Here is a 55,915-nt window from a genome sequence, read left to right as displayed (position 1 = left end):
ATGTCGAGCACTATAACGGAGGCATTGGCGAAATTCGCAATCAAGTGGAATCTGCCAATGTGATCTGGGATGTGGTTGACTTGACCCAAGCGGACTCTCTCAGGGCCTGCGAGGAAGGCTTGTTAGAAGACCTATCGGGCATAGATCTGCCGGCAGGTGCGGATGGGACAGCCTTCAGGGACGATTTCGTCCCCGGCGCGCTGAATGATTGTGGTGTGGGTGTGATCGAGTGGGCGACTGCGTTTGCCTATTCAGATGCAGCCTTTGGTGATAATCCACCCAGCTCGATCGGTGATTTCTTTGATACGGAAACCTATCCCGGTGCCCGCGCAATCCGCAATGATCCGACAGTCATTATGGAGTGGGCGTTAATGGCCGACGGGGTGGCGCGAGATGACGTATATCCGACGCTTGAAACTGCAGAAGGGGTCGAGCGCGCCCTAGGCGTCATGGATGCGATCAAACCAGGCCTCCAAATCTGGTCGACGGGGCGTGAACCTGTTCGGCTTCTGAACGGTGGCGATGCGGTCATGTCCTCGATCTGGGCGACAACAGGTGTCGCTGCCTCGGAAGAAGAAGGGGCGGATTTCACCGTTGTATTTGATGGGCGCGTGATGGAACTGGACTTGTTCGGTATTCCCAAAGGCAGCCTGAACAAAGACGCGGCACTGGAATTCATTCGATTTGCAAGCTCGTCTCAGGCGCTCGCAGATATGGTCAGCTATCTTCCCAATGGCCCGACGCGCAAGTCTTCACTGGCACTGTTGCCGGAGGAAACGCTCGCGAAAATACCAAACAGCCCCGCCTACGCTGAGAACCTAAGCATCGTCTCAGATGCGAATTGGTGGGCAAATAACCATGGTCGTCTGGAAGAGTTATTTCAGAATTGGCTCACAACAAATGATCAGCAGGGTCCTGCTGGCACAACACGATAGAAGGGGGTCATCATGCCTAATCCAAAGCACCACCCGCCGGAAGGTCTGGTTGCCAAATCAGGGTTCTTTGCGGGGATGAATACCGTTATGGCCATTGCTTCTATGGTGATGATCATTTCCTTTGTCGCCTATACGATTGTTGATGTAGATAGGTCCTCTGCCGTCTTTTCCGCAGGCAAGAGCTTTATCATTGGCAGTTTGGACTGGTTCTATGTTCTGGTCGTGAATGCCGCACTATTCTTTTCCATCTGGCTGCTGTTCAGTCGGTTCGGGCACGTTAAACTCGGTAAAGACGACGACGAGCCGGATTTTTCGACGTTTTCATGGATCGCAATGCTGTTCTCTGCTGGCCTTGGGTCCGGTCTGATTTATTGGGGCGTGGCAGAGCCGATGTTCCATATTCAGGGCAACCCCTTCGCCGATTCAGCAGGGATCGAAGCGGGCACCACTGAAGCTGCCGTTAAAGCCGTGACCGTCACGATCTTCCACTGGGGCTTTCATGGTTGGGGCCTTTATGTTCTGGCAGGTATGTCACTGGCATATTTTGCCTATCGCCATGACCTGCCTTTGACACCTCGGTCGGCGCTGTATCCCATCCTGAAAGACAAGATTTACGGTCCATGGGGACATTTGGTCGATTTGATCGCTGTTTTCGGCACGATCTTTGGGATCGCCACTTCGCTTGGATTGGGTATCACACCCATCGCGGCGGGGCTCGAACGGCTTGGGTGGATGGAAAACACACTGACCAATCAGCTTATCCTTGTTGCCATTATCACTGTCCTTGGAACGGCTTCGGCGGCATCAGGTGTAGGCAAAGGCGTTAGGATTCTGTCTGAACTTAATGTCTCATTCAGCCTCTTTCTGTTGGTTCTGTTTGTTATCCTTGGTCCGACAGCCTTTCTTTTAGGTGTGACCATTTCAAGCATCGGTGACTACCTTTGGAATGTTGTCCCGATGGGATTTAACATCATCGGTGATCCCGAAAACGAGTGGCAAAGCTGGTGGACCATCTTCTATTGGGGCTGGTGGATCGCTTGGTGCCCGTTCGTCGGCATGTTTATTGCCCGCGTATCCAAGGGCCGAACGATCAGAGAGTTCTGTATCGCCGTTCTATTCGTCCCCGTCTCGGTCGTCATGGTCTGGATGGGCGTATTTGGGGGTGCGGCAGCTGGTGTTGAATTGTTCAACGGCGGCGGTGTCGTAGATGCTGTGAACGAAGACTACGCTCGCGGAGTGTTCGAAACGGTCGCCGGGTTTGGTTATGATTGGCTGACGACGCCGATCAACTTCCTGATCACGATGCTGCTGATATCTTGGTTCGTGACATCATCAGACTCCGGCACATTGGTTCTGTGTACCATGTTGTCCATGGGTGACGAAAATCCACCGATTAAGTTCCGTGTTTTCTGGGGTCTTACAGTTGGTGCGGTGGCAGCAGTTTTGATGCTGGCGGGTGGACTGTCAGCATTGCAAACCGCCTCGATTGTTGCAGGGCTTCCAATCGCTGTGATCGTCTTGTTGATGATTTATGGAATGGTGAAAACACTTCATCAGGAACATCCAACGCCCGAATACAAAGACAAGTACGACCTGGAATTCCTGAACCGGTAAGACTTGTGATAGTACAAACAAAGAGCGGGCGGCGTAGGCTGCCCGCTTTCTTGTTCACACATTTCGTAGTTGTGTCTAGTTGCCTTCAGCCTCGATCGCGCGATCAAGGATGCGGCGGAACTGTTTTGCGCCCGCATCTAGGCCAAGGTCGATATAAGGTGTTTTGGCGTGTTTCATGCCAGCGTGAACCTTCTCCAGAACCTCGCGATCCTCGTTAAAGGCCATCACGGCGCCGTCGTTCATGAACTTTGAGACTTCGGCATTGTCAGGATCGGAGTTTCGGTGTTGGAACCAGAAATACCGAGACTGGTCTTCGTTAATCGGCGTCATGAAGTTGTACGAGATGTTGATGAATGTCTCGTCGACGTACGGCTTGTCGTACCCACCGGTGCCGACAGGCGTATAAATTGACTTGTTCAGCCCAATAGCTGGCAGACACATTTCATAGTGTTGGAGGCGGTCGCAATCGCCCTCGAAACTTACCAGATTGGCATAGTAGGGTGACGGCGGCTTATTTTCGATCCAGCGCGATACGATAACACCGCGATCAGTCTTTTCGACGTTCAGTTGTTCTTCGTCGGTGCCGGCCCCGGCGAATGATGTGACGTGGACCCATGCGACGTGGCTCGGATCCAGCAAGTTGTCGCAAATCCAAAGGTAATTGCAGTCGATGTCCAGCACGCCGCCATCGGTCAGTCCCCAGCTTTTGTCGTCGAAGTTTTCGATAGGGAAGATCATGTCGGGATCTGCAAGTTCGGGGTCACCCATCCAAATCCAGAGCAAGCGGTATCGGTCGACAACCGGGTAGGATTTCACCACGGCGCGGCGCGGGATGGCGTGGGCTTGGGTTGGGGCGGCGACGCATGTGCCAGAGCAGTCAAAGGTCAACCCGTGATAGCCACATTCAACCGTGTCACCCTTCAAGTTACCCTCTGACAACGGCAGCTTACGGTGAGGACAGGCGTTTTCGAGAGCCACCGGTCTGCCGTCTTGCTGGCGGTATAAAACCACGTTCTCTCCCAGAAAGGTCTCGGCCTTAAGTTCGCGACCGATGTCTTTGCTCCAGGCGGCGACGTACCAGCAATTGCGTAGAAACATGGCTGTGCTCTCCGTTCTATTAGGTGGTTGAAAGCACTATGGGACAGAACACGGCCCGGTACCATGCGCGATACATAATAGCATGCATTAGGTTTTCTAATGAGCTCTATTATGACGTTCAAATAGGTCGTTTGAGGGATGCGCGGGTAGGGTTGAAGGATACTCTTTCTCAGGAGCCGTTGATGTCCGACATGACGCCCGAGCGCGGTGCGCGCAATCTACTTTTGAACTGCGCGAAGGCGGCCGCTGGTGATCGATTGCTGATCGCCTATGAGCCGCCGGAGTTTGGGTATTTTGATGCCGATTGTGTCAAAATCGTCGGACAGGCCGCGCAGTCGTTAGGCCTTACCGTGGACATTGCGAATGTCGGGTTCAATCCGGCGAACCCTCATCTATCCGACGAACTTCTGGCGCGGTTTGAAGCTGCGGATATTATCCTGTTTCTGGCCCGCCTCGGGGATCAGTTGCGGTTCTCGCAGATGCCTCAAGGCAAGAAGGTCATTGTCAGCTTCGCGACCTCTCACGAGTTGCTGGGATCCGGGTTTTCAAACGGGCACCATGATGCGTTTATGGCGATCCGGTCGGATATTAACGCAGTTCTGGCCGGGGCGAGCGAAGTGCGGCTGACCTGTCCGCTTGGGACCGATATGCGTGGCCGGCCTAAGATGAACTTGCAGCCCGAAGGCGATACGTCGATCCTTCGGTTTCCAATGTCGATATTTACGCCTGTCCCGGCACATAGTTTCTCTGGTCGTGTGGCCATGACGTTTCTGACGGGAACGGGGTCAAAATACTACGATGACTACACGATTGAGTTCGACACGCCGGTCTCAGCAGTCGTCGAGGACGGACGTCTGATCCGGTTTGATGGTGATCCGGCAAATGCAGAACGCGCCGAAGCACATTATGATCGTGTCGCCGGTCTGTTCGGGATTGACCGCAATTTTGTGCATTCTTGGCATGCGGGGATGCACCCCGGCTGTGGCTATCCATGGGATATGCGCAGTAACTACGAGCATTGGGGTGGTTCGGCATTTGGCAATCCGCGCCTGCTACACTTCCACACATGTGGTCGCTATGCGCCCGGTGAAATCAGTTGGAACATCATTGATCCAACCATCATTGTTGATGGCGTAACTTTTTGGGACAAAGGGGTGTTTCACGCCGAGCGTTTGCCCAACGGGCCTGCAATTTTGCAGAAATACCCTTGTGCTGCCGCGCTGTTCGCGGACCCGAACACAGATATCGGACTTCGTGGGCCGCTTGATCGAATCGCTGTCTAACGCAATACTCGTCCTTAATGGGGCCAAGACGAACTGGCCCCATGGTGCGGAGCACTCCCGTCTCCGGAACCGGTACTGAACGGTCGAACCGACCCTACCGGTAAGAAATACGAGACTTCACATGACAAACGCGATTGTAACGCCGCTGACGCAGGCTTTGGCCGAAGGTAAACTGACGCGCGAAGAGCTGAAAAGCTTTATGCAACGATCTGATCGACCGGGGCTGCAACGGCTGGCCTTATGGGTGCTGGTGATTGCGGGTACCTCGACCCTGATCACACTCAGTTGGAACAGCTGGCTGGTTTGGCCGGCGATGTTTTTGCAAGGGATCGTGCTGGTCCACCACTTTTCGCTGCAACATGAATGCGTGCACTACACGGTGTTTCGCACCCGCTGGTTAAACGATGTGGTGGGGCAAATATGCGGCATGGTGATCCTATTGCCGCACCGGTTCTTTCGTTACGAACACTGCGATCACCACACCTATACGCAACTCAATGGCGATGATCCCGAGATGATCCCGATGCCGAAAACCTATGGCGAATATCTGTTGTACCTCTCGGCGCTGCCCTACTGGCGCAGCAAATTTACCGAGGTGTTTCGCCATGCCCGTGGCCAGCTATCGGGTACTGAAAAACGGTTCATTCCGAAGGTCGAACACAAAGCCGTCTATCGCGATGCACGGGTGATGCTAACGCTTTATGCCCTACTATTTTCGGGGATGACGGTGACCGGCTGGTGGGCTCCGATCTGGTACTGGCTTGTTCCAGTCGTCATGGGGGAACCCGTCATGCGGTTCGTTCGGATGACCGAGCATGTGGGCCGCCCAACGGTGCCGCAAATGCACGAGAATACCCGCACCAATCTGGTCTCAGCCCCGTGGCGGTTTTTGTGCTGGAACATGAATTATCACGCCGAACATCATTACGTCGCGTCGGTTCCATTTCACGCATTGCCTCGGCTGCACGAAAAATTGCGCGACCATATCTATGTGGAAAAAAACGGCTATCTGGGAGCGCATTTGGATATTCTGCGCCAACTTCGGATGCGAAAAATACCTAACTCAGGGGTGTCTGAATGAGCGCCGAGAAGCCATGGCAAGACGTGATCCAGCATTCCGATTTAGAGGAAAAATGGGTGACACGCGCACATCTTGGAACACGTCTGATTGCGATCTATGACACGCCAAGTGGTGTCTATGCCTCGCTCGCGTTGTGCAATCATGGCGGCGCCGATCTGTGTGACGGGTATTTCGATGGTCATGTGATTGAATGCCCGCTGCATCAGGGTGCGTTTGACGTACGTGACGGCAAACCTGTGGCTGCGCCTGCCACCCGGAATATGCGGGTGTTAGAGACGCGGATTCAGGACGGGATGGTGCAGGTGCGGATTTAAGGTCAGGCCTTTGCTTGGGTTAAGTAGTCCTGCACCAAAGCCGCATAGCTTCGATCCAACCCGCAATCGAACCCATCCGAGTGGCGTATCACGAGCGCTTTCAGTCCAAAGAACTCAGTATAGCTGACAGCATCGGGCCCGAAGGTGGAGGGATGTAAGTCGAGCGGACAGCCGATTGACATAACTTGATCCGCATCCGGCCCGGTAATCCGAAACATCGCCAAGGTGTCAGAGATGTTTACGATGCTGATCTCTGGCGGGCTCTCGGTCGGGCGTAAAGCGGCTGTCAGCGCTTGTTCATCTTCGAGGCCCGCACGCAAGAGCCAATGGTCTGGGCCAACAAAATATAGTGAGTTATGGCCATCGTTGCTTTGGCTGTTTGGCGTGGGCGGGAACGCGGGCAAGGTCTTGCCGCACCACTTAGATAGCTTTGCGGCATCCCCCCTTAGGTCGAACAGGGCAAACAACGGAAGGCGATTTATTTCGACGTTATATGGCATGTCAGGACCTTAGCCTTTCGCCTTCAGGATCATAGAAGATCGGCGCGCCGACCTTGGCCGATATCGTGCCATCTGTCAGCCGGACATGAACGGTTTCGCCATGGCGGGAGTGCCCATTCTCCAACAACGCCAAGGCCACCCAGCGTCCTGCAACCGTGCTCCAAACACAAGCCGTGACAAGTCCTTCGGTTGGCTTGCGATCACCGCCTGGCGTTAGGGGCGCGCCTTCGGGAATTTGGTTGTTGGGGTCGTCGGTCAGCAACCCCACAAGATCTCGCCGCACAGTGTCGCCTTTGCGTCGCAGCGCGACCGAGTGCTTGCCGAGGTGGTCGTTTTTCTTCTTGGACATGACCCAACCCATGCCGAGGTCGTATGGGTCGACCGTTCCATCAACCTCGTGCCCGAGTGACAGAAAGCCCTTTTCAACACGTAAAACGTGGTTGGCCTCGGACCCGAGTGGCTCAATTCCGAAGGGTGCGCCGGCTTTCATGATGGCGTCCCACAGGGCGGGCATGTGGCGGGGGGCGGTGTTGATCTCGAACGACAATTCGCCGGTAAAGCTGACGCGCACCACGCGGGCTGGGATGCCTGCGACCATGCCGTCGCTGAACGCCATGAAGGGCAGGACCTCGGGGCTAATGTCAATATCCGTGTCCAACGCCCGCATCACTTCGCGGGCTTTCGGGCCACAGATGGTTGCGTTGTGCCACTGGTTGGTGACCGTGGTGACGAAGACGTTCCAGTCGGGGAACTGCGTCTGCAACAGCTCCTCCATATGGCTGTTGATCGCATCTGCGTGTCCGGTTGAAGTCGAGATGATCCAGCGATGCCCATCCAGCCGCAATACCACGCCGTCATCCAGAATTAGACCGTCATCGGACAACATCAGACCATAGCGCACCCGCCCGGGTTTCACCGTCGACATAATGTTGGTGTAAAGGTGATCGACGAACCGACCCACATCGCGCCCTTTCAGTTCGAACGTGCCAAGGGGGGATCCGTCATAGACACCGACCCCAGTGCGCACGGTTTGGGCCTCGCGGTTCACACTATCTTGAAAGCTCTCACCGGGTTTCGGGAAGTATCCGGGTCGCTGCCAACGTGCACCGCTTTCATACATGACTGCGCCGTTGGCGATGTTCCAATCTGTGATCTCGGTATGGCGATAAGGAAAGACGCGAGTGTCATCGCGCAGCCCGGCGATGGCGCCGAAGGACACTGGGGAATAGGGCGAGCGGAATGTCGTTGTTCCAACGTCCTCAAGTGGGCGGCCTTGTGAAAGTGCAACCGTACCGATGATGTTAATATTGCCCGTCTTGCCCTGATCAATCCCCATGCCGCCGGTTGTGTAGCGTTTGACATGCTCGATATTGTCGTAACCTTCGCGCAAGGCCAGGTGGACGTCATCGACCGAGACATCGTTCTGGATATCGAGGAACGCTTTTCCGCGTGCGGCCTCCACCCGCCAAAGCGGTTCAATGTGATAGGGTAGGTCTTCTGCAATTGGGGTGTCAGGGGTTGGAGTGCCCGCGACTTGCGCCGCAGCTTCTGCACCTGAACGCAGTGCATCCCACAGCGTAAACTGCCCCGCTGCTGCGCCTGCGCAACGGACAGGCTGGGCAGGGGTGTCGGGCAGGAAACTTGCCAGTGTTTCGTCATAGCGCAGCGACCCGCGTGATTGCGAAAAGAGGTGCACAGCCGGATTCCATCCCCCGGAATGAAGCAGAAGATCGCAATCTATCTTGCGCTGCGCTGATCCGTCTTTGCGGGCTAGTTCGACGGCGCGGATGTGGTGATGGCCGTGGGCTTTGATCACGACATGACCCGCCAGAATATCAATACCTTGGACCAAGGCGCGGGCCTCTTCTGGCACCGTTTCGCGGCTGTCGATGATCGCAGCAATCTGGACCCCAGCCGCTTTCAGATCGGCGGCAGCAGAATAGGCGCTGTTGTTATTGGTAAACACGACGACCTGTTTACCGGGGCGGATTGCGTAGCGATTGGCATAGGTCTGTGCTGCACTGGCCAGCATCACGCCGGGGCGGTCGTTGTTGCCAAACACAAGGCTGCGTTCAATCGCACCCGTTGCGGTGATGACGTGTTGGGCACGCACACGCCAGTTGCGTTCCAATACGCTGGGATTGTCCGGCGCGCGCTGGTTGACCATCAGATAGTTGTGTTCGCGATACGCCCAGACCGTCGCGTTTTGCAGATGCGTGACGTTGGACATGGTGGCCAGTTCAGCCACGGCCTCCTGTATCCAACGTGTGGCCGGCATCCCATCTATCTTCATGTTGCGCGACAAAAGGCTGCCACCAGCCTGCGCGCCTTCGTCTGCCAGAAACACGCGCAGCCCGGCGCGGCCCGCGACCAATGCGGCCATCAGCCCAGCGGGGCCAGCACCCCCGATCAGCAGATCAGTATGGGCGAAGCGGTTTTCGAAATGTCCGTACGCCGGAGGCTCTTTCGGAGCGCCCGCGAGCCCTGCGGCCCTGCGGATAGCGGGTTCATAAAGGTGCCAGTTCGGCCACTTGAACGTCTTGTAATAAAATCCAGCAGGCAAGAAACGGGTGAGAAGTTGGGTGACCCCGCCCAAGTCGAAGCGTGGTGACGGCCAGCAGTTGACCGAGCGCGCCCGCAATCCTTCGCTTAGCTGAACAGTGGTTGCGGGTTGGTTGGCGGAGGCGTCCTGACCCTCAAGCTCAACCAATGTCGACGGCTCCTCGGGGCCAGCACCGACAATGCCGCGCGGGCGGTGATATTTGAAGCTGCGCGCAGTTAGCGTCACACCATTTGCCAACAGGGCCGAGGCGAGCGTATCGCCTTGAAACCCGAACATCCTACGTCCGTTGAAGGTGAACGAGATGGGATGGCCCCGGTCGATAAGGCCGCCGGTGGGCAGGCGGTTAGGTTGCATGGTTGGGGCCTTCCACAATATCGTGGGTGCGCGTGTCACGCCAAACAGTTGTCCATTGTCCACAACCCCGCACATGCCACCAACGCTCGTGCACTGGACCAAGTGGGTTTGGCACTTGGGTCAGATATGTCACCCAATCTTCATCGCTGGTCTGGTTGGGGTCGGGGCGATCAGGCTTCACCGGGCCGCCAAAAGCAAACTCGTTTTCACTGCGAGGGCCGCAAAAGGGACAGGTGATCAACAGCATATCAGGTCTCCTTATCGAGCGGTCGTGGTGCCGGATTCCATCACGTAGTCGAGGTGGCGGAAGCGGTCCAAGGTGAAGGATGACATCAACGGATGCGGCTGGCCGGTCGCAACCAAATGGGCCAATGTCAGCCCGCCTGCGGGAATGGCCTTGTAGCCGCCCCACCACCCTGCGGTAATGAACAGGCCCGGCACGTCTGTCTGATCCATGATGGGCGAGGCATCATGCGCGATATCCAAATGCCCGCCCCATTGGCGCATGAGTTTGAGTTTCTTGAATGATGGGAACAGCGACAACATGGCCGTGACGGTATCCTCAAACACGTTCTGTTTGATGTCGCGTCGAAAGCTTTGCCCCATGTCGGGGGCGCCGCCGATCACCATCTCGCCCTTGTCGGATTGGCTGAAATAGAACCCGCTGTCGGGGCAGTTTACGATCACATCAACCAGAGGCTTTACCGGCTCGGACACGAAGGCCGTCAGGTTCATGGTGCGCAGGGGCAAGGCAAGCCCCGCCGTTTCGGTCAGCGTCGTCGTGTGACCCGACACTGCGACGACCACTTTCTTGGCCCGCACGGTTCCACGCGTGGTCTCGACCCCCTCGATCGATCCGTCAAGTCCTCGCAAAAGCTGCGTCACCCCGGTTTGCTGATGGATCTCGACCCCCATTGCGTCAATGGCGCGGGCATACCCCCAAGCGACGGCGTCATGGCGGTTTACGCCTGCATCTGTGTGGACCATGCCGCCGATGATTGGCAATCGTGCATCTGGCCCCCCTCCGGTCAGGGCAGGGATTCGACGGCGCAATTCGGCCTCTGAGATTTTCTCGTAAGTCGACCCATAGATGTCCATCGTCAATTGGCGACGCCTGAGCTCCCGCATCTTCGGATAGGTTTGCACGACATCAACCATGGTGCGTTTTGAATGCATCATGTTGAAGTTGAGTTCATCCGTCAGCCCTTCGAACATCTCGACGGACTTGACGTAGAATGGGATCGAGGCATCGCGCATATAGTTCGACCGGATGGTCACTGTATTGCGCGCGATGTTGCCGCCGCCCAGCCAACCGCGCTCCAACACTGCGACATTGGTGATCCCATGTTCTTTGGCCAGATAGTAAGCGGTGGAGAGCCCGTGCCCACCTGCGCCAATCACGATCACATCATAATGGTCTTTCAACGGTGGGCTACGCCACGCGCGTGCCCAACGCTTGTGTTTGCTGAGACTGTGAAGAAACAGAGATGCGATGTTGTAGTTTTGCATTATATGCATATAATTTACTATTAGTAAAAATACGTCAAGAGATTTGAATGAGACGACGATGACACAGAGATCAGAGATTGATATCGCGGTCGGCCGGGTGTTGAACCGCCTGCGACAGGAGCGACAGTTGACCGTGACAGCTTTGGCCGAGGCATCGGGCGTGTCAGCCGCGATGATCAGCCGGATAGAGAACGGGCAGGTCTCTCCGTCCCTATCGACGTTGAACGCGTTGGCCGGGGCGATGTCGGTGCCGGTGATGGCGTTGCTTGCAGACAATGATCACACCGCTGACATTCACCATGTGAAGGCAGGGCAGGGGTTGCCGTCGCGGCGCGTGGCGCAAAACCATGCGCATGAATACTTGCTGCTGGGCAAACACAGCGGACCAGGAGGGAATTTTCAGGCCGCCCGTATTCGGATTGATCGCGAGGATGCGGGAATGCTGCCGACCTATCAGCACGAAGGACAGGTCTTTCTGTATGTCCTGACGGGTGGCGCGCGGTATCAATGCGGGTCGGAACAATTCGAGCTTTGCGCCGGTGACACACTAAGTTTCGATGCGAAGCTGCCACATGGGTTTGTCGGTATCCGCGACGACCATGTGGAGTTTATCACCGTGTCTTCGCGCCCCACTTAAGCATCCGCATCAACGGTCGTCGGCTTTCCGTTCAAAGCGCGCGAACAGGCGGCTAAGCCCAAAGCATACAATGAAGTAGAACGCGGCGGTGGTGATCCATGCCTCGAAAATCATACGAGACGAAGCCACAAGCTCGACCGTCTTGTAGGTCAGCTCCTGAACCGAGATCAGCGACAGGATCGAGCTGTCCTTGATCAACGATATGAACTGGTTGGCCATCGGTGGCACCACCTTTTTCAGCGCTTGAGGCAGAACGATGTAGCGTAGCTCCTGAAGGTGACTCATGCCGATGGAGCGGGCGGCTTCGCGTTGGCCCTTGGGCACAGATTGGATGCCTGCGCGCACGATTTCACCGACAAATGCGCTTTCGAACAAGGCCAGCACGATCACGCCAGAAACCAGCGACGGGAAACGGCGCATTTCGCCGAAGAAAAACTCCCAGATGTAGTTATCCTCTTGCCGCGCAATTCCGCGCGCCCAGCGTTCAAGATTAAGTGCGTCGATCAGTTGTTGCGACAGGAAGAAGAAGAAGATGAAGACAACGACGACGGGCGGGACGTTGCGCAGAAACTCCAAATAGGTCCGGGCGAGCATACGGATTGTCAGATTGCCAGCACAACGCGCGATGCCAAGAATGGTTCCTAGTATCAGCGCTATGATGCCGGAATAGATACTGATGCGGATGGTCGCCACAAGGCCCTGAAGCAGTAGGTTCGCAAAGTATTCCTCGCGCCCGGAATGCCAGCCAATGATGTAGCCGGGGATCAGCTCCCACCGCCATTTGTAGTTCAGCGTGCCTTCGATCGACAGCCAGATATATCCGAAAAATGCGAATAGAACCGCAAGGATCAGGTAGTCGGGCCATCTGAGTTTCTTTAGGAAATCCTGCACGCCTGCGCTCCAATTTGGTGCCGGGGGCGCCGTAACGCCCCCGGATGATCTGTCTTATTGTGCGACTTGATCGGCCCACTCTTCGCCAGCGAACCAATAGTCATGGCGCGCTTGCAGCCAGCCAGAGCGCCATTCTTGGGCGATCCAGTTGTTGAAGAAGTTCATCGCATCCGGGTCACCTTTGCGCACGCCGAACGCTTCTCCGCGCGGGTCGTAGAGGTTGTCAAACGGGACGGACAGCGTCTCGGGGTTGCGCGCCATCTCGCGGTTTGGTGTTGGCTGGGCAGCCATTGAGGCATGTGCATTACCGTTCAATACCTCTTGGGTGGACGCACCGTCTTCATCAAACAAAAGCAGTGTTGCCTCGGGGAAGTTTGCCGCGATTACAACGGCCGGCGTGGCCCCGCGACGCGCCGCGAAAGTCACTTCTGGCTTGTTGTAGTCTTCAAGTGACATGCCTTCGGTTAGGGATTTGTTGGCCAGAATGGCCAGTCCCGAATAGGCGTAGGGATCAGTGAAGTTGATCGTCAGGTTGCGCTGAGCGGTGATCGACATGCCAGAAATGATGACGTCGTAGTTACCTGATACCAGCGCCGGAATGATGCCATCCCAAGCGGTTGGAACAAACTCAACCTCAACGCCCATATCTTCCGCCAGCTTGCGGCCGACATCCAATTCAAACCCGATCAGATCGCCATTCTTGTCGCGCATCGACCACGGCACGAAAAGCGACAGGCCGATCCGAATGACGCCGTCTTTCTTGATAGTTTCGATCACACTTTCACTTGAAATGGCCTGTGCGGCGCTTTGGGACATGCCGGGGCTGCTGATGCCGGTGGCAAGGGCTGCACCTAGTGCGATCCCGAGCATTCTGCGAGAAAATTTCATCTCAGTTCTCCTTGTTGCAAGTCATTGTTTGGTTATTGGTCGACGGCATATCGTTTCTCCAGATAACTCACACCAATCGACAGGATCAGGGTCACCACCAGATAGACCAGCGCGATGGTGAACCAGATTTCGAAACTCATATATGTATCAGAAATAATGTTACGCCCGAATGTGGTCAGCTCGGCCACAGCGATGACGCTGACGATGGCGGAGGACTTGATCAGGTGAACAACCTCGCCCGTCATCGGGGGCAGCATGAAGCGTACGGACTGTGGCAGCACGATGTAGCGGTACGCCTGCGCCGTGCTCATCCCGATGGATTTTGCCGCCTCCCATTGCCCTGTGGGCACGGCGTTTATTCCTGCTCGGAAGATCTCGGATATCAGGGCTGAGTGGAACACGGCGAGCGTCATGATGCTGGCCCAGTAGCGATCAAACCCAAAGATCGGACCCAGTACATAGTAGAACAGATAGAGCAGCACCAAGAGGGGAATGTTACGGATCAATTCCAGAAAGCCGATGGCCACCGCCGTGCCCACCACCAAACCCGAAAGGCGCAGAAGGGCGACGAACAGGCCAAGAAGGGTTGCAAGAACAAATGCGGTGACCGACAGCTTTATGGTTGCCACAAGACCAATGGGTATTTGGCCCCATTCGAACCCGACCTCAGTGTTGCGATACAGAAACTGCGGGACCCGGTACCATTGCCAGTTATAGCCCATGCTCTGGGCCCCTGTATAAGCACCATAGGCAATCAGACCAACAATCAACGCATAGATCAGGACCGAGATCAGGACCGAGTCAAAGAACCGCCGAATAGCTGGCGGTTTGGGCAGAGCTTGCCCTTTCGGCTCGGAGATACCCAGATCGCTCACCCTAGTGCTCCAATATCTGGTCAAGGAACAGGCGGCACCGTTCGCTGGATGGGTTGGTAAAGAATTGTTCCGGCGGAGAGGTCTCGACGATCCGACCGGCCTCCATAAAGACCATCGTGTCGGCCACCTTGCGCGCGAAGCCCATTTCGTGCGTGACAACAACCATGGTCATCCCGGTATCTGCCAGTTCGACCATCACATCCAAAACCTCGTTGATCATCTCGGGATCTAGTGCGGATGTGGGTTCATCAAACAGCATGATCCGCGTTTCCATACAAAGCGACCTGGCAATGGCGACACGCTGCTGTTGGCCGCCTGACAGCTGCGCGGGATATTTGTCGGCCTGTTCCGGGATGTGGACACGTTCTAAGTAGTTGCGCGCAGTTTCTTCAGCTTGAGCCTTCGAGATATTGCGCACTTTCATCGGCCCAATCGTCAGGTTCTCAAGCACGGTCAGGTGCGGAAACAGGTTGAACTGTTGAAATACCATGCCGACTTCTTGACGAAGGCTTCTGATGTTTTTGGCGCCCTCGTAAACTTCGATCCCGTCGATCACAAGGCTGCCGGAATTATGCCACTCCAACCCATTGAAGCACCTAATAAGGGTGGACTTTCCGGATCCGGACGGACCGCAGATCACCATTTTTTCACCCTGATGCACCGTCAGATTGATGTCCTTCAGGGCATGGAACGTGCCATAGTACTTATCAAGGTCGGTGGCTTCGATGATCTGGGTAGGCTGGTTCATATGAGCTCAATCGCGTTTCGGAATTGGCAGAATGTTTGGGCGTGTTTGGGCGTCCGGCAAAACGGCTGTCAGAAGGTGCAGCCAATGCGCGGCGCGGTACGGCCTGATGCGGGCGTTCCGACGGTCAAACATGTGAACGGGGCAGTTGGGCAAGGTTCCTGAAACCCCCTAAAACCGTTGCATGATATTTAACATGGTTGCTTAATATGCAATACTCGTCAATAAAAAACATGGTCCATAAGCCTTGCAGCGGCTGGATTGCAGCTTTGGGGGCCACGAACCAAAGGACATGTCGATATGACCAGATCATTGGACGACTTGACCATGCCGGATGTCCACCCCGGCCGAAAAATTGATCGAGCCATTGGTGCATCGTTAAAGGAGCTTCGCCAAAGCCGTGGCAAGTCTGCCCGGTGGTTGGCGGATCAGTCAGGAATATCTGCCGCGATGGTCAGCCGGATCGAGAACGGTTTGGTGTCACCTTCAATTGATACCCTCGCAGCCGTGGCTGACGCATTGGAGGTCCCCGTAATTGCCTTGTTCAACAAGACCCGCTCAGGCCATTCTGACTATACTTTGGTGCGGAACGGAGAAGGGCTGCAAACAACCCGCATCGCGGACGGTCACCGGCACGAGTATGTGAACTTGGCGCTCCACGCGCGCAAGGATATTAGGTTTCAAGCAAGACAGGTAACGCTGAGCCGCGACTGCGGAAAACCGCCGACATATATCGGCCGTGGCGTGGTGTTCGTTCAGGTGCTGGAAGGCGAAGCGATTTATCGTTACGGTGAGTCTCAGTTCCAATTGCGCGCAGGTGACAGCATCAGCGTGGATGCAGAGCTAAATCACGGAATTGAAGAAGTTCTGACACCCGAATTTGTGTTCCTGACAGTTCAGGCGGAACGCGTGTAGGTCGCTTAACTGCCGTTTGTCGCACTTCGGTACCACGCGACGATGGTCCGACGGTTTTCAATGCTCATGGTGGAAACTGCGTTGGGCGGGGGCATTGCATGGCTGACACCAGCTTGCAGGAATATCTGCTGGGCGCGGTGGGCGACATCAGCCTCGGTCTCCAACACCACACCTTTCGGAGGCCAGTGCATACCTTCCCACGAAGGCTCGCGCGCATGGCACATCGAGCAGTTGCCAAGCACCACGTCATAGGCGTCTTCGAACCCGTCCGCATTGGCGAATTGTTCCTCATATGGTGTCAGGGCGCGTGCCTCTGCATCCTCATAGCTGTCCATCATTGGGGCCACAGACAGCCAAGCCATGATGATGATCAAGATTGCCGTAACACCCCACGTCCAGTTTGGACCCTTCCCAGTTGAATGCATAGTGTTGAAGTAATGCCGGATCGTCACCCCAGTCAGGAAGACGAGGCAGGCGATAATCCAGCTGTATTGAGTTGCGAAGACGAGCGGATAGTGGTTCGACAACATTAAGAAGATCACGGGCAGCGTCAGATAGTTGTTGTGGGTTGAACGCAGCTTGGCGATCTTGCCGTATTTGGCATCCGGTGTGCGCCCGGCCTTCAGGTCGGCCACGACAATCCGTTGGTTCGGCATGATGATGAAAAAAACATTTGCGGTCATGATTGTCGCGGTGAAAGCACCCAGATGCAACAAGGCTGCACGACCCGTGAAGACCTGATTAAGCCCCCAGCTCATCGCGACGATGATTGCAAAAAGCACCAGCATCATGGCTGTTGGGTGATCTCTAAGTTTAGATTTGCACAGGAAGTCGTAAAGTACCCAACCAATACCGATTGAGGCTGCCGAGATTAGGATGCCCTGCCACAAAGACAGTTCGACTTTGTTGGGGTCGAGCAAGTAAATCTCGCCGCCAACCCAATAGATGATCATCAACAGTGCGGCACCGGACAGCCAAGTCGTGTAGCTCTGCCACTTGTGCCAGGTCAGATGCTCGGGCAGACGTGCAGGGGCGACAAGATACTTGGTCGTGTGATAAAACCCGCCGCCGTGAACCTCCCATTCCTCGCCTGAAGCACCGTCGGGCAGGTCGGGTGCATCGCGCAGCATCAAGTCGAGAGCAATGAAATAGAAGCTCGCGCCGATCCATGCCATCGCGGTGATGACATGCAGCCACCGGACCATAAAGCCCACCCAGTCCCACATTACTGCCAGATCGTACACGGCAACTCTCCCTTGGTGTTGAAGCCCTGCCATTCATGGCAGTGGATTATTGTATTGATGCTTTCAATCAAGCCAGGGTGCAGGTTGCCAAAAACGCAAGGGTGTCGCAACCGTGTTTCGTTGCTGGAAATCTCGACACAACCGGCCTGTGCGATCGCGCCCCAAAATACGATATTGTTGCTAATCAGTTTGATGATGTCCGATGGGAGGACTTGCTCGGCTCGAACGGTCATGCAACACTTATTCACCTCAGGCGCGAAACAAGAACGGGAATGCATCATGAAAACGGGAATTAGAACCGCTGTTGCGACAATTACATTGTCCATCACAGCTTTCGGCGCAACGATGGCCTCGGCGGCCGATCCAATTGTTGGTGTCTGGAAGACGCAACCGGACCGTAAAGATTTGATTTCACATATCCAAATCAGCGACTGTTCTGGCAAGTTCTGCGGCGTTGTTCTAAGCGCGTTTGACAAGTCAGGTAAGGAAGTGACAACGAAGAATGTTGGCAAGAAACTGTTCTGGGATGTGGCGAGCGAAGGTGGCGGCAAGTATGGCGGCGGAACTTTTTGGGTGCCTCTTATGGACGTCGATACCACACCTACCATGACGCTGACTGGCGACAGCCTAAAGGTTCAGGGCTGCGATCACCTTATCTGCGGTCATCAGGTATGGACCAAGCTTTCTGATAAGTGATCTCCGGGGTTTCACCGCATGACAAACGGGTCCGGGATGGGCTCGTCGCTGGTGCGTAACCAAACGGCCTTGACCTTGGTGTAATCCAGTGCGGCTTGTATTCCGCCCTCGCGGCCGTGACCGCTTAGCCCGTGGCCTCCGAAGGGTGCCATGGGGCTGACGGCGCGATAGGTGTTCACCCAGACGATCCCAGCCCGAATTCCCCGGATCATCCGGTGGGCGCGGGTCAGGTCCTTGGTGAACACGCCCGAGGCCAATCCGAACGCTGTGTCGTTGGCGATCTGTAAGGCCTCGGCCTCAGTGTCGAAGCCAACGACAGACAAGACGGGACCGAATGCCTCTTGCGTCAGGCAGGGTGTCTCAGGCGCGTTTGAACAATCAAGGATCGTGGGTGGAAAGAAGTTACCTGTCCGATCAAGCGCCGTGCCACCGGTGATCAGTTTCGCGCCTGCTTGAGTTGACTGGGAGACAAGAGCCTCGGCCAGCTGGATCTGCGCCGTCGTACACAGTGGTCCGACTTCGGTGGCTATGTCGTCAGGCTCTCCGATCACCACGGCTTCTGCCTTTTCTTTAAGGCGTTTTAGAAACAAATCTTTGATCTGGTTGGAGATCACAAGCCGCGACCCCGCCACACAGCTTTGCCCGGTCGCGGCAAATATCCCTGAAACCTGCGCATTCACGGCACTTTCAATGTCCGCGTCCTCAAAAACAATGAACGGGGATTTCCCACCCAGTTCCAACGATGTTGAGGCCAGGTTCTCGGCCGAATTTCGCACGATATGACGCGCCGTATCAGGTCCGCCCGTAAATGCAACATGATCGATTTTAGGATGGCTGGTCAGGACCGCGCCGCACTTGGGGCCAAACCCGGTGATGACATTCAGAACGCCCGCTGGGAAGCCCGCCTGATCGAAAATCCGGGCGAATTCCAGCATTGGGGCAGGGCCGTCTTCAGACGCTTTCAGGACCACTGTACAACCCGCCGCCAAAGCTGGGCCGATTTTGACCGCGGACAGGAAAAGCTGCGAGTTCCACGGCACAACAGCAGCCACAACACCGACGGGTTCGCGACGTAACCAGACCTCCATATCAGGTTTGTCGATGGGCAGATGCGCGCCTTCGATCTTGTCAGCAAGCCCAGCGTAGTATCGATAATATTCCGCCACATAGGCAACCTGAGCCGAGGTTTCCCGGATGATCTTGCCAGTGTCACGCGTTTCAAGCGCGGCGAGGGTTTCGGCGTTGTCAGCAATCAAGTCAGCAAGCCGGTGGAGCAGTTTGCCCCTCTGCGAGGGCGTCATCCCCGCCCATTCCGGTGAGTAGAATGCGGTCTGGGCTGCATCAACAGCAGCGTTTACATCACCCTCGCGTGCCTCTGGCATCAGTGCCCAAGGCTTGCCTGTCGCAGGGTCCTGACTTTCGAACTGCGCCGACCCGTCCGAAAACATCCCGCCGATATATTGCTGAAATTGCTGCATGGTTTACCCCTTAGACAAAAGTCGGCATGACGTCTTTGATGAACCGTTCAAGCGACGCTTTCTTGCGCTCAAAACTCATCCCGCTGTCGATCCAGAACGAATATTCATCATAGCCCATATCCTCGTATGTCTTGATACGCGTGATCGCATCTTCAGCGGTGGCAATGACATTGTCACGCAACATTGCCTCGGGCGTATAGAACGGGTGGTTTTTGATGTCCTCATCGCTCAGCGGCTCAATCAGCCCCTGAGACACTGGGCGTTCATTTTTGAACCACGCGCCAAAGTAACAGTAGAAACGGTTGATTTCTTCTGCAGCGATTTGCGCATCTGCGGCGTCGCTTGCGATATACGTATGGTTCAGCAACATGATCTCAGGGCGCGAGACATCGGGGTACTTGTCACACGCCGCGTTGAAGGTCTCCATCAGGTTCGTGATCTCTGCGTCCCCTTGCCATAGCGGCGTAACCTGCACATGGCACCCGTTCGCGACAGCAAACTCGTGACTGTTGGGATCGCGCGCGGCCACCCAGATAGGCGGGCCACCAGCTTGCGTGGGCTTTGGGGAAGAGGTCGTCGCCGGGAACGAATGATATGTCCCCTCCTGTGCATAATCCCCTTTCCAAAGACCCTGTAAGGCGGGGACCAACTCGCGCATCCGCTGACCTGCATCCCATGCGTCCATACCAGGAACCATGCGTTCGTATTCATAGCTGTAGGCCCCACGGGCAATGCCCAACTCCAGACGCCCATCTACGATCATGTCAGTCATCGCAGCCTCGCCCGCCAATCGGATCGGGTGCCAGAACGGCGCAACAATGGTGCCTGTACCAAGGCGCACATTCTTGGTGTGACGGGCCAGGTCGACCAGATTCAGGAACGGGTTAGGCGCAATGGTGAAATCCATGCCGTGATGTTCGCCCGTCCAGACCGCATGCATTCCGCCATCATCCGCGATCTTGGCCAATGCGATGAACTGGTCGTAAAGCTCTTTCTGATCCTGTTCGGGCGCAGTGCGCTCCATATGGACGAAAAGTGAAAACCGCATGTGTTTGACCTCCCTTAAGCCCGTTGACCAGAGGAAACCGGGCGAACCACGCCAGTGCTCTGATCACCATAATATATTCCGAAATTTCCCAACTTGGATTCGTCTGCCAACCGCTCCAACATCGTCAGAATGGCTGGGTCCGAGACGTCCAACAACGCAGCCTTATCCAGCGGTACGAAAGCACCTTTGGTCGGCTCGCCCTCAGCGGATTGGCACAGAAACGAGATATGCTGGCGCTTGCGATCCACATCTTCGAAGACCGAATAGATGAAGCCGGGTTGTGTATGCAGGCCAACATCGCTGATCAGCTTGTTCACTGCAGACGAGGCACCTTCGCCGTCGACCAGGCATTCCGGCAGACCCAGACCTCCGTTCCCGTCATCTATCAACAGCACATGCCCCGCCCGTTCGATCAGGGCAGAGACGGCAAGGTTTGTGGTTGCTTCCAGTGCGTCAGTCGTTGACGAGGGTGTGACATAAGCCCCGCGAGCGTATCCCAGGCCAGGCGCGTCAGTTTGCTCGAACCCCTCTACCTTGCCGATCAGAATGACATGATCCCCGGCATCGACGGTCTTGTGCATCGTGCAGTCAAACCACGCGGTCACGTCCTTCAGGATCGGTGCGCCCACGGGACCCCTGTCCCACGAAACAGCTGAAAACCGGTCTTCGACCGGGCGGGCGAACGTGTTGGAAACATCTACTTGGTTTTCCGACAGGATATTGACGGCAAAGCCTTTCGCTTGAACCAATGCGTCGTAGTTGCGCGACGTGTTTGCCACGCAAACCAGCACCAGAGGAGGGTCGAGTGAGACCGATGTGAACGAGTTAGCTGTGAAACCAATCGGGCTTCCATCCATGTCGTATGCGGTCACAACCGTCACGCCTGTCATGAATGTGCCGAATGCGTTTCGCAGGGCGCGCGGATCAGGTGAGGTCATGTTGCAAGCCCTCTGTTGTGGCGGGTTGATTTAACCAGTCGTTAAGGTGAGCGCTGACGACTTCAGGCGCGGTCAGGTTCACCATGTGGCGGTGCCCATTGATCGAGATGGCGCGGCCGTTTTGGGCCATCTGTGCCATGGCAGTAGACATGGCCGGGGTCGAATTTGGATCCTCGTCCCCGGTCATGGCCAGAAACGGGCAGGTGATCTGCGCGTATTTGTCCGCATAAGTCGCATCGCCATGCGCGAAGGCCGCATAGGCCGTAGCATAGCCATCCTGATCGACGGCGCGTAAAAAGCCAGCAACCTGGTCACGGGCGGCACGTTCAACGGGCGTGTCACCAAACCAGCGCGCCAAAGGCGTTTCAATATCCGCCAGCCCATCGCGGATTACAGCGGCACGGGCGATCACGGCGCGGCTAGCATCTGCGTCCCGACGAAAGACTCCGTTTATCAGAGCTACGCGCGAGATGCGTTCTGGGTGCTCGACCGCGAAACCTCCGGCGATCAGCGCACCCATCGAGTGTCCGGCGACGTTCACACGCGGCAAGCCCATGGTTTCGATCACGTCGCCAAACCAGCGCACAAAATCTGGAAGTTGGCTGTCATCTGGAAGCGGATCACTGCCACCGTGCCCTGGCAAGTCAATCGCTATGACCCGATGCGTTTCTGACAAGTCCCTGATCTGCGGCGTCCATGCGGCAGACTGCATCCCCACACCGTGGACCAACACAACGGGTTCACCGTGCCCTTGTTCCTGAAAGGAAAGGTTCAGGCCAGACCTAGACAGACGCAGGGTTGTCAACGTCATGACCCAGCTCCTTCAAGTCCTGATAACGATCCCCGATCCGATGATGCGGGCGTCCGCCGATTGATGCGCCAAGTGCGATCAGGATTTCATCTGCGGCAGGCGCGTCCGCGACCGAGGTTTGGATGGTCAGATAGTGCGATCTGCGTCCGCCGTCGTTTTTGTCCATCAAAGGGACCATCAAGGGTGCGTTGGCTGGGCCGCGCGTGTTGCAAAACGATAGATAGGACTTGGCCCCAACGGCATTGCGATAGCGGTTGCCGAAATGCAGGGTGTGGATAAGGGCAGAGGCATGCTCGACCTCGCCGTTCATTCCGACGATGGCGGCTTTGCCATATCCTTCGACTTTATCGCCTCCGCCTGCTGCATCTAAGATCATCGCGGTTAGCAATTCCCCCAACCCCGGCGCACAGTCACGAATGGCAGGGGTCAGGTCGTCGACAAAACCAGGCCCGGCCCACGGGTTTCTGATCACAGCCATTGCTGCGATCAGCTTCAACGGCGTTTCGGCCTTCTTTCCGCCTTCGATCAAAGTGTTTTCGACGTGCAGAAGTGTTTTGCGAATCTCAGCGGGCATATCGGTATCCTGAGCGGTTTCTGTCGTGGCGTTCCTTGTTGACTTATGGTATACCATCGTACCAAATGTCAATCATACTTGTTGACCCACCCTCACCCTGATACGCCACGGCCCATGCCCACTTCGAAACCAACATTGCAGAAAATCGACAAAGTCCCGCAAACTCTGCGCGACATCGTTCAAGCGCGCATGCGTGAAGCGATCATAGACGGGCATTTCGCACCCGGGGAGAGGTTGGTCGAGCGTCCCTTGTGTGACCAACTGGGCGTCAGTCGCACAGTGATCCGCGAAACCATTCGCTTCCTCGAGGCTGAAGGCTTGGTCGAGATCATACCAAATCGAGGACCCATTGTTGCGACGTTCACGTGGGAACAAGCCAGACAAATCTACAACATTCGCCTGCTTTTGGAAGGTTCAGCCGTTGCAGCGTGCGCAAAAGATCAAAGCGCTGACTTCGCACCAAAACTAAGCCGCGCGCTAAAAGCGCTAGAGGCCTGCATGGACGACACGACGTGGTCAGATTTGCTGCAAGCGACCACGCATTTTTACGAGCTCATCTTTGATGAAGCCGGGCACGCCATCGCGTGGGAAGTTGTACAGCGCCTGAATGGCAGGATTAGCCGATTGCGCGCTCTAACCATTGCAGCAAAGGATCGTGACCGATCCGGTATGAGCCACATGACAGCCATCCACGACGCCATTCTTAGCCGCGACCCAGAAGTTGCAAGGCAAGCCGTCGAGGCGCATATCGCAGACGCCGCCAAAACGGCAGAGCGCTTATTGAAAGACTCCGAGGAGGCACATGGCTAAGGGTTACTGGATCGCCAGCGTTACTGTGACTGACCCCGACCGATATGTCGGGTATCAGTCCCTCGCGCCGAAGGCTTTTGCCAAGTTTGGCGCGCGATTTCTGGCGCGTGGTGGTGACTCGGTGACGTTGGAAGGGACGGATTTCCAGCGCCATGTGGTGATCGAGTTCGACAGCAAGGACGCCGCTTTGGCCTGCTATCATTCACCCGAATATCAAACGGCCAGGCAGCACCGTGACGCGGCCTGTGACGCAAATATTGTGATTGTCGAAGGCTTGGAAACCACCGCCAAATGACCTTGAAAGGAACCCAATGAGCACTTTTGACGAAGACCTGTTTCTGAAAGGGCTGGAGCAACGAAAGGCGACGCTTGGTGCTGAATACGTTGAAAACAACCTTGCAGCTGCCGATGATTTCAGCCGTCCGTTTCAAGAGGCAATGACGGCTTGGTGTTGGGGGTTTGGCTGGGGTGATGACGTGATCGACGCCAAAACCCGATCAATGATGAACCTGTCCATGATCGGCGCGCTTGGCAAAATGTCCGAATGGGAACTGCATTGCCGCGGTGCGATCAACAACGGTGTCACGAAAGAGGAAATCCGCGCAATCATCCACGTCATTGCGATCTATTGTGGCGTTCCGCAGGGGTTAGAGTGCTTCCGCGCAGCCCGAAAGGTTCTGGAAGACCAGACCTGACACGAAGGAAATATTGATTGGGTAGAGCAATCTATCTAACAGACGCCGCGCGCCAAATCGGATAAACGCCGGCGAAAACCTCAGACAAAAGGAAAAACCGATGTACCAAATCCTTCCTCAAAGCAGTGGCAACATCATGGGTATCGAAGTTTCGGGAAAGCTTGATACGGACCAAATCGGTGAGCTGACAGCAAAAGCGGATGCGATCGTGTCCGAGCACGGTAAGATCCGTTTTCTAGTGGTCACGAACAGCGATATCCATCCGTCCTTCAAGGCGGCGGGAGAAGACATGAAATGGGTCCTTACCCATATGAACAAGCTTGATAAGTTGGCGATTGTCATGGACAGCAAATTGATGGCTGCGCTGGTAAGCGTCGATGCCAAGTTTGCAAGCCTCGTTGGCATAGGCGAGAAACACTTCAACACCGATGAGCTTGATGCTGCTTGGGCGTGGGTTGAAGAAGACTGAGGTCTTAGCGCTCGGTCACCCGAGCGACGCAAACGTAAGTCCACGGTACGTATTGGAACGTTTTGTCGGGTGGGTCGCATCCCACCCGATTTCAAGCGGCAGCGCGCAGAACGGCTAGGCTTCAGCCAGCCAATCGGTGCTGATCTTCCACAATCGTTCGGCCGCGTCATCGTCGCACGCATGTGGATTGACGCCCATGTAGCGCGCCATGGGGCTCTCAGGGTCCGTCACAGCCGCGATGTCGGCATCCTCGCAATAAACACCCGGTTTGCCATTTAACTGGGCCGATGTCGCAGCCCAGAGTGTCGTGGAGGCACCTTGCTCTGGCGTCTTGAACCCGGATTTCGCCAGTTCAGATGGCTCTCCGTCTTCGCCCAACCATCCAAGCGCGATCATCTCTTCTTTTGGCAAGTGTCGCTGCAAGGGGGTGAAAATGCCGCCCGGATGGACCGAGAACGCCGCGCCGCCAGTGGGTTTCAGACGACGTGAAAGCGCATTGGCAAAAAGCGCGTTGGACGTTTTTGCCTGTCCGTAGGCCTGCCATTTATCGTATGCGGTCTTTTCGTAGTTGATGTCATCCCACAGTACGTCAGATACTTTATGCGCTGTGGATGACAACGCGACGACACGCGCCCCCTCGGTTTTCTCAAGCAAAGGCATCAGCCCCTGTGTCAGCGCAAAATGCCCCATGTGGCATATGCCAAACTGGCTTTCCCAACCGGGGCCAACGCGGGCCTCTGGACAGGCCATCACGCCTGCATTGTTGATCAGAAGATCCAGCGTCCCAAGCCGTTGTATCATCTCACCCGCAAACCGGTTCACCGTCGAAAGATCGGATAAATCAAGCTGAGCGGTCGTGATGTCGCCTTCAAGCGCGGCTAGGTTTTCTTTTGCCTTGGCTTCAGAACGCACCGGAACAATGACAGAGACACCCTTGTTGGCAAGCGCGCGAACAGTCTCTAAACCTATGCCGCTATACCCGCCGGTGACGATCGCAGTTTTTCCTGAAAGGTCGATGTCCGCCAAAACCTCAGATGCGGTGCTTTTGGCGTGGAAACCGGATTGAACGGGGGTCTGATCTGCTAAGGCCATGTGTAGTCCTTTCTGGTCGGATTTGTCGGCGTGGCGGCGCTGCTCTGTACTTCAACTTAGGTATTGGAACATCGGCAGATAAGGCTAGGTCACGAAAGAAAGTTAAGTGCCCGCTAATCCATTAGGCGCCCGCAAACCGCCGATGCGACTGCGCGCCACCGATGTGACAACAAGAAGCGACATCATCAGGCCAGTTACCACTGCGGCAGCGATACCCAAACGAACACCCGTCAAGCCCCAGTCGAACACTTGTGTGAAGAGCCAGATAAACAAGGCAATGCCGATGCCCTGACGGTAAACCCCAATCCACATGGTCCAGACTGCACGCTTTAAAGCCTGCAACAGCGAATTGGCCGAGAACAGGAAGACATAGATTGGCAGGACCACTGCCTCGACTTTCAAGAACAGCCCGCCAATACGCACAACTTCTGGATCCGAAGAAAATACACGGGTCGCGGCCTCGCCGCCGAACCAAAGGAACGGGGCGGCGCAGAGGGTCGCGAAAACACCCAGCATCCAGCAGGTGCGAAATGCCTCGCGTACGCGGTCATAGTTTCCAGCGCCATAGTTCTGTGCTGCGATTGGTACCAATGCGATGGTAATCCCAACGGCTGGAAGCAGAAAAATCTGCTCGATCCTGAGCGAGATACCGTAGGCCGCCAATGACGCTTCGCCGTAACTTTTCAACGCATATTGGACAACAAACCCACTGGCGAAATTGATCAGAAGGGCAAAGCTAGCCGGGAAGGCTTGGCTTGCGATCTCGCCGTACTTTGCTGGTACGGGCTTAAATTCATGGGGCGTCAGGTCTTGCATCATTGCACGACCAAATATCCGATACAGCAAGAAGATCGCGACACCGGACTGGCTGATCGCAGTGGCCAGTGCGATGCCGTTAAAACCCATACCGGATACAACCCCCGGAATACCGAACATAAGTAACGGATTGAGCGCGATGTTGGCGAAAAACGCTGCAATCAACGCGCGCTGCATTGAAACCGTATCGCCTCGGGCTTGAAGAATACCATTTCCGCCATAGGCTAAAATGAATCCTGGCAGCGAAAGGGTGAGCCAATAGAAATATGACAGGCCAGCATCGCGATAAGCCCCGGGTTCGGACACGATTGCGATCAGATATGGCCCAGCAAACAGAGAGATGATGGTCAGGACAACTGTTGCCACGACCGCGAAACCGATGCCTTGGGCCGCGAGATGTCGGGCGTCGGCAACATCCTTACGCCCCTTGGCATTTCCAACCAGTGCGCTCATCGCGGCCCCGAGGCCAAAACCCACGGCAACCAGTACGAAAAATGCCTGAAACCCTACCGACAGCCCGGCCTGCGCTTCGGTCCCAAAGAAACCTGCAAAATAGGTGTCGACGATATTGTAAAGCGTACTAAACAACATCCCGATCGCCGCTGGTAAAGCAAGGCGCCGGAAATGTCCCCGGACCGGACCTGTTGTTAGGTCTTCGTCAATCATCGCGTCTGGATACTTTCGATGGGAAAGCTGTAGGTGGATTGGACCGGCATTATTCGCCGCCTCTTTTGTCTATATTTTATTTGCTTATGTTTGTCTTGAGGAAAGTGCCGCATGCAACCGTCAGAACCGCGTCGTCATCGAGTATCCTTGCGGGAAATGCATCCGTGCGAAGGTAACACTTTGACCCTCCAGCCAAGTGGTCCGCTCGACCATGAACACAGATCGACCTTTGGGCATGTCCAGGTATTCCGCCACCTCATCCGTGGCCTCAATAGCTGAGAATCGTAGCTGCCCATCGGTATATGGGACCTGACGAATGAGCCACTCATTCGGGCCCATTTCCTCGAACGGCTCATCCCGAGCGTGGGGCACAGCGGCAAGATTGATCCAACGGTCTTCGTACTGATAGGGCTGGCTATCCGCGAAATGCATACACCTAATATGCAACATATCCGCGCCCGTCGGGACATCAAGCTTCGCACGCAACCAAACAGGGGCGGGTTCGACATTGCGGTCAACAAGAACATAACGATAGGCCGCACCCAGTTCTGCAATCTCTTCTCGGATCAACGGAATCGCAAACTCGGCCCGCCGCGTGGGAGACGATTTGACCCGTGTACCTGCCTTGCGCTTACGCTCTAAAACCCCTTCTGCAACCAGCTCACGCATGGCGCGGTTGACAGTGGCGCGGGCGCAGCCGAACTCTTTTGCTAGATCAATCTCGCCCGGCACAATCGCGCCCGGAGGCCAAATGTTCTGCCGAATTCGGTTCATCACCTCGGCTTTAATGTCCTGATAGCTGGTTCGCATGTTCGTTCATTTGGTCCATTATGTCTGCAATTTGCACTATAGTGACCAAATACGATCCGGCGCAATCATTGCTGACAGGCTCACACCTCGGCGCGGATCCAGTCTAAAAACTTGACCATGCGATCCCTCTTTAACGCTTCGCGGCGACAGACCAGCCAATAGGAGAGCTGGGACTGGGCCACCTTGTCAAACGGCTGTACAAGGCGTCCGCTGTCCAACGCATCTTTGATCAACGGGCTGCGCCCCATAGCAATTCCACCCCCGTCCATCGCCGCCTGAATGACCAGATTGGCTTGCCCCAACTCGCGTGTTTGCGAGAACCGAGGCAGCGTGACGCCGACTTCTTGCGCCCAAAAGTCCCAATTCGTCATAGACGAGCCATCGTCAAGCCGGTCCAGAAGGATGACATGATTGGCAAGGTCATTGACCGAAGTCACACGTGTTGCGATGGACGGTGCGCAAACTGGTGTCATCTGCTCGGCCATCAGGGGCTCTGCGTGAAACCCTGAATAGCCGCCGGGGCCATAACAGATGATTACATCCGCCTCAGCGGTCAGAACATCACGAGACTGGGGATCGGTCGATAACGACACCGGAAGGTCTGGATGAAGCTCATCAAATCGCAAAAGCCGCGGCAATAGCCACAGAAAGGCAAAGCCCGGTGGCGACGCGACCAGAATGTTGCGTTCCGAGTTGCGGGTGCTGTCGCGCAAGTCGTCGCATGTATCGGCAATCGCGCTGTACCCATCGCGCGTGACGCGTGCCAGGCGCTCACCGGCATCTGTCGGTGTCACACTGCGTCCACGGCGCACCATCAGACGCAGCCCCAGCCATTCCTCAAGTTGCTTAATATGCTGGCTAACGGCGCTTTGCGTGACATTTAATTCTTCGGCAGCCCGACTGAATCCACGCAACCTGACCACAGCTTCAAGCGTGCGCAAGGCACTGAATGGAAGGGTCTTAAGCATCGGAGTTCACAGCCTTGACGCCAGAGCATCGCAATGTCTCCAACCTCGCAAAAAGATCACGGGCGGTTTTCCAAGCAATCTGTTCTTTCTCGGCATCGGTTAGATCGGTCGGGGCAAGAGCATGGGCATATGGATCGTCCTGAAATATCGGGAAATCAGACCCCAACATGATCCGATCCGCACCCAAAAGCTTAACAGCGGCTTCCAATGCGCGTGGCCCAAGCGATGCGCAATCGTACCAAAGCCTGCGCAAACGGTCGGTAGGGAAGGGTGCGTCCGGGCTGCGATGGCGCGCGATGCTCTCCATCCGTTCAAATATAAAGGGGAGCGTTCCGCCAAGATTAACGATCTGGAAGCTAACATTTGAGTAGGTCTCCAGCATATCAGACAAGATCACGGTCAGAGCAACTTGAGACGCGCTAGACTGTAACTCGATCGCTGATAGCCGATATTGCACATTGTCCGACGGAAGTGGCGGCGGCTTGGCTCCGACTTTCAAGCCGGGGTGCAGCATGATGTGGCATCCGTGCTGGTTTGCTGCTTGCAAGAGCGGACGCATTTCTTCTACGTCCTCCACAGAATTGAAATAATCCGATGGCAGGATCACCCCCGGCAGGCCAAGATCCCGACGGATACGGCGCAGTTCTTCGCAAGCCAATTCCATGTTGGCCAAAGGAAGACCGGCCAGCCCTATCAGCGCGCCGTCTGTGGCGCGCGACAGGTCAGCAAGATGTGTGTTGTAGGCGCAGATTGCATCGCCCACCTCCGCGGTCGGTAGGAGGTCAATGCCGAGTGCGCCTGGAAAGGTCAAAACCCTGTGGGTCAAACCGGTTTTCCGCATCATGTCCAGCCCGACTTGATGGTCAAAATAGGCATCAGTAAACGGAAACTCACCGTTCATGGCGACCATCACGAGAACCCCGTCATCGCGCCTGCGCAGATAGGGGCGTTCGCGCCGAGCCTGCAACATTTCGACCAGCCCACCGCCGTAGTAGTGCGCGTGCGTGTCAATACGGCTGTTTCTGTCGAACATCTCACGTCTCCAGCTGGTCCTGACCATTTGCCAGCCCGCATCTCTTCTATCTAACTGATATGCGGGCGGCGGGTGTCTCGCCATGGAAACATGATAATGAGATACATTAGAATTGCTAATGGTTTTAGCTGCGGTGTTTGTACTGCCCCTCACAGACTGGGGCGGCCACCATCGACCGCCCCAATTCTGAGCTCGTAGTATGTGCTAACAGCCGGCCGCAGCCCGTTTCGCCAGCACCTTCACAAGGTTGGCCCGATAGTCGGCACTGCCGTGCATATCCGACATCAGCCCCTCACTTGTGACATCGACGCTGGCTGCGGCCTCTGCTGACCAATTGGCTGAGAGAGCCGCTTCTAATCCGGCATGTCGGAAAACACCGTCCTCGCCAGCCCCTGTGACTGCGACCCGCGCACCGTCGGCAGTTTGTGCGACACAAACTCCGACAAGAGCAAAAAGCGATGCCGGCTGGCGGAATTTCACATACGCCGCTTTGGCAGGCGCATCGACGCGCACCGCAGTGATAATTTCGTCTTCGTCCAGCGCTGTGGTGAACAGGCCATCGAAGAAATCATCGGCGGCCACCTCGCGCGAATTGGTCACGATGGTTGCGCCGAGCGCCAAAAGCCCGGCGGGATAGTCTGCGGCAGGGTCGTTGTTTGCGATGGAACCGCCAATGGTTCCGGCGTGGCGGACAGCGGGATCACCGATCCCGCCTGCGAGGGACGCCAATGCAGGGCACAGGCGTTGCACATCGCCATTGCTGGCCACTTCCGCGTGGGTGGTCGCGGCGCCGATCACCAGCGTGTCCCCATCCGTAGATACGCCTGACATGCCGTCAATCGCGCGCACGTCAACAAGATCGCTGGGTGCGGCCAAGTGCTGTTTCATCGTGGCAAGCAACGTCTGACCACCGGCCAGAAGTTTGGCGTCTTCACCGGCGGCAAGGGCTGCGATGGCGTCGTCGATAGAGGCCGCCTTATGATACTTTGTCGGATACATATCTTAATCCTCCCTTACTTCGCCGCCTGGATAGCATTCCAGACCGCCTGTGGGGTTGCTGGCATCGCCAGATCGTTGGTGCCGATGGCATCGGTGATGGCATTGATAACCGCCGGAGGTGCGCCAATGGCCCCCGCCTCGCCACAGCCTTTAACCCCCAACGGATTGTTCGGGCTTGGTGAATCCTCGTGGTGGCTGATCGAATAGGACGGCACATCAGCGGCACGCGGCATTGCGTAATCCATGTAGGATCCGTTCAAAAGCTGGCCGTCATCGTCATAGACGACTTGTTCCAGCATGGCCTGTCCGATTCCTTGGGTGACACCGCCATGCACCTGACCTTCGACAATCATCGGGTTGATGATGGTGCCGAAATCGTCGGCCGAGGTGAAGCTGACGATGTCAGTCTCGCCGGTTTCGGGGTCCACTTCGACCTCACAGATGAATGCACCAGACGGGAACGAGAAGTTAACCGGATCAAAGAACGCGGTTTCTTTCAAGCCCGGCTCCATATCGTCGGGCAGATTGTGGGCAACATAGGCCGCCAATCCGACCTCGTGCCATGCCATGGATTTGTCGGTCCCGGCCACCTTCACTTCGCCACCTTCGATGACGATATCGTCTTCCGAGGCTTCCAGCGTGTGGGCCGCGATCTTTTTCACCTTGGCTTCGACCTTGTCCATTGCTTTGACGACAGCGGACATGCCAACCGGGCCGGAACGGGAGCCATAGGTCCCCATGCCAAACTGCACCTTGTCGGTGTCCCCATGTACGATCGAGACATTTTCGACGGGTAGGTCAAACCGGTCCGCAACGATCTGGGCAAAGGTCGTCTCATGGCCCTGTCCATGACTGTGGCTGCCGGTGAGGATTTCGATCGAACCAACTGGGTTCACTCGAACCTCGGCGGATTCCCAAAGGCCAACGCCCGCACCCAGCGAACCCGCCGCTTTGGAGGGGGCAAGTCCACATGCCTCGATAAAGGTTGAATACCCCAGACCACGCAGTTTCCCGCGTTTGGCGGCTTCCGCTTTACGTGCAGCGAAGCCGGACACATCCGCCGAGTCCTGCGCCATTTGCAGGATTTTCGGGAAATCGCCTGCGTCATATTGCATAAGGACTGGCGTTTGATGCGGGAATTCCTGCACGAAGTTGCGTCGCCGAAGCTCTGCCGGGTCCATGCCCATTTCACGCGCTGCGGTCTCCATCATCCGTTCGACCAGATAGGTCGCCTCGGGCCGTCCCGCCCCACGATACGCATCAACCGGCACCGTGTTGGTGTAGTAGGTGCGCACGTTACAGTGGATATTCTGGATGTTGTACTGACCAGACATCAGCGGGGCATACAGATAGGTCGGAACCGAGCTTGAAAACAGGGACATATACGCGCCAAGATTGGCCAGCGTGTCGATCTTGAACCCTGTGATTTTGCCGTCAGCATCGAACCCCATATGCGCGGTCGTAATATGGTCACGGCCATGCGCATCGGTCAGGAAAGCCTCGGACCGGTCTGACGTCCATTTAATCGACCGGTTGGTCTTCATCGACGCCCAGAGACAGGTGATTTCTTCCGGATAGATATAGATCTTGGCCCCAAAGCCGCCACCCACATCAGGTGCAATCACACGCAGCTTATGTTCGGGGGCCACATTGTAGAACGCCGACAGAACCAGCCGGGCCACATGCGGGTTTTGGCTGGTCGTGTAGAGCGTGTAGTGCTCCTCTGCGTCGTCATAAGTCGCAACAGCGCTGCGTGGCTCCATTGGGTTCGGAGACAGGCGATTGTTGGTGATGTTCAGGGTGGTGACATGCGCGGCGCCTGCCAACCCGGCATCCGTCGCCGCTTCATCGCCAAGTTCCCAGTCGTAAATCTGGTTGCCCGGCGCGTTGTCGTGAATCTCTGGCGCGCCGTCAGCCATCGCAGCTTCGATATGCGCGGCCACTGGCAGTTCTTCGTAATCAACCTCGACCGCTTCCGCTGCGATCCGCGCAAGCGCTTGCGTCTCCGCGATCACGACCGCCACGGCGTCACCGACATAACGTACCTTCTCGGTCGCCAGTGCGGACCACGCGCCCATGTTCATCGGGCTGCCGTCTTTCGACGTGATCGCCCATCCGCAGATAATGTTGCCGATGCCGTCGCCAGTCAGTTGCTGACCGTTCAGCACATCAATCACACCGTCCATTGCCAAGGCGGCAGAGGTATCGATCCCCTTCACCTTCGCATGTGCATAGGGGCTGCGCACGAAGGCAGCATAGGCTTGATTGTCGTTACGAACGTCGTCGGTGTATTTGCCTTTTCCGGTTGTGAAACGCTTGTCTTCCTTGCGTTTGACCGGGGCTCCAATTCCATCTTTCATGTTCTTGTCCTCCGGTTAATTCACATTTTCGAGGCGGCGTCTTCGACCGACTTCACGATGTTATGGTATCCCGTGCAGCGGCAGATATTTCCCTCAAGTTCGTCGCGAATGGCGTCCGAGGTCAGCTCTCGCCCCTCGGCCTTAAAGCGGTTCACCATGTCCACGCTGGTCATGATCATGCCGGGGGTGCAAAATCCGCATTGCAGACCGTGATTGTCGTTGAATGCCTGCTGCATGGGGTGCAAATCGCCCCCATTGGCCAGCCCTTCGATGGTCGTAACATCGGCACCATCCAGAGACACCGCGAGGGCCGAGCACGATTTAATCGCCTTCCCATCCACATGGACCACGCAAGCACCACACTGACTTGTGTCGCACCCCACATGGGTCCCGGTCAGGCGCAAGCTTTCGCGCAGGAACTCTGACAAAAGCGTCTCGTCGGGCACCTCCCGGCTGACGGCTTTACCGTTCACTGTCATGTTGATGTTGGTCATGTGATCCTCCCTATAGGACGGGTCTTGATGCCCGTGTGTTCAATGACCGTCGGAGGCGTCCTCCGGCGGATCTGATCCAGTTAAGTGGTTATGAAAATTATCAAAAAACTTGGTTGCGAGTTTCTTAGCCGTCGCATCAATCAAGCGACTGCCGAGCCGCGCGAGTTTACCGCCAACCTGTGCTTTCGCAGTGAACTCCAAAATAGTCTCGGCACCATCTTCGGTCAGCGCGACATCCGCCGCACCCTTGGCAAATCCGGCAACACCGCCCTGACCTTCACCCTGAATGGTATAGCTGGCGGGCGCTTCGATATTCAAAAGCTCAATCGCTCCATCGAACTTGGCTTTCACCGGTCCGATTTTCTGCACCACCCTCGCCGTCATCGAACTGGGTGAAGTCTGTTCGATCTCTTCACAGCCCGGGATACAGAGCTTTAGGACATCGACATCATTCAAGGCTGCCCAAACGGCTTCGCGTGGCGCGCCGATGCGATAGCTGCCTGTCATCTCCATGACGGGTGGCGGAATTTAGAAATGTGCATGACAACCGATAATAGATACCGATTGATTCTTAGCAAGAAATTTCAGTTATTGATCAGTGCTGTCTCAACATCCGTTCGTATCGGTCCTTGTCTCCATTGGTCGCCAAGGCCTGTCCAAGATCTGCAAGGCTGTCCAGCGAATGGCAGGCATGAAAGCTGTCAACGATTGGCAATAGCGTTCGAATTCCCGCCGCGCGCGGTGAGAATCCGTCAAAGCGCAATAGCGGGTTGAGCCATATCAGACGGCGGCATGAACGTGACAATCGCGCGGCTTCTGTTTTTAACAAACCGGTATCACCACGCTCCAACCCGTCAGTGATCAGAAGTACAACAGCCCCCCGGCCAAGGACCCGCCGCGACCAATCGCGGTTAAACCGAAACAAAGCCTCACCAATCCGCGTGCCGCCTTTCCAGTCCGGCGCATCCTGCCCGACGGCCTTGAGCGCCTGATCGACATCTTTCATCGCCAAGGCCCGCGAAATATTGGTCAGCCGAGTGCCGAACGTGAACCCATAGACACGGCCCCATCCCGAGGACGGAGCCCAAGCCAGAGCATGAAGAAAGTGCATCATCATCCGCGCGTACGAGGACATCGAGCCAGAGATATCGCAGATCACCACAAGGTCAGGCGCCCGCGGTTTCGCAACCTTCAGGGACATCCGGTCAATTTCGCCACCCCTGCGCAAAGACCGGCGTAACATTGCACGTGCGTCTGGGCGGCCGGTTGAAAACGAAGGTCGAAACCGCCGTGTCGTGAGCGGGTCGACCGGCAGATGAAGCCCGCGGATCAGCTGCGCTGCATCGGACTGTTCCAGAAGGGTCATCTGTTCGAAATCCTGCTTCCGGAGCACCTCGCTGTCAGACCAATTGAGCGCAGCGTCGACCTCAATCTCATCCCTTTGTGGATTGGGCTTCTTGCCTGATGAATCCCCCCACATCGCCTCGGACGCGCGTGTTTGGGCGGGTTTCGGGGCGCTTTCGTCCTGTGCCATCGTTTGCATCATCGGCAACATGGACCGCACCATGCGTTCTAGAAACTCCGGGTCGCGCCAAAACATCTGAAACACCTGATGAAACACTTCGATGTCTTTGGCTTGTGTCACCAACGTGGCCCGCAGCGCATGGTAAAAATCCGCGCGCTGCGTGAAGCCGGTCGCCGTTACCGCCGAAATTGCCGTTTGGGTCTGGGACGTTCCGACGCTTAGCCCCGCTTTGCGTAACGCGCGCACAAAATGAACGATGTTATCAACAAGCCTGCCATCGGTTTCCGGCACGGCCCGCATGGGTCAGGACGCCTGCGCCAGTTGGGTGCGCGCCTCATCTAGAATGCGGGTCGCTTCGGCCCCGGCGATCTTGGCGATGTCGTCTTGATACTTCAAAAGCGCGCCCAGCGTTTCGGTAATGACATCAGGCGACAAGGCCACGGTGTCGAGCGCGATCAAACACCGCGCCCAGTCGATGGTTTCAGCAACACCTGGGTTTTTGAACAGGTCCTCGCCGCGTAACGCCTGAACGAAGGTGACCACCTCTTTCGATAAGGTGGCGGCACAATCAGGAACACGCGCATGAAGGATGGCCAGCTCGCGCTCAAAAGCCGGGTAGTCCACCCAGTGATACAGGCAGCGTCGCTTCAATGCGTCATGCACCTCGCGGGTGCGGTTCGACGTCAGAATGACAATCGGGGGCTCAACGGCTTTGACGGTTCCGATCTCGGGAATTGTCACCTGAAAATCTGACAGGGCTTCCAACAAGAATGCCTCGAAGGGCTCATCGGTCCTGTCCACTTCGTCGATCAACAGAACAGGCGGCCCCTCGGCGTGATGTTCCATGGCTTGCAGCAGGGGGCGCTTAATCAAGTAGTCAGGTGAAAATAACTCTGCCTGCAGATCATCACGGCTGCTCCCGCCCGATGCCTCGGCGGTACGGATGGCGATCATCTGAGCCGAAAAATTCCACTCGTAAATCGCCGATGCGGCATCAAGCCCTTCGTAGCACTGCAACCTGATCAACCGTCGACCAAGTGCCGTCGAAAGCGCCTTGGCAAGCTCGGTTTTACCAACGCCCGCTTCGCCTTCTAGAAAGATTGGCATACCCAGCTTCAACGACAAAAAAGCAACGGTCCCCAGATCGCGCCCACACACGTAATTCTCGGCGGCCAGCGTCGCGAGTGTTTCATCGATGCTTGTTGGAAGACTGCCCATGTTGCGGCCTCGCTGAAGGGTTCAGAGCATTTAAGCACTCGCATCCGGTTCTGTCTACGCGGGAAACGCTTGCGACGCGCGTTGGGAAATATATGCTCGTCGAAGGTTTTTAGGGGGCCAATGATGGTGCCAACTCATGATGCAAGCTCGGTGATAGCGCCGATACAGAAGTTGGTCGCCTCCGATCAGCCAGGTGTGCTGGCGATTATCACACATATCGACGGGCCGTCATATCGTCCGCTGGGCGCCATGATGGCGGTGCTCGCCGACAAAACAAGGATCGGCACGCTGTCATCGGGTTGTGTCGAAGAAGATATCGCGTTTCATGCGATGGAGGCATTGACCAGAGACGAGATCAAGACCGTTGTCTATGGCAGGGGCTCGCCCTACGTTGATATTCAATTGCCATGTGGGGGAGGACTGCAGGTTACTTTGATCCCCCAACCGGACAAAGACGTTCTAAGGGCGCTTTGTCACCGGCATACTGATCGTCGCCCGACCACCATATCTGTGGATATGCAGAGCGGCGCCGTGTCGCAGGCTGAGGCTGGCGAAACTGGGCGCAACGGTGATGTTTTCTCGGTGCATGTTGAGCCAGAGATGTTTTTCTACGTTTTTGGCAAGGGGCCAGAGGCTACGACTTTTGCGGGCTTGGTCCAATCCGCGGGCTACCCAAATCTCTTGCTTTCACCGGATGACGAGACCTTGTTGATTGGTCAAAAGGCCGGATGCCAGACCCGGCATCTGACATCGGCACATTTTCCGACAGATATCAGTCCGGATGCTTACTCAGCTATTCTATTGTTCTTTCATGACCATGAATGGGAACCGCCGATCTTGCTGTCCGCTTGTAAAAGTCCGGCTTTTTACATTGGCGCGCAGGGGAGCAAGCGTGCGGCCGAGTTGCGTTCTCTGGAAATGGAGGCGCTTGGTCTGCCGCGATCGGAATTGACGAAGATCAAGGGGCCAATAGGTTTGATCCCGTCGGTCCGGGACGCGCGTAAGCTTGCTGTGAGTGTCCTTGCAGATGTCTTGAATGGAGGTTGATAGCAACCGAGAAGCGGACTGCCTTGAGCCGCCCCGATGCCTTGGAGGGGTTTGTGCGCGTGTTCCCATTTTTAGGTTGCTAGAGGAAACCGGCCAACTACGCAGACAGTTTTCCTGCCTGGTTACTTTCAGTTCGCCCCACCACCAGTTTGGCTGCCATAGCGTCGAGCAACTGGTCCTTCTTTACCGGCTTGGATAGGAACCCATCCATTCCGGCCGCTAGACAGGCTTCCCGGTCGTCGGGGAAGGCGTTGGCGGTTAATGCGATGATCAATGGCTGAGGGCCACTTTCGTTCCGAATCCTTTTGGTCGCAGTGATCCCGTCCATGATCGGCATAGACATGTCCATCAAGATGATATCAGGATGATGTCTGTCGCACATTTCCACCGCCAACTGACCATTTTCGGCCTCAAGGAGCTCAACGGACAGCCCGCTCAGGAATTTTCTGATGAGTAGGCGATTTGTCCGATTATCCTCGGCGAGCAACACGCGCTGCCCTTCTATTATTGAAGGGTCATAAAATGGTGGGTCTGTTTGGTTCAAAGGCTCAGATGCCGGAGCCTTTGTCTGAAGTTCCAGGGTGAAACAACTGCCATGACCCAATTCGGATACGACGGTGATCCCACCGCCCATTTGCTCTGCCAACCGACGAGAAATAGTCAAGCCCAGACCGGTTCCTCCGTACGATCTTGTGATGGCAGTGTCGGCCTGGCGGAAACGGTCAAAAATCCCCGAGGTATCTTCCGCAGACATACCGATCCCGGTGTCCTTGACCGATACAATTAGATTGTAGGGGTCATCTTCGTCACACCGGACGTCCAAGCAGACATATCCTCGATCCGTGAACTTGACTGCGTTGCCAGCCAGGTTCAGAAGGATTTGCCGCAGACGGCCATCGTCAGTGCACACGAAGCGCGGGACGGCTTCATCATACGAAATCTCGATATCGATCCCCTTCGCTTGCGCGGAAGGTCTGAGCACATCGGCGACCGCGTCGACACAAGCTGAAAGTTCGAACTCAACTTCCGAAACCGAAAGCTGTCCGGATTCAAGACGCGACAGATCCAGAATATCATTGATGATCTTTAGTAGTGCGGCGGAAGAGCTGCGGATGGTGTCCAAACATTGCCTGTCATCCTGCGATAGATCGGCTTCGGCGAGGATGTCGGCCATACCGATGATACCGTTCATTGGCGTTCGGATTTCATGGCTCATGTTGGCCAGAAATTCCGACTTCGCACGGTCCGCGGTTTTTGCGGCGAGCATCGCTTCGGCCATCTCAAGCTCATGCATCTTGGCCTGACTAATATCCCGTTCGATCCCAATCACCATGGTGATTTCGCCATTCTTATCCAAAACGGGCACCAGTCTGGTGTCGACCCAGATTTCTCGCTTGGACTTGGTGTAGTTTAATATCTCGGTTCTGAACGGTTCTCCCCTGTCGCGATGAGCGATGATTTGGTCGATGACTGCGGTATCGGTGTGTGGACCGTTCAGCAGATCGCCGGGCATTTTCCCAACAGCTTCAAGCCGTTTATATTCGGTCATTTCCGTAAACGCGTCGTTGACCCAAATAATTTGCCCGTCGGGGCCGGTCAGGACAATGCTGTCTGAGGCGTGTTCGGCAACTGCTGAAAGCCGCTGAAGCTCTTCTTGATTGCGCTGTAGCTCCAGTTCGCGTTCGCTCAAGGTCGTGCTGACATCACGCCCGATCGCGGTCAGGCGACAGGCCAGATAGATCAGAAAAACGACCAAAGCGCCCACACCTATCATAACCATACGCAACGCCCAAGTATTCGGCGCCCTTGTTGGCCAACCGCCTTTGGGAATTGCCGCCAATTGCCAGCTTCCCGCCGGTAATATGATGTCTGTTATAACTGGGTTCTCGTTCAAAATATTGGGGTTTCCGAAGAAAAGCTCGCCGTCAGCGCCTTTGCCATCACGACCCACCAACGCGATTTGTAGGTTGGTTCCTGCGTCTAGAATTCCGGTCTGCAGATATATCAAGTCTGCGTCCAAAACGACCGCCGCCAACCCCCAAAATTTATCGGTTCCGGCGTCATCGACAATGATGGGAAAGCGCCCGATGAAGCCACGACCACCCTGGATCAGGTTCACAGGCCCCGCAAACACCATCTGCTGCGTATCTCGAACACGAAATGCTGCGTCGCGTTGCGCTGGGCTGTCTTTATAGTCAAAACCGATGACGGATTTGTTCGCCTCGTAGGGATAAACCATTTCGACGACCATATTTGGTGCGATGGCGACGTTTACGAACTCGCTTCTCCCTCCAATCGCACGGGTCGCGATTTCGCTGAAACTGTCCTGTTCAATATCGGTATTGGTCGCAACGACTGCGATCAACCCTTTCACCAGCTGAAGGTCGGCATTCAGGTATCCTTCTAGTCGAGATCTGAGAATTCCAACTTCGTATTGAACGTCCGCGCGCGCGTTTTGCAGGTGGATAATGCGGTTCTGCCGCTCAACAAACACAAGGGATAAAATCCAACCGCATACGGCCAACCAGACTGGGACATATGCGCGACGGAACATAGGCGAGATCAGCTTTTGGATCCGGTTGTTCAACAGTCTCTCACTTTCGTCGCGGCATATCCTGTTCTTGCCATCCGTGGATGTGACGAAGTCATGATGGGGGAAAATGGTTCAGAAGCTGTTAACTCTGCTGCTTGATCGCATGATGCGCTGATAAATTTCCACTTCCCGACATCAGTAATTACTTGAGGATCAAATAGTTTAAGCTTGAAATATATATACAAGCCGCTAACATCGCATTGTTCCGACCAAATTGTAGGAGGATGCTATGCGGATTGTTTGCCTGGGCGGTGGGCCCGCTGGTCTATATTTTGCGATTTCGATGAAGATGCGCGATCCTTCACACGAGGTTGTCGTGATCGAACGTAACAAGGCGAATGACACCTTCGGGTGGGGTGTCGTCTTATCCGATGAGGCATTGGAGAATCTGCAGCAGAACGATCCGAAATCTGCGCGGTCCATCCGCGATCATTTTGCCTACTGGGATGATATCGCAGTGGTTCACGATGGTGTACGTACGGTGTCTGGCGGTCATGGGTTTGCCGGGATCGGCCGCAAGCAGATGCTGGCCCTTCTGCAAGAGCGCGCGATTGAACTGGGCGTGGACCTACGGTTCGAAACCACATTCGAGGCGGCCGAGACCTATCGCAAGGACTATGATTTGGTGGTCGCGTGCGATGGGATCAACTCGGCCGTGCGCGCGGAATACCAGCATGCATTTAAGCCTGAGATAGATACGCGTGCCTGCAAATTCATTTGGCTGGGAACCCATCAAAAATTTGATGATGCGTTCACCTTCATTTTTGAGAAAACCGTGCACGGCTGGATCTGGGCGCATGTCTACCAGTTTGACGATAACACGGCCACGTTCATCGTTGAATGCGCACAGGATACATGGGTTAAATTTGGCTTCGAGGATATGTCGAAGGAAGAAATCGTTGAGTCCTGCCGTGTGATCTTTGCCGATCATCTGGGAGGGCATAGCTTGATGTCGAATGCCGCGCATTTGCGCGGGTCTGCGGTGTGGATCAATTTCCCCCGTGTCCTTTGTGAGACGTGGTTTCACGAGAATGTGGTGCTCTTGGGCGATGCTTCTGCCACCGCGCATTTCTCGATTGGCTCTGGATCGCGATTGGCTTTCGATAGCGCGATTGCTTTGGCGGACTACCTGCATTCGGAACCGGATATGCGGGCAGCCTTTGAGCGGTATCAGGACGAGCGACGGCTGGAGGTATTGCGCCTGCAATCGGCCGCGCGCAACTCGTTAGAGTGGTTTGAAGAGGTCGAACGCTACCTCGATCTGGACCCGGTACAGTTCAATTATTCGCTTCTGACCCGCTCGCAACGGATCAGCCATGAAAACCTACGATTACGTGATGCAAAATGGCTGGAGCATGCCGAGAAATGGTTTCAAGAGCGAGCAGGGGTGGCTAGCGACACTCCCGTCCGTGCACCCATGTTCGCGCCGTTTGAGTTGCGAGATATGAGGCTCAAGAACCGCGTCGTAGTCTCGCCGATGGCGCAATACAAAGCCGTCGAAGGGACCCCGGGTGACTGGCATCTGATCCACTATGGAGAGCGGGCCAAAGGTGGCGCAGGATTGGTTTACACCGAAATGACCTGTGTCTCGCCTGAGGGTCGGATTACGCCGGGCTGTCCGGGGCTTTATGAGCCGGAGCACGAGGCTGCGTGGAAACGTCTGACGGCTTTTGTGCACGCGGAAACCAGCGCAAAAATCTGTTGCCAGATCGGCCATTCAGGGCGCAAAGGCTCGACCCGCGTGGGGTGGGAGGGCATGGATAAGCCGCTGCCCGGTGACAACTGGGAATTGGTATCGGCGTCCGCCATTGCGTGGTCAGCGGACAACGCCACGCCACGCGCGGCGACGCGCGAGGATATGGACACGATCAAGGCGCAGTTTGTGGCCGCTGCTGAAATGGCTGAACGTGCCGGGTTTGACATGATCGAATTGCACGCAGCCCACGGCTATCTGATATCGTCTTTCATTTCGCCTGTGTCGAACCGGCGGGACGACGACTATGGTGGATCTCTGGAAAACCGTTTGCGTTACCCGTTGGAGGTTTTCACCGCAATGCGTGCGATCTGGCCCGCGGGCAAACCTATGTCGGTGCGCATCTCGGCCAATGATTGGGTCGGCGAAGATGGTGTAACCCCGGAAGAAGCGGTCGAGATTGCCCGCGCGTTTGAGGCCGCTGGGGCCGACATAATAGATGTTTCGGCCGGTCAGACCTCGACCAAGGCTGAACCGGTCTATGGCCGGATGTTCCAAACGCCCTTCTCTGATCGCATTCGCAACGAAACCGGGATCAGAACAATGGCCGTGGGTAATATCTACGAGGCAGATCACGCAAACTCGATCCTAATGGCAGGGCGTGCGGATTTGGTGGCCGTTGGTCGACCGCATCTGGCAGACCCTTATTGGACGTTGCATCAAGGGGCTATCATCGGTGACCGGAATGCGGAATGGTCGTTGCCATACGAAGCTGGGCGGGATCAGGCATGGCGTCTGGCCGACCGAGAGGCAGAGATGGTGGGCAAAGTATGACCAACGCATATGACGGTAAACATTTTGTGGTAACGGGTGGCGGCACAGGTGTTGGTGCGCGGATTGCGCAAGACCTTAACACTGCCGGGGCCAAGGTCACAATTATGGGGCGCAGCGAAGCACCTCTTCGGGCGCAGGGCTTATCCTATCAGATCTGCGATGTAACGGATGCCGGAGCAGTCGGCACCGCCTTTGACGTAGCCCGCGCGCAGTATGGCCCTGTTCTTGGGGTAATCGCCAATGCGGGGGCTGCTGAAAGTGTGCCTTTCGCGAAGATGGCGCCGGGGCTTTTGGCGCAGATGCTCGCGGTAAACCTGATCGGTGTGTCCAATTGCTGGCAGGCGGCGCTGCCGGATATGCAGGATCAGGGATGGGGGCGGATGATTGCTGTGGCCTCGACCGCCGGGCTGAAGGGTTATGCTTACGTAAGCGCTTACTGCGCGGCCAAGCACGGCGTGGTGGGGCTAACCCGCGCATTGTCGCTGGAACTGGCGCGCACAGGGATCACCGTGAATGCTATCTGTCCAGGCTTCATCGAGACCCCGATGCTAGAGCGCTCGGTTGAAAATATCATCTCCAAGACCGGAATGAGCAATGAGGAGGCACGCAAGTCGCTTGTCTCAGCCAACCCGCAGAAACGGTTTATTCAGACCGACGAGGTGGCAGGCGCGGCGCTCTATCTGGCCTCGAACGCGGCGCGTGGCGTCAACGGGGCTTGCCTGACGTTGTCGGGGGGGGAGGTATGAGTACTCTGTCCGAGCTGTCTAAGGAACGTTTGCGCTTGTGGCTGAAGCTCTTGAAGGCGTCGGGCATGATCGAGGACGAAGTGCGTCGCAGGATGCGGGATGAATGCCAAACGACCCTGCCGCGCTTTGATGTGATGTCGGCCCTCTCCCGTGCGCCTGATGGGCTGAAAATGAGCGAAATCTCTAAGATGCTGCGGGTTTCCAACGGGAACATTACCGGGATTGTTGATAAGTTGGCCGACGAAGGGCTGGCCGAGCGGGTCGCCGTCCCCGGAGATCGCCGCGCAAATCTGGTGCAGCTGACCCAGAAGGGTAAGACGGAGTTTGCCCGCCACGCAATGGCGCATGAGGGTTGGATCGACGGTATCCTGTCCGGGCTCGACCGAGGCGATCTTGAGGGGATGATCCAACGGCTGGATCATTTGACCACGCATCTGGAGGAGGACGGTAATGCGCACTGATGTAACTCATTTCAACTGTGAGGTGTCAGAGGGGATCGCCGCTATCGCGTTGGACCGCCCCGATCGGAAAAATCCACTGACTTTCGATAGCTACGCTGAGCTGCGCAACTGGTTTCGTGATCTGCATTACGATGAAGAAGTGAAGGCCGTGGTTTTTGCCCCGAATGGCGGGAATTTCAGCTCGGGCGGCGATGTGCATGACATCATTGGTCCGCTGACCAAGATGAACATGAAAGAGCTGCTGGCCTTCACCCGCATGACCGGTGATTTGGTCAAGGCGATGGTGAATTGTGGCAAGCCGATCATCGCAGCTGTCGACGGTGTTTGTGCCGGTGCGGGCGCGATCATTGCGATGGCGTCAGATCTTCGCATCGCGACACCAGAGGCCAAAACTGCCTTTCTGTTCAACCGTGTAGGATTGGCTGGGTGCGACATGGGGGCTTGTGCGATTCTGCCCAGGATTATTGGGCAGGGTCGGGCGGCAGAACTCCTTTATCTTGGCCGGTCGATGAGCGCCGACGAGGGCGAGCGGTGGGGATTCTTCAATCGTGTCGTGCCTGCAGATGAATTGATGGAGGTCGCGACAGATACTGCGCGGTGGATCGCGAACGGTCCGGCATTCGCCAATATGATGACCAAGACGATGCTGGCGCAGGAATGGTCCATGTCGATTGAGCAGGCAATAGAAGCAGAGGCGCAGGCGCAGGCGATCTGTATGCAAGGACAGGATTTCCACCGCGCTTTTAACGCATTCGTGGCCAAGGAACGCCCGGTCTTCGAAGGGGATTGATATGGCTGATAAAAGCTTTCTGAACTGGCCGTTTCTAGACGATAAGCACCGTGCGTTATCGGTGTCATTAGAGGCATGGGCCGAGGCGCACTTAACAGATCTTGACCATTTTGACACTGATCAGACGTGCCGTGATCTGGTGCGGAAGCTGGGCGAGGCGGGGGTATTGATGCATTCTGGCGCCGAAGATGGCGTGCTTGACGTGCGTAGCCTCTGCCTGATCCGGGAAACTCTTGCCCACCACGATGGGCTGGCGGATTTTGCCTTCGCAATGCAGGGTTTGGGAACAGGTGCGATTTCGCTGTTTGGAACACCGACGCAGAAGTCCGCTTGGTTGCCAAAAACGCGGTCAGGGCAGGCGATATCGGCTTTTGCTTTGACGGAACCCGCATCAGGTTCGGACGTCGCAAATTCGACTATGACGGCGACGCGAAACGGCGACCACTATGTTCTGAACGGCGAGAAGACCTGGATTTCCAACGGCGGGATCGCCGACGTCTATACGCTTTTTGCAAGAACTGGGGAAGCGCCCGGCGCAAAAGGTCTGTCTGCTTTCATCGTGACGCCGGATATGCCTGGGTTCGAGGTAGTCGAGCGACTGCAAACGATCGCACCGCACCCGCTGGCCCGCTTGCGGCTTACGGATTGCCACGTGCCGGTATCTGCAATGCTGGGTGTGCCGGGGCAGGGGTTTCGGATCGCAATGTCGGTGCTCGACGTGTTCCGTGCGACAGTTGCAGCGGCCGCGTTGGGCTTTGCGCGATGTGCTTTGGACGAGGCATTGCAGCGTGTCGCTACGCGAAAGGTGCAGGGAGCACCACTTTTTGATTTGCAGATGGTCCAGGGGCACATCGCGGACATGGCGCTGGATGTGGACGCAGCGGCCTTGCTGATTTATCGCGCCGCATGGACCAAAGACAACGGTGCGCCACGTGTGACGCGAGAGGCGGCGATGGCAAAGCTATTCGCCACCGATCACGCCCAGCAGGTTATTGACAAGGCGGTTCAACTTTTTGGCGGAGACGGTGTGAAATCAGGTGAGGTGGTCGAACGGCTATATCGCGAGATCCGGGCGCTGCGGATTTACGAAGGGGCTTCGGACGTGCAGCGGGTGGTAATTGCCCGGCAGGTTCTGGCGTCGATTGAATGACCCATTTCAAGCAAAGTCAGAAGGTGTTGTTTCGCCACTGCGATCCGGCAGGCATCGTGTTCTTCCCGCGGGCGTGCGAGATTGTAAACGATGTGGTCGAGGCCCTGTTCGCAGGTCCGTTGGGCTGGCCGTTTGATGTGATGCATCCAATGGCCGGTGTGCCAACCGTGTGGTTTAATGTCGAGTTCTATAAGCCCTCGTTCCATGGTGATGTGCTGGAACTTGCACTTGCGATCAAGCGTTTGGGTGTCAGTTCTTTAGCGTTAGAGACGACGGCGATCTGCGAAGGCGAGACACGCTTTACGGCCGAACACACAATCGTCTGTGTGTCGGATGATAGGCAGTCGATGCCCTGGCCGGATCACGTGCGCAAGGAAATAGAGGCGTTGATGAAGGAAACAGCATGACAACCAAAACCATTCACCCCGAGGGCTGGGCGCCCGCGCTGGGCTATGCCAACGGAATGTTGATGGCCGATGGAACGCTGCATGTTGGCGGGCAAATCGGTTGGAACAAGGACAAGGTGTTTGAACGCCATGATTTCATCGGTCAGATGGAGCAGGCGCTTGAGAACATCGCCGAAGTAGTGCGCGCGGCTGGTGGCGATGTGGGCGACGTCGGACGACTGACGTGGTTTGTCAAAGACAAGGCCGCGTATCTGGCCCATCAAAGCGAGATCGGACAAGCCTATCGCCGTGTCTTTGGTAAGCATTTTCCGGCCATGTCGATGATTGTGATTAATGATCTGATCGAGGATGAGGCATTGTTGGAGATCGAGGCGACCGCCTATATTCAAACAGCATAAATCTTCCTGGCCATCGACTTATTTGGTCTGCATCTTCTCCAACATCTTCAGCACCATACGGCGCGGCAGATAGGGCATGATCCAATTTAACATCAGCCCCAGCATAGCTTCGTTGATGACGCGGAGCTTCCCGTCCATCATCGCATCATAGCCAAAACGCGCCACCTTGTCGGGGGTCGATCCCTTCTGTTTCACGAGCTGCGTACCGTGCAGGTCAGCGGCGTCGGCGAAGCCGGTCGCGACATAGCCCGGCTCCAGCGCGGTCGAGGTCACATTGTGCGCGCGCATCTCTTGATCGATGGCCTGACTGAAACTGCTGACAAACGCTTTGGTGGCGAAATATGTCGCTTGCAAAGGGCCGGGCATGTAGGCTGCGGTTGAGCTGACTTGCAGCATTTTCCCTCCGCCATTTTTGACCATATCGCGCCCGATATGGTGGGTCAGTGCCACCAGCGCCTTGACGTTCAAGTCGATCATCGCCTGATCAGCAGCAAGATCGCGGTCCAAAAACGCGCCTTGCCCGCCGAAGCCAGCATTGTTGATCAGGATGTTCACGGGCACGCCCAGTTCTTGAACCTTGGCAAAGAGCGCGTCAGCACCACCCTCGGCGCCCAGATCCAAAGCGATGGTGTGAACGGTCACACCGTGCTTGCCTTCAAGTTCGGTCTTCAGCGCTTGAAGCTCGTTGTCGCGGCGCGCAGTGATGATCATGTCTCCGCCTTGCTCGGCGTGATAGCGGGCGAACTCGCGACCGATGCCAGAAGAGGCTCCGGTGATCAGGGCGGTATTGGGCATGGGGTCTCTCCTGTCGCGCGTTTTGTTGACTTCAATGTGGGGCGTCAGGAGGAGGACATCAATGGGTGGTCGGCGCAACCTCTATGTAAGGTGCTTGTAAGCAGCCTCTAACCCTCGAATTTCCGCAAGTCCACGTAGGCGTCCAATCAAGGGATATCCCGGTCGCAGGTCGCGGCCGATATCGGTGGTAAGCTCTTGGCCATGGTCGGGTCGCATCGGAATTTCGGAATCCGCGCGGTCTTCGGTTCGGCGGCGCGCCTCTTCCGCGACCACGATCCGCACAAGTTCGGTGATATTGCCGTCGCCCGCTAAATGAGCGTCCTCGTAAAACGAACATTGAGCGCCGTGGATATCCTCGCGTTTTACACTACGCAGATGCAGGAAGTGCACATGCGGCGCGATATCGGATAGGATCGTGGGCAGATCATTGGTGCCGCTTGCCCCCAATGAACCCGAGCAGAAGGTAATCCCGTTGGCGGGGCTGGGTACTGCGTTGATGATCGCGCGCAGATCATCATGCGTTGAGACGATGCGCGGCAAACCAAGCAGTGCAAAGGGGGGATCATCAGGATGGCAGCACAGCCGGATGCCCAACCGCTCGGCTGTGGGTACGATGGCGCGCAAGAACGTCGCCAAATTCTCGCGTAGCTGATCCGGGCTAATCCCAGCATAACGGGCAAGCTCTTCGCGCAGTGTGTCTAATGTGAAGAACATCGCGGCGCCGGGCAGACCGGCGATAACGTTCTGGGTCAGCGCGTCGCGTTCGGCAGGTGCAAGCCCATCATGTAGTTTTTTCGCAGCTTTCACGACGGGTGCAGGAAAATCTTTGTCGGCACCCGGACGGGCAAGGATATGGATGTCAAAGGTGGCAAACGAGGTCAGGTCAAAGTGCATCGCTAACGCACCATCGGGCATCTCGCGCCTGAGCGTCGTGCGGGTCCAGTCGAGCACCGGCATGAAGTTGTAACAGATCGTCTTGATCCCTTCGGCGGCAAGGTTCTCAAGGCTGATACAGTAGTTCTGCAAGTGCTGGTCCCGGGTCGGCCCTCCGGATTTAATATCCTCGGAAACGGGCAGGCTTTCGACGACGGACCAACGTAGTCCCGCGGCGTCGATCATGTCTTTGCGGGTGCGGATATCATCTTGCGGCCAAACCTCGCCGGGTGCGCGATCGTGCAGCGCTGACACGATACCTGTGGCACCGGCCTGGCGAATATCTACCAGCGTGATCGGATCATCCGGCCCATACCAGCGCCACGTTTGTTCCATCAGGGCCTCATAAGCTGACTGTTCCAACGCTGGCACCGCCGCAGACATAAAGTGTCTGCCCTGTGACAAAGCCGTTTTCCGGGTCGCAGAAATAAAGAAACGCGTTCGAGATGTCGCGTGTGTTGCCCAGCCGTCCAACCGGGATTTTCTTGGCCAATTCGGCCTCGCGCTCTGACCCTTTCGGGATGATGCCCCAGAAATTATCGGTCTGTACCGGTCCGGGGGCGACCACATTTACGGTAATGCCATGTGGAGCGAGTTCCAAAGCCCATGTGCGGGCCATGCCGATCATTCCCGCTTTGGAGGCTGCGTAAGCGGTGCGGGTCGGAACGCCAAGGGCGGCGCGTGATCCGTTGAACACCACACGGCCGAAACCCTGATCCTTCATATTGGGCAGGAAGGCTTGCAACAGCGTCAGCGCCGACCCCAGATGCAATTGGGTCAACCCCGTCAGGTCTGATGGCTTCGCTTCTTCCAGCAGGTTGGGCCAGATCAGGCCAGCGTTTTGGATGAAATGCGTGACCTTGTGCACCTTGGCGATTTCATCGGCGGCCTGTGTTACGGCGGTCTCGTCCAACAAGTCAGCCTCAACGGAATGAAACCGTTTACGTGAGAACTCCGGTGCATGGCGCGCGATCGAGATGACGGTGTAGTCTTTCTCAAGCAGTCGTTGCGCCAGGTCGAGCCCGATCCCCTTGCTGGCCCCGGTAATGACGGCGGTATGGGTCATGACCCCCCCTCGATCAACGCCAACACACGAAGCGGACTGCCGGTGCCGTTTTTAATCTTTAGCGGCGCAGCCATCAGGACGGCCCCGGTCGGCGGAAGCTGATCCAGATTGGCTAGACATTGCAGCCCGTATTTGCCCGCCCCATGCAGGATGAAATGCGCGGGGTAGGGTGGCGTGTAATGCGCGCCTTGGCCTGCATCGGTGCCGACAGTTTCGGTGCCAAACCCTCGGATACTGCGATCTTCGACCAACAAGCGCACCGCATCCGAAGTAGGTCCGGGCGAATGCGGACCATCGTCGCGCATGTTCAGATATTCGGCGCCTCTGCGTTTTGACCAATCGGTGCGCATCAGGACCCACGCGTCTTCGGGGATCAGGCCGTGTTCGGCCTCCCATGCCTCAATCACCTCGGGCGTTAGTTCGAAGTCATCGTCCTTTGCCGCACCATCTGAACAGTCGATTACGCAAACCGGCCCGACAAACATATCGGTCGGAATCTCATCGACTGATCCGTTGGGCACGTCGCGCCCGGATATCCAATGACTGGGGGCGTCGAAATGCGTGCCGGTGTGTTCGGACAGTGTGATGTTGTGCCATTTCCATGCCGGCCCACGATGGTCATAGGCGCTGATTTCCTCCATCCGGAAACGCGCGCATTGACCGAATTCTGGCGGCAGAATGATCACCGGGAAATCGGGGTCGAGTGTGTGTGTCAGGTCCACCACACGGACGCGGCCCGACGCCAGATCTGCGGCCAGATTGGTCAGGGTCGTCATTGCCCGCCCTCCATGCTCAGTTCCATTTCAAGCACTTTGGCCCCGGCGCGAAGGCGGTCGCGGATATCTTTGGCGATATCGCCGCAATACACCTCTTCCAAGCCGTCCCGCAGACCCGCGACTAGATTGCGGGCGATGGCGGGGGGCAGCACTTTTGGGGGTGGCAAGTGCTGATGCCATTCGTCGTCGGTGGCCCCGACGAACAGATTCATCAGGCGCAGCCCTGACGGGCGAAACTGCATTCGCATGTTCTGAGATAAGGATAACGCAGCGGCATTTGAAGCCGAAAAAGCCCCGTATCCGGGCATAGAAGCGAGCGCTGCTGCTGATAAAATGTTCACCCAGCACACTGCCGAGTTTACCCCATCCGCCGTGCGTGAAGACATTGCCGGCCCAAACGCCTGAGCCAGTCGCATAAGACCGAGGTAGTTTACCTCCATCTCGTCATGGGCAAATGCGGTGTCACCGCGCGACAGCACATCACCGGGGCGCACAAAGCGGGCATTGTTCACAAGGATATCAGTCTTGCCTCCGATCTCACCCGCCAGTTCCTGCACCGATTTCGTGTCGGTCACGTCCAAAGGCAGGACCTCGACCCCTTGGATCGCGCTCAGGGTATCTCGGTTCGGGTTGGGTCGCCATTGCTCGGCCTCACCCACGAAAATCATCGAGGCCCCGGCATCGGCTAAAGCCTTGGCCAAAGCGGGCGCATTTGGGTTGCGCGCATCGGTAATCAGCACCCGGCGGTGTTTCGGGTCCGAGCTCATGGCCCGCATCTGTGGATCGTCTTCCATATTTGGTGTCCTTTCCTCGGGCAGAGCCAGAATGACGCCTTGGCCGGATCGATCAAGCCGGTTGATCAACCGCACGCGGGCGTTTGGGGCAACGTCGCCATGGACGTGGCAGATCACGGTTGGACCCGCATCAAGCCGGACCGATCCTGCCCGCCAAGGCGCGCGTTCGCGAAAATAGAGATTGGTCGAGGTGCGGATCGTGGTTTCGGCCAGCAGATCTCCGACCGGAGAGGTGTCTTGCCACGGTAAGTCGCTCGATAAACAGGTCGAACACGCATCGCGGGGCGGGTATTGAACGGCACCACATTCGGCGCAAGTTTGCAGCGCAAACCGCCCCTCTGCCGCCGCTGCTGATAAACCAAGGGCTGCGCGTGAGCGCATCATAGGTGGTTGGGTTGGCGTGACCGTTCTGACTTGCGGGTTCTTTCTGGGCGGTTTCTGGATGGGGTCTGTCATGACGTGGCCCCCTTCAAGATTGCGGCAGAGGTGCAGACTCCGCGGTCATAGTTGATCATCCCAAAGCCCGAGACCATAGCAGCCTTAGCATCCGCGACCTGTGTGCCACCTGCCTGTCCTGTGATCTGACGGATCGCCTCGACCAGCCCGATGAACCCGCCCGCTGCTCCCGCTTGACCGGCAGAGAGCTGCCCGCCAGAGGTATTGTGCGGGAAGTCACCCGTGGTGGTCATGTCTTTGTCACGCAGGAAATCCGGGCCTTCTCCTTTGGCGCAAAACCCCAGATCTTCGATCTGCATCATCGAGATCACCGGGTAGTCGTCATAGGTTTGCACTAGGTCGATGTTCTCTGGCGCGCAGTCTGCCATCTCGTAAAGTTCGTCGATATCGATGGTCCAACCGCCCCTCAGTTGGATTGGGTCGTCTGCATGGGCATTGTGTCGCTCGATTGCACCGCCAATTGTCGCATAGGGCAGCCCGCGCGTTTCTGCTTCGTCCACGGTCATAACCAAGAACGCCTCTGAGCCGGCACAGGGCATCACGCAGTCAAATAGCGCGATGGGGTCCGCGATGGGACGGGCAGCGATATATTGATCCAGCGTCAGTGGCTTCTTCATCACCGCATTTGGGTTCTTCAAAGCATTGTCGCGCTGGGCCACACAGATACGCCCGAAATCTTCGCGAGTAGCACCATATTCCTGCATGTAACGATCTGTCAGAAACGCGAAGTTCGCGTTGGGCCCGCCGTATCCGTAGGGGTAGGAGGCATCCATCGCAAAGCGCGAAAAGCTCGACAGCATCTTACGAAAACTGTCGATGTGATTGGTATCGCCTGACACACAGGCGATGATATCGGCGTCGCCCGCTTGCACGGCGCGCGCGGCACGGCGAAGCGCCACAACGCCTGATGCGCCACCCATGGGAATATGGTCCAACCAGCGCGGGCAGAGGCCCAGATGCTGAGTAAGGCCAACGGCGGTGTCGGGGAACAATGTGAAACTGGCGACGGAAAACCCGTCGATGTCTGTTGGTTTCAGCCCTGCTGCCATAATCGATCCACGTAGAGCTTTGGCGATCCACCAATGGGCGGTCTCAATCGAATAGCGTTGATAGGGCGTCGAGAACGGCGAGACCAGCGCGATGCCGTCATAGGATTGGCGGGGTCTGGTCATGCAGTTTGCCGTTTCTTCATATGACAGAGGTTATAGGTCTTCGGGTGGTCCAGCAGCGACAGTGCGAGTGTTTTCATCTGCGCCCGTTGGATTTTCTGGGTGGAGGTTAGCGGAAGCGCATCCACAAATGCAATGAAACCAGGAACCTTATAGTAGGCCATCTGGCCTAAGGCCCACCGCGTGATCTCTTCCGCCACTTCAGCTTTGGGGTCGTCGACGGTGAGACAGGCGAAAACTTCGTCCCCTCGTAGGGGGTCGGGCACGGCGGCAACGGCGGCCGCGTGGATAGCGGGGTGGCGCATCAGGATCGCCTCGACCTCGACCGCTGCAATGTTTTCGCCGGACCTACGGATCACGTTTTTCTTGCGATCCACGAAGAACATATTGCCGTCGACGTCTTGGCGAACGATATCGCCGGTGTGGAACCAGCCATCCTGCCATGCCTCGGTGGTTGCTTCGGGATTTTTATAATACTCGGCAAAAAAGCCGCGACGGGGGTGGTCGCCTTTGCGGCGGACAAGAAGCTCTCCTCCCTCGCCCTGCGCCACCTCCTGTCCAGCATCGTCCACAAGCTTGGTGTCCAACCAATCTGCTGGACGGCCCATGCAGGCCTTGCCGATCAGCCTGTCGCTCGTATGTGCTGCGATGACGGCGCCGGCCCCGGTTTCGGTCATCGCCCAACCTTCGACCAAAGGGATATTGAAGCGCTTCTCGAACGCGGATTGAATTTTTGGGTCAATACCAGCTCCAAACCCAAACCGAACACAGTGTTCTTGATACTGGCCCGAGGGTGCAGCGCCCATCAACATGGTCGGCATCACGCCAAGATAGTGAAGGCAAGTTGCACGGCTATCGCGGACATCATCCCACCAACTGCGAGGGTGAAATCGATCCAGTGCAATCAGACAACCGCCAACCGAAAGCATTGCCATGAATGAATAAGCCATTGCATTCATGTGGAAAATTGGCAGCGGTGTAATCATCCGCTCGCCGTCCTCGGACAAGTCTGCAATCCCGCCCAGCCCGGAATACCATTTTGCCACTTCAGTAAAGTAGTCGTTGTTCAGAACACAGCCCTTGGGCTTTCCTGTGGTTCCCGAGGTGTAGAGCACAGCGGCTTCGCGGGCATTATCGTCGTCGGTCAAATGGGCAACAACGGCGCTCAAGCGCGGCGCGGGAATGTCGCCGCTGGGCAAGATGACTTTCGCGTCCAAGTTGGCCAGCGTCACGGCCGTTTGCAGTTCAGCGACACGTGAGGGGACCGCCACGACCAGCGCGGGTTCCGCGTGACCCAGAAGATACTCCAACTCTGCGATGCGCAGGTCGGGATTGATCGGGACAATCGAGGCACCGATGGAATTCAGTGCGATGAACCACAAGAAAAAGTCTGGTCGGTTTTCCAACAGAACCGCCACGCGCATACCCGAACCAAAGCCAGCGGAAATCAAAACATTTCGCATCTCGATAATGCGCGCTTTGGCGTCGCGAAACGAGATTGAGCCGGGTTCGATACCGTAGACTTGGGCGGTCCGCGGCATGACCTCGCACATGGCGCGATCCGGCCAGTGGCGTTCGGCCCGCTTAAAAAGCGCGCTGACGGTGTTGGGGATTGGATCGGTCATGGCAGAAGCTGAATGTTCCCAAAGGCAGCATCAGAATTCAACAGCTCGACGCGCTTGTTTGCGATACGAATTCTTCCATCAACCAGCTTCAAATCATGCGTGGCGGTCAGCGCCAGAAGGAACTGTTCGTCCAGACGGGTTTCCACGTAGTGCATCGCGGTATTGGTCTGAAACTCTCCTGCATCTTCATCGAACTTGTCGACAAATGGGCGTTGGATCACATGGTGACAACGGCTTTTGGGTTTTTGGCTAAAGGTGCGTTCCCCATTCAACCGTTCAACGCGCAGTTTCAGCATGAAATTGTCTTCGTAAAGCAAGGACGTCACTAGATCAGCATCGGTTTGCTTGTAGTCCAGCGGCATCCAATAGATGCCGTCAGGCAACCAAAGGTCGATCCATTCCGAGAAACGGCCTTCGTCCAGCATACGCGCTTCGTTGTAGATGAAATCGACAATATCCTCACGAGTGATGCTCATTCTGCGGCCTCCTGATCGGATGTCATCGAGACGGTGATGAACCGCTTCCACGCATCGAACTGATTGCGCATCTGCCGTTCCGTGGTGCCGTTTTCCACAGCCTCCTCGGCGAAATCCTCTTCATCCTCCAAAAGGCGCTGGATATTGATCCAATCGATACCACGCGCATGCAGACCTTCCTGCGCACGTTCGTACATTTCAAGATCATCATGCCCCACGATTGATGTCGGCGCATTGATCATGCGGTTGTACATCGCCGTTCGGGCAAGCAGTTGATCCGGCGCGCCGACCAGACGGTAGATATAGCTTTCCACCAATGTTTTGTTCGGTCCCAGCGGTATGAAATTGCGCAACTGCTGGATCGGCCCCTTGATCATGATGTTCGGAAAATAAACCGTGTTGTGGCGATTGTCGGCAAGAATGGCACGGGCTTTTTCCTCGCCATAGGTTTCGATCATTGCATCTTCATAGCCTGGTATCGCCGAGTAATCTGAGTGGATCGAATGGTGCACCCCCGTATGTCCATGCCCATTGGGCCATGTGCGGATACCCATTTCTTCGAAGAATTCATAGGCGGACATGAAGGGGGCGATGATCTCCATCGCGGCGGGTTTGGGTTTGTCTTCGGGCCAGTTTTCCTTGTTGAACAGGTCCACGGCGGTCCCCGCACTGCTTTCATGGGCAACCATCGGGTGGCAAGTGTCGGTTTGGTTATCAACCAGCATTTTCCAGTTGCACTGGTGCATGTAACGAAGCGGCG

The 55,915-nt window shown here is 56.3% G+C and carries 57 protein-coding genes (2 of these 57 running past the window's edge); 20 read left to right on the top strand and 37 right to left on the bottom strand.

Features of this window, described 5'->3' with window-relative positions:
* Together V6N04_RS06525 and V6N04_RS06520 are read left to right on the top strand one after the other, a co-directional pair.
* On the top strand, positions 1-935 hold the 3' portion of the coding sequence (locus tag V6N04_RS06525) for an extracellular solute-binding protein (RefSeq protein ID WP_371169335.1). It extends 205 nt beyond the left edge of the window; only the last 935 of its 1,140 coding nucleotides appear in the window; the start codon falls outside the window, past its left edge; its stop codon occupies positions 933-935.
* 12 nt (positions 936-947) lie between these two features.
* Complete coding sequence (locus V6N04_RS06520; RefSeq protein ID WP_371169334.1) at positions 948-2,549, top strand: BCCT family transporter; 1,602 nt, start codon at positions 948-950, stop codon at positions 2,547-2,549.
* Between the two features lie 75 nt (positions 2,550-2,624).
* Here V6N04_RS06520 and V6N04_RS06515 read toward each other — a convergent pair whose 3' ends face one another.
* Positions 2,625-3,647, bottom strand: a complete 1,023-nt coding sequence (locus tag V6N04_RS06515) for an aromatic ring-hydroxylating dioxygenase subunit alpha (RefSeq protein ID WP_371169333.1) — start codon at positions 3,645-3,647, stop codon at positions 2,625-2,627.
* A 182-nt stretch (positions 3,648-3,829) separates the two neighbouring features.
* Between V6N04_RS06515 and V6N04_RS06510 the strand changes: the two genes are divergently transcribed.
* From V6N04_RS06510 to V6N04_RS06500, 3 genes are all read left to right on the top strand, one after another.
* On the top strand, positions 3,830-4,930 hold the full coding sequence (locus V6N04_RS06510; RefSeq protein WP_371169332.1) for a hypothetical protein: 1,101 nt from the start codon (positions 3,830-3,832) through the stop codon (positions 4,928-4,930).
* Positions 4,931-5,051: 121 nt separating this feature from the next.
* Positions 5,052-6,011 carry a fatty acid desaturase family protein gene (locus V6N04_RS06505; protein WP_371169331.1) on the top strand — a complete coding sequence of 320 codons (960 nt, stop codon included), beginning with the start codon at positions 5,052-5,054 and terminating at the stop codon, positions 6,009-6,011.
* Positions 6,008-6,325, top strand: coding sequence for a non-heme iron oxygenase ferredoxin subunit (locus V6N04_RS06500; RefSeq protein ID WP_371169330.1), 318 nt, complete (start codon positions 6,008-6,010; stop codon positions 6,323-6,325). Before V6N04_RS06505 ends, V6N04_RS06500 begins: the two co-directional genes overlap by 4 nt.
* 2 nt (positions 6,326-6,327) lie before the next feature.
* Here V6N04_RS06500 and V6N04_RS06495 read toward each other — a convergent pair whose 3' ends face one another.
* From V6N04_RS06495 to V6N04_RS06480, 4 genes are read right to left on the bottom strand one after another with little or no spacing between them, the layout of a single operon-like run.
* On the bottom strand, positions 6,328-6,825 hold the full coding sequence (locus tag V6N04_RS06495) for a sarcosine oxidase subunit gamma (RefSeq protein WP_371169329.1): 498 nt from the start codon (positions 6,823-6,825) through the stop codon (positions 6,328-6,330).
* A gap of 1 nt (position 6,826) precedes the next feature.
* Entirely contained in the window at positions 6,827-9,742 is a 2,916-nt protein-coding gene (locus V6N04_RS06490; RefSeq protein WP_371169328.1) for a sarcosine oxidase subunit alpha family protein, read from the bottom strand.
* Positions 9,732-9,989, bottom strand: a complete 258-nt coding sequence (locus V6N04_RS06485) for a sarcosine oxidase subunit delta (protein ID WP_371169327.1) — start codon at positions 9,987-9,989, stop codon at positions 9,732-9,734. The genes V6N04_RS06490 and V6N04_RS06485 overlap by 11 nt, the downstream gene beginning before the upstream one ends.
* 11 nt (positions 9,990-10,000) lie before the next feature.
* Positions 10,001-11,251, bottom strand: coding sequence for an FAD-dependent oxidoreductase (locus V6N04_RS06480; RefSeq protein ID WP_371169326.1), 1,251 nt, complete (start codon positions 11,249-11,251; stop codon positions 10,001-10,003).
* Between the two features lie 58 nt (positions 11,252-11,309).
* Here V6N04_RS06480 and V6N04_RS06475 point away from each other — a divergent pair, with 58 nt between their 5' ends.
* Complete coding sequence (locus V6N04_RS06475) at positions 11,310-11,888, top strand: helix-turn-helix domain-containing protein (RefSeq protein ID WP_371169325.1); 579 nt, start codon at positions 11,310-11,312, stop codon at positions 11,886-11,888.
* A gap of 9 nt (positions 11,889-11,897) precedes the next feature.
* Here the strand turns inward: V6N04_RS06475 and V6N04_RS06470 are convergent, their stop codons facing one another.
* The 4 genes from V6N04_RS06470 to V6N04_RS06455 are packed head-to-tail and all read right to left on the bottom strand — an operon-like array spanning position 11,898 to position 15,290.
* Complete coding sequence (locus V6N04_RS06470; protein ID WP_371169324.1) at positions 11,898-12,779, bottom strand: amino acid ABC transporter permease; 882 nt, start codon at positions 12,777-12,779, stop codon at positions 11,898-11,900.
* A gap of 54 nt (positions 12,780-12,833) precedes the next feature.
* Positions 12,834-13,667: a transporter substrate-binding domain-containing protein gene (locus tag V6N04_RS06465; RefSeq protein WP_371169323.1), complete on the bottom strand. Its 834-nt coding sequence runs from the start codon at positions 13,665-13,667 to the stop codon at positions 12,834-12,836.
* Between the two features lie 32 nt (positions 13,668-13,699).
* A complete protein-coding gene (locus V6N04_RS06460) occupies positions 13,700-14,542 on the bottom strand; it encodes an amino acid ABC transporter permease (RefSeq protein WP_371169322.1) in 843 nt (280 codons plus the stop codon).
* Between the two features lies 1 nt (position 14,543).
* Positions 14,544-15,290, bottom strand: coding sequence for an amino acid ABC transporter ATP-binding protein (locus V6N04_RS06455; protein ID WP_371169321.1), 747 nt, complete (start codon positions 15,288-15,290; stop codon positions 14,544-14,546).
* A gap of 297 nt (positions 15,291-15,587) precedes the next feature.
* Here V6N04_RS06455 and V6N04_RS06450 point away from each other — a divergent pair, with 297 nt between their 5' ends.
* Positions 15,588-16,202 carry a helix-turn-helix domain-containing protein gene (locus V6N04_RS06450; RefSeq protein WP_371169320.1) on the top strand — a complete coding sequence of 205 codons (615 nt, stop codon included), beginning with the start codon at positions 15,588-15,590 and terminating at the stop codon, positions 16,200-16,202.
* A 5-nt stretch (positions 16,203-16,207) separates the two neighbouring features.
* On the opposite strand, the gene V6N04_RS06445 is transcribed toward V6N04_RS06450, so the two are convergent.
* Positions 16,208-17,446: a urate hydroxylase PuuD gene (locus tag V6N04_RS06445; protein WP_371169319.1), complete on the bottom strand. Its 1,239-nt coding sequence runs from the start codon at positions 17,444-17,446 to the stop codon at positions 16,208-16,210.
* Complete coding sequence (locus tag V6N04_RS06440) at positions 17,428-17,679, bottom strand: hypothetical protein (protein ID WP_371169318.1); 252 nt, start codon at positions 17,677-17,679, stop codon at positions 17,428-17,430. The genes V6N04_RS06445 and V6N04_RS06440 overlap by 19 nt, the downstream gene beginning before the upstream one ends.
* Positions 17,680-17,725: 46 nt before the next feature.
* Here V6N04_RS06440 and V6N04_RS06435 point away from each other — a divergent pair, with 46 nt between their 5' ends.
* Positions 17,726-18,142, top strand: a complete 417-nt coding sequence (locus tag V6N04_RS06435; protein ID WP_371169317.1) for a DUF2147 domain-containing protein — start codon at positions 17,726-17,728, stop codon at positions 18,140-18,142.
* 11 nt (positions 18,143-18,153) lie between these two features.
* Here the strand turns inward: V6N04_RS06435 and V6N04_RS06430 are convergent, their stop codons facing one another.
* The 5 genes from V6N04_RS06430 to V6N04_RS06410 are packed head-to-tail and all read right to left on the bottom strand — an operon-like array spanning position 18,154 to position 22,991.
* A complete protein-coding gene (locus V6N04_RS06430) occupies positions 18,154-19,620 on the bottom strand; it encodes an aldehyde dehydrogenase (protein WP_371169316.1) in 1,467 nt (488 codons plus the stop codon).
* Positions 19,621-19,630: 10 nt separating this feature from the next.
* Positions 19,631-20,668, bottom strand: a complete 1,038-nt coding sequence (locus V6N04_RS06425; RefSeq protein ID WP_371169315.1) for an LLM class flavin-dependent oxidoreductase — start codon at positions 20,666-20,668, stop codon at positions 19,631-19,633.
* A gap of 14 nt (positions 20,669-20,682) precedes the next feature.
* Positions 20,683-21,606: a flavin reductase gene (locus V6N04_RS06420; RefSeq protein WP_371169314.1), complete on the bottom strand. Its 924-nt coding sequence runs from the start codon at positions 21,604-21,606 to the stop codon at positions 20,683-20,685.
* On the bottom strand, positions 21,593-22,417 hold the full coding sequence (locus V6N04_RS06415; protein WP_371169313.1) for an alpha/beta fold hydrolase: 825 nt from the start codon (positions 22,415-22,417) through the stop codon (positions 21,593-21,595). The genes V6N04_RS06420 and V6N04_RS06415 overlap by 14 nt, the downstream gene beginning before the upstream one ends.
* A complete protein-coding gene (locus V6N04_RS06410; RefSeq protein WP_371169312.1) occupies positions 22,389-22,991 on the bottom strand; it encodes an amino acid synthesis family protein in 603 nt (200 codons plus the stop codon). The genes V6N04_RS06415 and V6N04_RS06410 overlap by 29 nt, the downstream gene beginning before the upstream one ends.
* Positions 22,992-23,105: 114 nt before the next feature.
* Between V6N04_RS06410 and V6N04_RS06405 the strand changes: the two genes are divergently transcribed.
* The 4 genes from V6N04_RS06405 (at position 23,106) to V6N04_RS06390 (ending at position 24,965) form a co-directional block, all read left to right on the top strand.
* Positions 23,106-23,801, top strand: coding sequence for a GntR family transcriptional regulator (locus tag V6N04_RS06405; RefSeq protein WP_371169311.1), 696 nt, complete (start codon positions 23,106-23,108; stop codon positions 23,799-23,801).
* The gene (locus V6N04_RS06400; protein ID WP_371169310.1) at positions 23,794-24,096 is read left to right on the top strand and encodes a DUF1330 domain-containing protein; all 303 of its coding nucleotides are present in this window, start codon (positions 23,794-23,796) and stop codon (positions 24,094-24,096) included. The genes V6N04_RS06405 and V6N04_RS06400 overlap by 8 nt, the downstream gene beginning before the upstream one ends.
* A gap of 16 nt (positions 24,097-24,112) precedes the next feature.
* Entirely contained in the window at positions 24,113-24,496 is a 384-nt protein-coding gene (locus V6N04_RS06395) for a carboxymuconolactone decarboxylase family protein (RefSeq protein WP_371169309.1), read from the top strand.
* A gap of 100 nt (positions 24,497-24,596) precedes the next feature.
* Entirely contained in the window at positions 24,597-24,965 is a 369-nt protein-coding gene (locus tag V6N04_RS06390) for a SpoIIAA family protein (RefSeq protein WP_371169308.1), read from the top strand.
* A gap of 114 nt (positions 24,966-25,079) precedes the next feature.
* On the opposite strand, the gene V6N04_RS06385 is transcribed toward V6N04_RS06390, so the two are convergent.
* The 11 genes from V6N04_RS06385 to V6N04_RS06335 form a co-directional block, all read right to left on the bottom strand.
* Positions 25,080-26,057 carry an oxidoreductase gene (locus V6N04_RS06385; RefSeq protein ID WP_371169307.1) on the bottom strand — a complete coding sequence of 326 codons (978 nt, stop codon included), beginning with the start codon at positions 26,055-26,057 and terminating at the stop codon, positions 25,080-25,082.
* Positions 26,058-26,159: 102 nt separating this feature from the next.
* A complete protein-coding gene (locus V6N04_RS06380) occupies positions 26,160-27,539 on the bottom strand; it encodes an MATE family efflux transporter (RefSeq protein WP_371169306.1) in 1,380 nt (459 codons plus the stop codon).
* A gap of 120 nt (positions 27,540-27,659) precedes the next feature.
* The gene (locus V6N04_RS06375; RefSeq protein WP_371169305.1) at positions 27,660-28,349 is read right to left on the bottom strand and encodes a UTRA domain-containing protein; all 690 of its coding nucleotides are present in this window, start codon (positions 28,347-28,349) and stop codon (positions 27,660-27,662) included.
* 80 nt (positions 28,350-28,429) lie between these two features.
* The gene (locus V6N04_RS06370) at positions 28,430-29,317 is read right to left on the bottom strand and encodes a LysR substrate-binding domain-containing protein (protein WP_371169304.1); all 888 of its coding nucleotides are present in this window, start codon (positions 29,315-29,317) and stop codon (positions 28,430-28,432) included.
* Positions 29,310-30,350 (bottom strand): amidohydrolase family protein, encoded by a 1,041-nt coding sequence (locus V6N04_RS06365; protein WP_371169303.1) that lies wholly within the window; start codon positions 30,348-30,350, stop codon positions 29,310-29,312. Before V6N04_RS06365 ends, V6N04_RS06370 begins: the two co-directional genes overlap by 8 nt.
* 204 nt (positions 30,351-30,554) lie before the next feature.
* On the bottom strand, positions 30,555-31,349 hold the full coding sequence (locus V6N04_RS06360) for an FAD binding domain-containing protein (protein ID WP_371169302.1): 795 nt from the start codon (positions 31,347-31,349) through the stop codon (positions 30,555-30,557).
* A 14-nt stretch (positions 31,350-31,363) separates the two neighbouring features.
* Positions 31,364-33,709 carry a xanthine dehydrogenase family protein molybdopterin-binding subunit gene (locus V6N04_RS06355; RefSeq protein WP_371169301.1) on the bottom strand — a complete coding sequence of 782 codons (2,346 nt, stop codon included), beginning with the start codon at positions 33,707-33,709 and terminating at the stop codon, positions 31,364-31,366.
* A 20-nt stretch (positions 33,710-33,729) separates the two neighbouring features.
* On the bottom strand, positions 33,730-34,203 hold the full coding sequence (locus tag V6N04_RS06350) for a (2Fe-2S)-binding protein (protein ID WP_371169300.1): 474 nt from the start codon (positions 34,201-34,203) through the stop codon (positions 33,730-33,732).
* 39 nt (positions 34,204-34,242) lie between these two features.
* Entirely contained in the window at positions 34,243-34,710 is a 468-nt protein-coding gene (locus V6N04_RS06345) for an SRPBCC family protein (RefSeq protein ID WP_371169299.1), read from the bottom strand.
* Positions 34,711-34,798: 88 nt separating this feature from the next.
* A complete protein-coding gene (locus tag V6N04_RS06340; protein WP_371169298.1) occupies positions 34,799-36,028 on the bottom strand; it encodes a vWA domain-containing protein in 1,230 nt (409 codons plus the stop codon).
* A gap of 3 nt (positions 36,029-36,031) precedes the next feature.
* Entirely contained in the window at positions 36,032-36,946 is a 915-nt protein-coding gene (locus V6N04_RS06335) for an AAA family ATPase (protein WP_371169297.1), read from the bottom strand.
* A 120-nt stretch (positions 36,947-37,066) separates the two neighbouring features.
* On the opposite strand from V6N04_RS06335, the gene V6N04_RS06330 reads away from it, so the two are divergent.
* Positions 37,067-37,993, top strand: coding sequence for an XdhC family protein (locus V6N04_RS06330; RefSeq protein WP_371169296.1), 927 nt, complete (start codon positions 37,067-37,069; stop codon positions 37,991-37,993).
* A gap of 97 nt (positions 37,994-38,090) precedes the next feature.
* Here V6N04_RS06330 and V6N04_RS06325 read toward each other — a convergent pair whose 3' ends face one another.
* On the bottom strand, positions 38,091-40,580 hold the full coding sequence (locus V6N04_RS06325; protein WP_371169295.1) for a response regulator: 2,490 nt from the start codon (positions 40,578-40,580) through the stop codon (positions 38,091-38,093).
* Positions 40,581-40,815: 235 nt separating this feature from the next.
* Between V6N04_RS06325 and V6N04_RS06320 the strand changes: the two genes are divergently transcribed.
* From V6N04_RS06320 to V6N04_RS06290, 7 genes are read left to right on the top strand one after another with little or no spacing between them, the layout of a single operon-like run.
* Positions 40,816-43,113, top strand: a complete 2,298-nt coding sequence (locus V6N04_RS06320) for a bifunctional salicylyl-CoA 5-hydroxylase/oxidoreductase (protein WP_371169294.1) — start codon at positions 40,816-40,818, stop codon at positions 43,111-43,113.
* Positions 43,110-43,859, top strand: coding sequence for an SDR family NAD(P)-dependent oxidoreductase (locus V6N04_RS06315; protein ID WP_371169293.1), 750 nt, complete (start codon positions 43,110-43,112; stop codon positions 43,857-43,859). Before V6N04_RS06320 ends, V6N04_RS06315 begins: the two co-directional genes overlap by 4 nt.
* Positions 43,856-44,320, top strand: a complete 465-nt coding sequence (locus tag V6N04_RS06310; protein WP_371169292.1) for a MarR family winged helix-turn-helix transcriptional regulator — start codon at positions 43,856-43,858, stop codon at positions 44,318-44,320. The genes V6N04_RS06315 and V6N04_RS06310 overlap by 4 nt, the downstream gene beginning before the upstream one ends.
* Complete coding sequence (locus V6N04_RS06305) at positions 44,310-45,110, top strand: enoyl-CoA hydratase family protein (RefSeq protein WP_371169291.1); 801 nt, start codon at positions 44,310-44,312, stop codon at positions 45,108-45,110. Before V6N04_RS06310 ends, V6N04_RS06305 begins: the two co-directional genes overlap by 11 nt.
* A gap of 1 nt (position 45,111) precedes the next feature.
* Entirely contained in the window at positions 45,112-46,260 is a 1,149-nt protein-coding gene (locus tag V6N04_RS06300) for an acyl-CoA dehydrogenase family protein (protein ID WP_371169290.1), read from the top strand.
* Positions 46,257-46,667: an acyl-CoA thioesterase gene (locus V6N04_RS06295; RefSeq protein ID WP_371169289.1), complete on the top strand. Its 411-nt coding sequence runs from the start codon at positions 46,257-46,259 to the stop codon at positions 46,665-46,667. Before V6N04_RS06300 ends, V6N04_RS06295 begins: the two co-directional genes overlap by 4 nt.
* On the top strand, positions 46,664-47,065 hold the full coding sequence (locus V6N04_RS06290; protein WP_371169288.1) for a RidA family protein: 402 nt from the start codon (positions 46,664-46,666) through the stop codon (positions 47,063-47,065). The genes V6N04_RS06295 and V6N04_RS06290 overlap by 4 nt, the downstream gene beginning before the upstream one ends.
* A gap of 18 nt (positions 47,066-47,083) precedes the next feature.
* On the opposite strand, the gene V6N04_RS06285 is transcribed toward V6N04_RS06290, so the two are convergent.
* The 9 genes from V6N04_RS06285 to V6N04_RS06245 form a co-directional block, all read right to left on the bottom strand.
* Positions 47,084-47,860, bottom strand: a complete 777-nt coding sequence (locus V6N04_RS06285) for an SDR family NAD(P)-dependent oxidoreductase (protein WP_371169287.1) — start codon at positions 47,858-47,860, stop codon at positions 47,084-47,086.
* A gap of 81 nt (positions 47,861-47,941) precedes the next feature.
* The gene (uxuA, locus tag V6N04_RS06280) at positions 47,942-49,129 is read right to left on the bottom strand and encodes a mannonate dehydratase (protein ID WP_371169286.1); all 1,188 of its coding nucleotides are present in this window, start codon (positions 49,127-49,129) and stop codon (positions 47,942-47,944) included.
* Between the two features lie 7 nt (positions 49,130-49,136).
* A complete protein-coding gene (locus V6N04_RS06275; RefSeq protein WP_371169285.1) occupies positions 49,137-49,859 on the bottom strand; it encodes an SDR family NAD(P)-dependent oxidoreductase in 723 nt (240 codons plus the stop codon).
* On the bottom strand, positions 49,856-50,635 hold the full coding sequence (locus V6N04_RS06270) for a cyclase family protein (RefSeq protein ID WP_371169284.1): 780 nt from the start codon (positions 50,633-50,635) through the stop codon (positions 49,856-49,858). Before V6N04_RS06270 ends, V6N04_RS06275 begins: the two co-directional genes overlap by 4 nt.
* Positions 50,632-51,885, bottom strand: a complete 1,254-nt coding sequence (locus V6N04_RS06265) for an SDR family NAD(P)-dependent oxidoreductase (RefSeq protein ID WP_371169283.1) — start codon at positions 51,883-51,885, stop codon at positions 50,632-50,634. Before V6N04_RS06265 ends, V6N04_RS06270 begins: the two co-directional genes overlap by 4 nt.
* Positions 51,882-53,057, bottom strand: coding sequence for a thiolase family protein (locus V6N04_RS06260; RefSeq protein WP_371169282.1), 1,176 nt, complete (start codon positions 53,055-53,057; stop codon positions 51,882-51,884). The genes V6N04_RS06265 and V6N04_RS06260 overlap by 4 nt, the downstream gene beginning before the upstream one ends.
* Positions 53,054-54,679, bottom strand: coding sequence for an AMP-binding protein (locus tag V6N04_RS06255; protein WP_371169281.1), 1,626 nt, complete (start codon positions 54,677-54,679; stop codon positions 53,054-53,056). Before V6N04_RS06255 ends, V6N04_RS06260 begins: the two co-directional genes overlap by 4 nt.
* Positions 54,676-55,155 carry an aromatic-ring-hydroxylating dioxygenase subunit beta gene (locus tag V6N04_RS06250; protein ID WP_371169280.1) on the bottom strand — a complete coding sequence of 160 codons (480 nt, stop codon included), beginning with the start codon at positions 55,153-55,155 and terminating at the stop codon, positions 54,676-54,678. The genes V6N04_RS06255 and V6N04_RS06250 overlap by 4 nt, the downstream gene beginning before the upstream one ends.
* Positions 55,152-55,915: the 3' portion of an aromatic ring-hydroxylating dioxygenase subunit alpha gene (locus V6N04_RS06245; RefSeq protein ID WP_371169279.1), read on the bottom strand. It continues 580 nt past the right edge of the window; 764 of the gene's 1,344 nt are visible here — the last part of the coding sequence; the start codon falls outside the window, past its right edge; it ends in the stop codon at positions 55,152-55,154. The genes V6N04_RS06250 and V6N04_RS06245 overlap by 4 nt, the downstream gene beginning before the upstream one ends.

The organism is Aliiroseovarius conchicola, assembly GCF_041403445.1.
GTDB lineage: Bacteria > Pseudomonadota > Alphaproteobacteria > Rhodobacterales > Rhodobacteraceae > Aliiroseovarius > Aliiroseovarius conchicola.
This window is presented reverse-complemented; position numbering and strand designations above follow the sequence as displayed.

Coding starts and splice junctions, on each gene's coding strand:
- V6N04_RS06520 (WP_371169334.1), top strand. CDS start 948: ATGCCTAATCCAAAGCACCACCCGCCGGAAGGTCTGGTTGCCAAATCA.
- V6N04_RS06515 (WP_371169333.1), bottom strand. CDS start 3,647: ATGTTTCTACGCAATTGCTGGTACGTCGCCGCCTGGAGCAAAGACATC.
- V6N04_RS06510 (WP_371169332.1), top strand. CDS start 3,830: ATGTCCGACATGACGCCCGAGCGCGGTGCGCGCAATCTACTTTTGAAC.
- V6N04_RS06505 (WP_371169331.1), top strand. CDS start 5,052: ATGACAAACGCGATTGTAACGCCGCTGACGCAGGCTTTGGCCGAAGGT.
- V6N04_RS06500 (WP_371169330.1), top strand. CDS start 6,008: ATGAGCGCCGAGAAGCCATGGCAAGACGTGATCCAGCATTCCGATTTA.
- V6N04_RS06495 (WP_371169329.1), bottom strand. CDS start 6,825: ATGCCATATAACGTCGAAATAAATCGCCTTCCGTTGTTTGCCCTGTTC.
- V6N04_RS06490 (WP_371169328.1), bottom strand. CDS start 9,742: ATGCAACCTAACCGCCTGCCCACCGGCGGCCTTATCGACCGGGGCCAT.
- V6N04_RS06485 (WP_371169327.1), bottom strand. CDS start 9,989: ATGCTGTTGATCACCTGTCCCTTTTGCGGCCCTCGCAGTGAAAACGAG.
- V6N04_RS06480 (WP_371169326.1), bottom strand. CDS start 11,251: ATGCAAAACTACAACATCGCATCTCTGTTTCTTCACAGTCTCAGCAAA.
- V6N04_RS06475 (WP_371169325.1), top strand. CDS start 11,310: ATGACACAGAGATCAGAGATTGATATCGCGGTCGGCCGGGTGTTGAAC.
- V6N04_RS06465 (WP_371169323.1), bottom strand. CDS start 13,667: ATGAAATTTTCTCGCAGAATGCTCGGGATCGCACTAGGTGCAGCCCTT.
- V6N04_RS06455 (WP_371169321.1), bottom strand. CDS start 15,290: ATGAACCAGCCTACCCAGATCATCGAAGCCACCGACCTTGATAAGTAC.
- V6N04_RS06450 (WP_371169320.1), top strand. CDS start 15,588: ATGACCAGATCATTGGACGACTTGACCATGCCGGATGTCCACCCCGGC.
- V6N04_RS06440 (WP_371169318.1), bottom strand. CDS start 17,679: ATGACCGTTCGAGCCGAGCAAGTCCTCCCATCGGACATCATCAAACTG.
- V6N04_RS06435 (WP_371169317.1), top strand. CDS start 17,726: ATGAAAACGGGAATTAGAACCGCTGTTGCGACAATTACATTGTCCATC.
- V6N04_RS06430 (WP_371169316.1), bottom strand. CDS start 19,620: ATGCAGCAATTTCAGCAATATATCGGCGGGATGTTTTCGGACGGGTCG.
- V6N04_RS06425 (WP_371169315.1), bottom strand. CDS start 20,668: ATGCGGTTTTCACTTTTCGTCCATATGGAGCGCACTGCGCCCGAACAG.
- V6N04_RS06420 (WP_371169314.1), bottom strand. CDS start 21,606: ATGACCTCACCTGATCCGCGCGCCCTGCGAAACGCATTCGGCACATTC.
- V6N04_RS06415 (WP_371169313.1), bottom strand. CDS start 22,417: ATGACGTTGACAACCCTGCGTCTGTCTAGGTCTGGCCTGAACCTTTCC.
- V6N04_RS06410 (WP_371169312.1), bottom strand. CDS start 22,991: ATGCCCGCTGAGATTCGCAAAACACTTCTGCACGTCGAAAACACTTTG.
- V6N04_RS06405 (WP_371169311.1), top strand. CDS start 23,106: ATGCCCACTTCGAAACCAACATTGCAGAAAATCGACAAAGTCCCGCAA.
- V6N04_RS06400 (WP_371169310.1), top strand. CDS start 23,794: ATGGCTAAGGGTTACTGGATCGCCAGCGTTACTGTGACTGACCCCGAC.
- V6N04_RS06395 (WP_371169309.1), top strand. CDS start 24,113: ATGAGCACTTTTGACGAAGACCTGTTTCTGAAAGGGCTGGAGCAACGA.
- V6N04_RS06390 (WP_371169308.1), top strand. CDS start 24,597: ATGTACCAAATCCTTCCTCAAAGCAGTGGCAACATCATGGGTATCGAA.
- V6N04_RS06385 (WP_371169307.1), bottom strand. CDS start 26,057: ATGGCCTTAGCAGATCAGACCCCCGTTCAATCCGGTTTCCACGCCAAA.
- V6N04_RS06380 (WP_371169306.1), bottom strand. CDS start 27,539: ATGATTGACGAAGACCTAACAACAGGTCCGGTCCGGGGACATTTCCGG.
- V6N04_RS06375 (WP_371169305.1), bottom strand. CDS start 28,349: ATGCGAACCAGCTATCAGGACATTAAAGCCGAGGTGATGAACCGAATT.
- V6N04_RS06370 (WP_371169304.1), bottom strand. CDS start 29,317: ATGCTTAAGACCCTTCCATTCAGTGCCTTGCGCACGCTTGAAGCTGTG.
- V6N04_RS06365 (WP_371169303.1), bottom strand. CDS start 30,350: ATGTTCGACAGAAACAGCCGTATTGACACGCACGCGCACTACTACGGC.
- V6N04_RS06360 (WP_371169302.1), bottom strand. CDS start 31,349: ATGTATCCGACAAAGTATCATAAGGCGGCCTCTATCGACGACGCCATC.
- V6N04_RS06355 (WP_371169301.1), bottom strand. CDS start 33,709: ATGAAAGATGGAATTGGAGCCCCGGTCAAACGCAAGGAAGACAAGCGT.
- V6N04_RS06350 (WP_371169300.1), bottom strand. CDS start 34,203: ATGACCAACATCAACATGACAGTGAACGGTAAAGCCGTCAGCCGGGAG.
- V6N04_RS06345 (WP_371169299.1), bottom strand. CDS start 34,710: ATGACAGGCAGCTATCGCATCGGCGCGCCACGCGAAGCCGTTTGGGCA.
- V6N04_RS06340 (WP_371169298.1), bottom strand. CDS start 36,028: ATGCGGGCCGTGCCGGAAACCGATGGCAGGCTTGTTGATAACATCGTT.
- V6N04_RS06335 (WP_371169297.1), bottom strand. CDS start 36,946: ATGGGCAGTCTTCCAACAAGCATCGATGAAACACTCGCGACGCTGGCC.
- V6N04_RS06330 (WP_371169296.1), top strand. CDS start 37,067: ATGATGGTGCCAACTCATGATGCAAGCTCGGTGATAGCGCCGATACAG.
- V6N04_RS06320 (WP_371169294.1), top strand. CDS start 40,816: ATGCGGATTGTTTGCCTGGGCGGTGGGCCCGCTGGTCTATATTTTGCG.
- V6N04_RS06315 (WP_371169293.1), top strand. CDS start 43,110: ATGACCAACGCATATGACGGTAAACATTTTGTGGTAACGGGTGGCGGC.
- V6N04_RS06310 (WP_371169292.1), top strand. CDS start 43,856: ATGAGTACTCTGTCCGAGCTGTCTAAGGAACGTTTGCGCTTGTGGCTG.
- V6N04_RS06305 (WP_371169291.1), top strand. CDS start 44,310: ATGCGCACTGATGTAACTCATTTCAACTGTGAGGTGTCAGAGGGGATC.
- V6N04_RS06300 (WP_371169290.1), top strand. CDS start 45,112: ATGGCTGATAAAAGCTTTCTGAACTGGCCGTTTCTAGACGATAAGCAC.
- V6N04_RS06295 (WP_371169289.1), top strand. CDS start 46,257: ATGACCCATTTCAAGCAAAGTCAGAAGGTGTTGTTTCGCCACTGCGAT.
- V6N04_RS06290 (WP_371169288.1), top strand. CDS start 46,664: ATGACAACCAAAACCATTCACCCCGAGGGCTGGGCGCCCGCGCTGGGC.
- V6N04_RS06285 (WP_371169287.1), bottom strand. CDS start 47,860: ATGCCCAATACCGCCCTGATCACCGGAGCCTCTTCTGGCATCGGTCGC.
- uxuA (WP_371169286.1), bottom strand. CDS start 49,129: ATGGAACAAACGTGGCGCTGGTATGGGCCGGATGATCCGATCACGCTG.
- V6N04_RS06275 (WP_371169285.1), bottom strand. CDS start 49,859: ATGACCCATACCGCCGTCATTACCGGGGCCAGCAAGGGGATCGGGCTC.
- V6N04_RS06270 (WP_371169284.1), bottom strand. CDS start 50,635: ATGACGACCCTGACCAATCTGGCCGCAGATCTGGCGTCGGGCCGCGTC.
- V6N04_RS06265 (WP_371169283.1), bottom strand. CDS start 51,885: ATGACAGACCCCATCCAGAAACCGCCCAGAAAGAACCCGCAAGTCAGA.
- V6N04_RS06260 (WP_371169282.1), bottom strand. CDS start 53,057: ATGACCAGACCCCGCCAATCCTATGACGGCATCGCGCTGGTCTCGCCG.
- V6N04_RS06255 (WP_371169281.1), bottom strand. CDS start 54,679: ATGACCGATCCAATCCCCAACACCGTCAGCGCGCTTTTTAAGCGGGCC.
- V6N04_RS06250 (WP_371169280.1), bottom strand. CDS start 55,155: ATGAGCATCACTCGTGAGGATATTGTCGATTTCATCTACAACGAAGCG.